Raw genomic sequence first — 56,742 nt, 5'->3', positions numbered from 1 at the left:
TCACGACGGTGGAATGGGCGGTGCCCACCGGACGGGTCATTGTCACCGGCGTGACAGACAGCATCCGAGGCTGCCGGTTTCTCACGATGCGAACGCCGGCCTGAGCCGGGAGGTGGAGTCCGAGGGGCTGGCTGCTGCGACGACGGGTTCGGCTTTGTCCTCCGCTTTCGCGACTGAAGGCTCAGCGACCCGGCCTCGTCTTGCCCGGCTGACACCGGTGCTCGTCGCTGCGGTGGGGTTCGCGGGGTATGCCGGCTGGGCCTTGCTCCGGCACGCCGAGTTCCAGACCGGAGGTTACGACCTCGGTATCTTCGAACAAGCCGTTCGGAGCTACACAGAGGGCAGATCGCCGGTCTCGGACTTGATCGCGCCGGGATATCTGTTGCCGGGCGACCACTTCCACCCCATCCTGGTCGTCTTGGTCCCGTTCTACGCACTATGGCGTGGGCCGGAAACCCTGCTGGTTGTTCAGTCCTTGCTGCTCGCCACGTCGGCAATCCCGGTCACCCGATGTGCGATCCGCCAATTGGGTCAGAGATGTGGGACGGTCACCGGGGTGGGGTACGTCCTCTCCTACGGGCTGCTGACGGCTGCGAGCTTCGACTTCCACGAGATCTGCTTCGCGGTGCCGCTCGTCGCCCTCTGTGGAGAACACCTGCTCTCGGGGCGGTGGAACGCGGCGGTGCTGTGCGCGCTGCCCCTGATTCTCGTCAAGGAAGATCTTCCGGTCACCGTCGCGGCCGTCGGCGTCTATCTCGTCCTGAAGCGTCGCTTGGTGCTCGGGAGTATGACCGTCCTCGTCGGCATCGGGACCAGCGCGTTTGGTGCTCGTCGTGCTGCCGGCGCTCAGCGCGTCCGGTCACTACGCGTTCGGCGACAAGTTCGACGCGGCTGCGCTCGGTGCCGGACTTCTCACGAAGGCAGTGACACTCCTGGTGCTGCTCGCACCGACAGCGTTGCTGGCTGTCTGCTCGCCGCTTGCGATCCTGGCTTTGCCGACACTCGCGTGGAGGTTCGCGTCCTCTGACACCCTCTACTGGCAAACCGGGTTCCACTACGACGCGGTCCTGGTGCCGATCATTTTCCTCGCCGCACTCGACGGTCTCGGCCGGCTACGCGCCCGGGCCCGGCTGCCGGTGATCATGTCCGGCCTCGTGCCGGTGTGTGCAAGCGCCATGGCAGCCTGGTCAGTGCTGCACCTCGTGCCGAAAGTACCTCAGCCGTTGTGGACCAGCGCTCAGATCCGGTTGGTGAACGACGCTCTCGCCCGGGTTCCGGACGGCGTCCTCGTCGCGGCGAGCAACCGTCTGGCGCCCCACTTGACGAACCGCGACACCGTCATGTTGTTTCCCCTGTCCGACCGCACTCGGCTACCGGAGTGGATCGTCGCGGCCAAGCCGTTCGTACCGTGGCCCGCGCCGGCAGCGCAGCAGCAACAACAGCTCACTCACTTGGCCGATGACGGCTACCGCGTTGTTGTCGACGACGGCGTGGTCGAGGTGCTGCGTCGCGCCGGGTGATCGCTGTCGTCCCAACAAGAAAAAGGGGCGAGCCCCGTCCGGGACGCGCCCCCTCTCACCGCTGCAAGTCCGTCAAGACCCGATGCCGGTCAAGGACCGGACCTCCATCTCGGCGTGCTTGGCCTCGTCCGCCTTCGAGCGGCCGACCATCGTGCCGATGAAGCCGCACAGGAACGAGAACGGGATCGAGACCAGGCCCGGGTTCTTGAGCGGGAACCAGTGGAAGTCCACGCTCTTGAAGATCGAGTCGGCGGCGCCGGACACGACCGGGGAGAACAACACCAGGATCAGGCACGCCGCGAGGCCGCCGTAGATGCTCCACAGGGTGCCCGTGGTGTTGAACCGCTTCCAGAACAGCGAGTACAGCAGCGTCGACAGGTTGGCCGACGCGGCGACCGCCAGGGCGAGCGCCACGAGGAACGCGATGTTCTGGCCGTTGGCGAGGATGCCGCCGAGGATTGCCATCACGCCGACGACCAGGGCGGTCAGGCGCGCGACGCGGACCTCGTCGGCAGGTTCGGCCTCGCCGCGCTTGAAGATGTTCGCGTAGACGTCGTGGGCGAACGAGGCGGACGCGGTGATCGTCAGGCCCGCCACCACGGCGAGGATTGTGGCGAACGCGACGGCCGAGACGATGCCCAGCAGTAGCGTGCCGCCGATGTGCAGGGCCAGCAGCGGGGCCGCGGAGTTCTCGCCACCGGGTGCGGCCTTGATTTCGTCGGTGCCCACGAGCGCCGCGGCGCCGAAGCCGATCACCAGCGTGCACAGGTAGAACACGAACATGCAGACGGTGGCCCAGACCACCGAGCGGCGCGCTTCCCGCGAGTTGGGCACGGTGTAGAAGCGCATCAGCACGTGGGGCAGCGACGCGACGCCGAGCACGAGCGCGAGCGACAGCGACACGAAGTCCAGGCGCGTGGTGCCGCTGCCGCCGTACGAGCCGCCCGGCTCGAGCAGGCTGGTGCCCATCGGGCTGTTGTCCGTGGCCGCGGTGAGCAGGTTGGAGAAGTTGAAGCCGTACTTGCCCAGCAGGAACACGGTGATCAGCGTGGCGGCCACGAGCAGGATGCTCGCCTTGATGATCTGCACCCACGTGGTGCCCTTCATGCCGCCGACGAGCACGTAGACGACCATCACGAGGCCGACCACCCCGATGACCAGCGACTGGCCCAGCCGCGAGTGCACGTTGAGCAACAGCGCGACGAGACCGCCGGCGCCCGCCATCTGCGCGAGCATGTAGAAGAACGAGATCACGAGCGTCGAGGTGGCCGACGCCGCGCGTACCGGGCGCTGCTTCATCCGGAAGCTCAGCACGTCGCCCATCGTGAAGCGGCCGGTGTTGCGCAGCAGTTCGGCGATCAGCAGCAGGTCGACCAGCCACGCGACCAAGAAGCCGATGGAGTACAGGAAGCCGTCGTAGCCGTGGATCGCGATGGCGCCCGCGATGCCCAGGAACGACGCGGCGGACAGGAAGTCGCCCGAGAGCGCGATGCCGTTCTGCCGCCCGGTGAAGGCGCTGTCGGCCGCGTAGTAGTCGGCGGTGGTCTTCTTGCCGCGGTGGCCCGCGCGGTACACGACGAACAGGGTGATCGCGACGAACAGCGCGAACACCCCGGTGTTCACGAGCGGGTTGCTCGCCGGCACGCTCTCGGCGAGCTCGGTGGTGGTCACTGGCGGGTTCCTTCCGTCACGGCGGCCCGTTCCCTCAGCTCGGCGACCCGCGGGTCCACCTCCCGGTTCGCGAACCGGACGTAGACGAGCGTGATCAGCGCCGTGGTCACGAACTGCGCGAGGCCGAGCAGCATGCCCACGTTGACGAGCCCGAACACGCGGGTGCTCATGAAGCCGTTCGCGTACGCGGCCAGCACCACGTAGGTCAGGTACCAGGCGAAGAAGCCGGCGCTCATCGGGAACACGAATCTGCGGAACCGCCGGCGCAGCGCGGTGAACTCGGGGCTGCGCTGGATGAGGTCGTAGTCGGGACCGCGCCGGGTCGACGGCGGCGGCTCCACGCCCTCGCGGGCGAACATGGCCGGCAGCTGTCCGGTCTCCTCGAGCGGGGTGCTCGCCGCGGGGGTGTTCGCGACGTTGTGCATGGCTGCCTCCGGCAACTTGCGTCCGTGGCGGTGGCCGGGTCGGGGCCTCTCGTTCGAGCGGCACCCGGTCTGCCCTTGCGGACTGGGAGGCGGCCATAGTAACGACGGCGTCTCGCCCGAGAAAAAGCCGGTTCTCCGGAAGGGTCTCCGGAATTCGTTTTCCGGCTGGAAATGTGCGAAAACGACACCTTCAATGAAGATCACGAACAGATCACTCGTAATAGTGAGAGCTTATGTCACGCCACGTTGTCGCAGCTGAGGAACGCTGCGGCAAATGGTTGAGTTGCGGACAATGATCGGACGAATACCGTGACACGGGGTAGTCAAAATGCGGGGCCGGCGCCCCGGTCCGGCGTCCCTCTGGTGGGGTCGGGGCGAGGATTCGCAGGCCGGTGACGGATCGCGAAAGAAATCACCGGGTCGGGCGGCGAGTTGCTGCCAGACCACAACATCGGGTTCATCTTTGGGGGTGGCCCACCCGATGGGGGCACGGAGCGTAGATCCTCTGAGAGATCCGACTACCCTGCGTGGGCTAATCGGGTGACCGCCGGACGCCGTGACCCGGAGCAACCGGTAACCGGAATTCCCTCTTCGGCCCCGCCCGGGGTCCAATCCCCGGCCCGCGGCCTGGGCCGAATCGACTTTTCCCAGGTCAGCCGTGCGAAGCGGAAGACAATATCCCCGGCCGGGATTGGTGTACGATTCTTTGGCCCAGCTGACCGCAGCGATCGATAGGCACAGACAAGTTGACCTCGACCACCGCCGTGCAGTACGCAACTTGCGCCGTGCACGTGCAAAGTCCCGGGAAGCAGCACGCCGGTGATCACGGTGCGAGGTCTGCACGGTCGTGTCCTCACGGGGTCGATCGCGCGGGTCGGCGGAATGCCGTGGACCATTCCGGGAGCACCGGAAGCCACCCACGAGCAGCCACGACGCGGGACAGGGAGTCACTTTCGTGACCGTTGCAGGAGATGGCCAGGTGCCCGTTGAGAAGCTGCTCGGCCGCCCGCCCCGGCGACCGAGCCGGTCCTCGGGCTGGCGAGCGGCGCTGCGCTGGCGTGACTGGAGCATTCCGGTCAAGCTCTCGGCGGTGACGCTGGTCCCCATCGTCCTCGCGCTGGTGCTGGGCATTACCGCGATCGTGGGACAGGTCAGCCGTTCGGATGACTACGAGCGGATCGACAAGCTGGTCGGCCTGAGCACCCAGCTGCGCAACCTCACCGACGGCCTGCAGAAGGAGCGCACGCTCACCGCGGCGCAGCTCACCGCGGGCACCGCAGGCGTCACGCCCGAGCTGAAAGCCGCCCGCGCGGCCACCGACGCCGCGGTCGAACCATTCATCACGGCGGCGAACCGCGTCGGCGGATCCGAGTCCAGTGTGTCCGGTGCCGTGAACTCGGCGACCGCGCAGGTCAACGAGATCGCTGTGATCCGCCAGCAGGTCGGCGCCGGTTTGCTCGACGCCGCCGAGGCGGTGGGCGACTACAACGCCGTGACCGGTGCCCTCATCGGCGCTGACACCGCGGTGGCCGCCGGTGCCAGCGCCGACGCGCTCGGCGGCACGGCGAACGCCCTGCATGACCTCGAGGCCGCCAAGGAACAGGTCTCGGTCAGCCAGGCGCTGGTGTCCTACGGCATCGACCAGCACACGCTGGAAGCGCAGCAGCTCAGCGACGTCCGCGATGCCGAACTGCGTTACGACGACCGCATCGACGACTTCAACGCGGCCTCCACCGCGCCGCAGCGCCAGGACCTCGAGAGCACGCTCAAGCCCGACACCGCCTACGACCGCAAGCGCATGGTCGGCATCGTCCTCGGGGAGCAGGGCCCCACGAGCGACCAGGGGCTGTCGCAGGTCCAGTCGCAGGAGTGGAACAACGCGTCCAACGCGGTGGTCGGCCAGCTCTCCGAGGTCGGCAACCGCATGAGCGCCGACGCCACGGCCGCGTCCGCCGCGCTGGTCGAGGACGCCAGCAGCAGCGCAGGTCTGCTCGCGGTGCTGCTGTTCGCCGCGATGGTCGCCGCCGCGGCCGTCGTCTTCCTCATCACGCGCCAGATCCTGCGGTCGCTGAGGACGCTGCGCCGCAGCGCGCTCGACGTCGCGGAGAAGGACCTGCCCGCCGCGGTCCGCAACATCCAGGAGGGCCGCGCGCAGAGCGTCGAGGTCGAGCCGGTGCCCGTGCGGGCGGCCGACGAGATCGGCGAGGTGGCGCGCGCGTTCGAGAAGGTGCACAGCCAGGCGCTGCGGCTCGCGACCGAGCAGGCCGCGATGCGCGCGGGCTACAGCAGTGTGTTCGTCAACCTCTCGCGCCGCAGCCAGAGTCTCGTGCAGCGCCAGCTGCAGTTGATCGAGCGGCTGGAGCGCGACGAGGAGGACGCCGACCAGCTCGCCACGCTCTTCCAGCTCGACCACCTCGCCACCCGGATGCGGCGCAACAACGAGAACCTGATGGTCCTCTCCGGCGCCGAGCCGGGCCGCCGCTCGGGTCAGCCCGTGGCCGCGCACGACGTGCTGCGCGCCGCCGTGTCGGAGATCGAGCAGTACCAACGGGTCTCGGTGCAGCAACCGCCGGCGGTGAAGATCGTCGGGTTCGCCGCGAGCGACGTCCAGCGCCTCGTCGCGGAGCTGCTCGACAACGCCACCGCGTTCTCCGCGCCGGAGACGCAGGTGACCGTGGCGACGCGCCTGGCCGACGACGGCTCGCTCAACGTCGACATCCTCGACAAGGGCATCGGCATGAACGAGTACGAGGTGGTCGAGGCCAACGGCCGCCTCACCGAGGCCGGCTCGGTCGACCTCGCGACCTCGCGCCGCATGGGCCTGTTCGTGGTCGGCCGCCTCGCCGGGCGCCACCGCATCGGCGTCTCGCTGCACGGTGGCAAGGACATCGTCGGCGTGCGGGCCACCGTGGTGGTTCCGCCTGAGCTGGTCATGACCGGTGCCGCGCTGGAGAACCCGCCGCAGCAGGCCGGTCCGTTCGGTAGCGTCGCCGCGCCGCCCGCGAGCCCCGGCGGCCTGCCGCGCCGCCAGCGCCCGGTCAACGGCTCGGCGCGCCCGGCCGTGGACCGCCCGCTCGTGCCGCAGCAGCCGAACCAGGGGGCCGACGAGCAGCAGCTGTGGCCCTCGGCGAGCGACCTCGCGGGGTTCGCCAACGGTCACACCGTCGACCCGGGCGTGCGCCCGCCGTCGAACCTCGAGATCTCCGGGACCGCGCTGTTCAGCCCGATTCCGCGCGACGACGCGCCGCCGGCCAAGCCGCCGCTGCCGCAGCTGCCGCAGATCGTCGACGTGCCGCCGCCGCGTCCGGAGCCCGAGCCCGAAGCGCGCCCGGAGCCCGCCGACGAGCGCGCACGCGAGCTCCCCTCCGGCAAGGACCTGTTCTCCGCCAACGGAACCACCCTGAGCGAGTGGTGGAACGAGGCGGCGCAGAAGGTGTCGGAGGTGCCGCCGCCCACGGCCGCCGAGACGACGATCGAGAACACGCCGATCTTCGACGAGATGCTCTCGGTCTGGTTCCGCTCGCCCGCGCCGCCCGCGGACGAGCCGCCGGCCAAGACCGGTACAGACCAGCCCGCGGCCGAGCCGGTCGCGAAGCCCGGCGAGTCCGGCGAGTCCAGTGCGGACACCGACGACAAGGCCGGCGCGAAGACCGAGCCGAAGCCGGGGGAGCAGCCGCCGGCCGACGTGGCGAAGCCGGAGCCCGGCGTCGCCCCGGTGACCACGCCGGAGCAGGACGAGCGCAACTGGGACTTCGCGAGCGACGAGAACTGGCGCACCGTCCAGGCCGCCTCGCAGGTCGAGCCCACCGCGTTCACGAAGGCGGGCCTGCCGCGCCGCCGTCGGGGCGAGCAGCTCATGCCGGGCAGTGCGACGCCGGACCAGCTGCCCGCCGCGGAGTCGGCCACGCCGGGCCTGCCGGTGCGCGACCCGGCCGACGTCCGTGGTCGCCTCACCAGCTTCCAGCGCGGGGTGAACCGTGGCCGGCAGCAGGTCCGCGACGGGGTCGTCGATCCGGTCGCCGAACAGCAGGGTCTGGGCGCCACGGCGCTCAACCGCCTCGAGGGCGAGCCCGGCACCGGGTTCGCGGCCCCCGGTTTCGGCCCGGCCGCCGAGCAGGCCGGCGAGACCCCGGCGGACCGCCCGGGCGTCGCGTACGCGTTCGGCATCGGTGGTCCGGACCAGCAGGGTCCGGTGGGAGACAACGAGATCACGGCCGAGTACCCCGGTTTCGTCGGTGCCCTCGACGCGGCGGTGGCCGCGGCGGACGCCGCCGAGCAGGCCGCGCAGGCCGAGCAGACCGGGCAGACCGGGCAGACTGGGCAATCCACTGAGGCCGTGACCGACCGCCCGGCCGTCGCGAACGTTTTCGGTGCGGCCCAGGCGGAAACGCCCGCGGCCGAGCGCGAGCAGGACGACGAGACCCGGCCGGACCGTCACGGCGTCGCGAGCGCGTTCGGCGCGGCCCGCACCGCTCAGCCCGAGCCCGCGGTGGACCAGCCGGTGCCGCCCGCGTTCGACCCGCAGGGCGGGTGGCCGACCCCGAGCGAGACCAACGGCAACGGCAGCAACGGCAGCAACGGCAATGGCAGCAACGGCAATGGCACGGCCACCCGCCCGTCGCCCACCCCGCGCCCGACGCGTCGCCCCGAAGGCGAGGTGCCCGGCCGCCCCGCGGCGCCCGAGGCCCTGCCCACCCGGCGGCCCGCCGCCAGCAACCTGCCGCCCGGACCGCCGGCCGTCGACCCGGGCCAGGTGCCCGCCGCGGTGGCGAACCTGGAGGCCGCCGCGGCCGGGACACCCGCCACGGAGTGGGCTTTCGGGTCCGACGAGGGCTGGCGGACGGTCCAATCGGTGTCCCAGTCGACGCCCTCTTCGTTCACTTCGGCAGGATTGCCCCGGCGTCGCCGCGGGGAGCAGTTGCTCCCCGGGAGCGCTCCGCCGCCCGCCGGAGCGGCGAACCCTCGTCCGACCCGCGACGCGCACGACGTGCGTGGCCGCCTGAGCAGTTTCCAACAGGGCATCCAGCGCGGCCGGCACCGCACTGGGCAGGCCACTGAGACCAACCACGAAACACTGGAGGGTGAATGACCTCGCCGAGTACGGCTCAGCCGCAGCAGAACCAGTTCGGCTGGCTGGTCAACGACTTCGCCGAACGGGTCCCGGGTGTGGCGCACGCCGTGGTGGTGTCGGCCGACGGGCTCCTCCTCACGGCCTCCAACCGCCTGCCGCTCGACCGCGCTGACCAGCTCGCCGCCGTCGCCTCCGGGCTCGTGAGCCTCACCCAGGGCGCGGCCCGCTGCTTCGAGGCGGGCGCGGTGAACGAGACCGTGGTCGAGATGGAGCTCGGCATCATGGTGCTGATGTCCATCAGCGACGGATCTTGCCTCGCGATCCTCGCGGCGCCAAACTGCGACATCGGCCAGGTGGCCTACGAGATGACGATGCTCGTGGACCGCGTCGGGCAGATCCTGACCCCCGAACTCCGTGCGCAGCTGCAGGGCGCGGGTGGGTCGCTGATCGGTGAACCGGTGGGATGATTACGCGATGAGCACGGGGCCCGGATTATTCGGCGGAGAGCCCGGAGACAGCGAGGAACCCCCGCGCGCGGGGGCTCCCGGTGCTGCCCGCGGTGAGGACGACGGCACCTTCGCCGACCTCCTCAATGGCTTCAGCCTCGATTCGGGCCGCTCGCGCAAGAAGCGGAAGAAGACCGGTAAGGAGTCCCAGTCCCCCGAACCCCCGCCCGCGGGAGCACACGCGGCGGAGGAACCGCCGGCGGTGCCAGTGCCGCCGGCCGAGTTAGGAGATCGAGTGACCTCTCTAGTCTCTCCACCGGGGAGTACCGATGCGGATGGGCCTAGACCAGGCGGGCTCTTCGACCCCGGACCGCCCAGCGGCGAGTTCGTGATGCCCGCCGCGTTCACCCGGCCGGACCGACCCGATCGGGTGGACCCGGCCGAGGAGACGTCGATCGTGCGGCCGTACGCTCTCACCGGCGGCCGGACCCGGGCGAACTACGCGCTCGAGCTGGAGACGCTGATCTCCACCAATGACCACGTCGTCGCGGGGGGCTTCCCCGAGGCGGCGGCCGAACAGATCGAGAGCATCTCGATCATGGAAGAGTGCCGGACCCCGCGCTCGGTCGCCGAGATCGCGGCGATCCTGCGGGTGCCACTGGGTGTCGCCAGGGTGCTGATCAGTGACGCGGCCGACGCGGGCCTCGTCACCGTGCACCGGACGATTTCGGGCAATGACGGCGCCGAAGCACACTTGATGTTGATGGAAAGGGTTTTGAGTGGACTCCGTCGGCTTTAAGGCACCGCGGGAAACCGCGCCCCCGACCATGACATCGGCGAAGATCGTGGTGGCGGGCGGCTTCGGAGCGGGCAAGACGACTTTTGTGGGCTCGGTGTCGGAGATCGTTCCGCTCACCACCGAGGCGATGATGACCGACGCGAGCCGCGGCATCGACAACCTCGACCAGACCCCGAACAAGACGACCACCACGGTCGCCATGGACTTCGGCCGCGTGTCGCTCGACGCCGACCTGATCCTGTACCTGTTCGGCACCCCGGGCCAGCAGCGCTTCTGGTTCATGTGGGACGACCTGGTGCGCGGCGCCATCGGTGCGATCGTGCTGGCCGATACCCGCCGCCTGGCGGACTCGTTCGCGCCGATCGACTTCTTCGAGGACCGCGGCCTGCCGTACATCGTCGGCGTCAACACCTTCGACGGGGTGCTGGAGCACGACATCAACGATGTGCGCGAGGCGCTGTCGATCGACCCCAGCATCCCCATCGTCCGCTGTGACGCACGGGACCGGGAGTCGACGAAGCAGACGCTGATCACGCTCGTCGAGTACGCCATGCGGCAGTGGATCGCCTTGCGGGCGGCCAAAGCCCAGTGACCCTGTCCTTCAGTGCTGCTGCGGCCGGGTCACTTCACTTCGGTGGCCCGGCGGTACCGCAGCAGCACCACGGCGTCGTCGATCACGCGCGACTCGACGAGCCGCAGGCCTAGCCGCTCGGCGTCGACGGCGAACGGCCGCTTGTCGCCGCCCAGCACCACCGGGTGCACGAGCACGTGGTACTCGTCGATCAGCCCGAGCCGGCTCAGCTGCGCGGGCACGTCGGCGCCACCCATGAGCAGGATGTCCTTGGTGTGCCGTGCTTTCAGCGCCGTGACCTCCTCGGTCAAGTCGCCGCCGAGCACCTCGGTGTCCCACCCGGGGTCGGTGAGCGTGCGCGAGAAGACGACCTTCGGGGTCTTCCGCCACACCGGCGCGAACGCGACATCGTGCGGATCGTCCGAGATGGACTCCGCGCGCGGCCAGAAGCCCGCCATCATGTCCCACACCCGCCGCCCGTAGGCGAACACGGCGGCACGGTCGGAGAGCTCCTGCGAGTGGCGCGACAGCTCGGGCCCCATCCGCGGCCAGTCGAACTCGCCGTTCGGGCCCTCGACGCACCCGTCGACCGAAACGTGGACGTAGTACACCAGCTCACCCATGACCAGGCTCCTTCACCGAGTGGCGTCCCTGCCGGACGCCGTTCAGCCTACGGTCGGAGCGGGCTGCCGCGACCGGACATCGGTGGCGAAAGAATCCAGTCGGCTCGTCAGTATTCGTCGTGGCGGCGCCACCAGCCGCCCGGCTCGTCGGAGCCACGCGACTCCTCCTCCCACGCCTCCTGCCGGCCGAACGGCGTGATGTCGAGGTAGCGGTGCGAAGCCAGGAACGTCTCGGCGCCACGGCCGCTGGTGAAGTACGTGCGGTAGACGTCGTCGCCGTCGCGCAGGAACACGCTGATTCCGAAGAACCGGCCGACGCCGCAATCCTCGGTGAAGTCGCTGCCGTTCGCCGAGACCCACGGCAGGTCCCAGCCCATGCGGGCCTTGTAGCGCTCGATCTCGGGCAGCGTCGCGGGCGCGGTGACGACGAACGTGACGTCGCGGGCGTTGAGGTGCGCCAGGTGCGGCACGTTGTCCACGACCATCGAGCAGCCGGGGCAGCCCGCTTCGTCGCCCGGGTGCAACATGAAGTGGTAGACGATCAGCTGACGCCGGCCGTCGAACAGGTCCAGCAGGCTCTTCCTGCCCTCGGCCGAGGTGAACTCGTAGGCCTTGTCGAAGCGCACCATCGGCAGCCGGCGCCGCTCGGCCGTCAGGTGGTCGGCCGCCTTCATCAGTTCCTTTTCCTTGACCAGCAAGGCATCGCGTTCGGCCTGCCAGTCCTGGGCGGACACGACACGGGGGAGTGCGGTGGTCATCGGGCCTCCTTGAGGTGGTGGGCGAGCTTTTCGAAGGTGGAGCTCCAGCCGTCCTGGTGGCCGGCGCGCTCTTCCTCGGTCGGGAACGGCGCCTGGTGGAACGTCATTTCGGTCTTGTCGCCGACCTCGGTGAACGTGATGGTCACGACCGTCTCGCCGACCACGTCATCGGGCTGGTCCCACGAGAACGTGAACACGAGCCGCCCGGGTGGGCTGATCTCGCGGTAGGCGCCCAGCATCCAGCGCTCGACGTCGTACTCGTCGCTGTGGATCCGCGCGCGCCACGCGCCGCCGGGCCTCAGGTCGATCGTCACTCCCGAGGCAGCGAACTTCTCCGGGCCGAGCCAGCTCGCGAGGCGTTCCGGCTCGGTCCACGCGCGGAACACCAGCTCCCGTGGGGCGTCGAACACGCGCGTGATGGTCAGGTCCCGTTGCGTCATGACTCGGTCTCCTTCCGGGGCTCCCGCAGGAGCCGCAGGTGCTCGTCCAAGCGGTCGAACCCCGCCTCCCAGAACTGCCGGTACTCGTTCACCCAGTCGGCCACGACCGCGAGCGGCTTCGTCTCGAGCCGGCACGGGCGCCACTGGCGCATCCGGCCGCGGGTGATGAGCCCGGCCGCTTCCAGCACCTTCAGGTGTTTCGACACCGCCTGCAGACTCACCTCGAACGGCTCGGCCAGCTCGTTCACCGTCGCTTCGCCCAGGGCGAGCCGGGCGAGGATGGCCCGCCGGGTGGGATCCGCCAGCGCGGCGAAGGTGGTGCTGAGCTGATCAGTGGCCATCGGTACTCAATCGCTTGGTTAATTAACTTGTAGGTTGAATATAGCTCCCAGCTGGCTCCTGTCAACCGCGCGACGAACCGGCTTGAGACCTGCGTCACCGCCGCTCGGGTTTCCAATAGTAGGAAGTCCAAGTATTTTGGAGGGATGAGCAGCGACCTCTACCGCCCCGAGAACCCGGTCCGGTTCGTCACCGCGTCGAGCCTGTTCGACGGTCACGACGCCTCGATCAACATCATGCGGCGGATCCTGCAGTCGCAGGGTGCCGAGGTCGTGCACCTCGGGCACAACCGCTCGGTCGACGAGGTGGCCACCGCCGCCATCACCGAAGACGTGCAGGGTATCGCCATCTCCGCCTACCAGGGCGGCCACGTCGAGTACTTCTCCTACCTGGTGGAGCTGCTGCGCGAACGCGGCGCGGGGCACATCAAGGTGTTCGGCGGCGGGGGCGGCGTGATCGTCCGCGAGGAGATCGACCTGCTGCACTCGCGTGGCGTGGCGCGGATCTTCTCGCCCGAGGACGGCTACGAGATGGGCCTGCCGGGCATGATCAACTTGATGATCAAGGCGTGCGACGTGGACCTCTCGGCTCAGCCGCCGGTGTCCGTCGACAAGGTGCTCTCCGGCGACGTGCCGGCGCTCGCGCGGGTGATCACCCAGCTGCAGCGTGAAAAACTGCCCGAAGACTGGCTCACCGCCATCACCGAGGCCGCCGAGAAGCGCCACGTACCCGTACTCGGCATCACCGGCACCGGCGGTTCCGGCAAGTCGTCGCTGACCGACGAGCTCATCCGCCGCTTCCGCCTCGACCAGGAGGACAAGCTGCGGATCGCGGTGCTCGCCGTGGACCCGTCGCGGCGCAAGGGCGGCGGCGCGCTGCTCGGTGACCGCATCCGGATGAACTGCCTCGACGGCTCACCCGTGTACTTCCGCTCCATCGCCACCCGCACCACCAGCGGCGAGATCCCCGCCGGGATGCGCGAATCGATCCTCGCGTGCAAGGCCGCGGGTTACGACCTCGTGATCGTGGAGACGCCGGGCATCGGCCAGGGCGACGCGGGCATCGTCGACTACGTGGACGAGTCGCTGTACGTGATGACGCCGGAGTTCGGCGCCGCGTCGCAGCTGGAGAAGATCGACATGCTCGACTTCGCCGACGTCGTGGCCATCAACAAGTTCGAGCGCCGCGGCGCCGAGGACGCCCGCCGCGACGTCGCACGCCAGCTGGTGCGCAACCGCGAGGCCTTCGACAAGGCTCCCGAGGACATGCCGGTGTTCGGCACGAGCGCCGCGAAGTTCAACGACGACGGCGTGACCGCGCTGTACCAGAATCTGCGCGACCAGCTCGCCGAGCGCGGGCTGTCGGTGTCGGCCGGCGTGCTGCCCGCCGTCGAGGGCAAGGTGTCCACCGACGCGAGCACGGTCATCCCGGGCAACCGGGCGCGCTACCTCTCGGAGATCTCCGAGACCGTGCGCGGCTACCACGAACAGACCGAGAAGCAGGTCGCTGCCGTGCGCAAGCGCGAGCACCTGGCTGCCGCGAAGGTCGCTTTGGACACAGTGGACGCCGCCACAGACGCGCTCGACGGACTACTCGCCGCCGCCGAGTCCGATGTGGACGGCGAGACCACCAAGCTGCTGGAGCGGTTCCAGGCGTTGTCGGAGGAGTACCGCGAGGACGAGCTCGTGGTGAAGGTCCGCGACAAGGAGCTGCGCACGCAGCTGTGGCGCGACACGTTGTCGGGCAACCGGATCCCGCGCGTCGCCCTGCCGCGCTACACCGAATCCGGTGAGCTGCTCTCGTTCCTGCGCCGTGAACACCTGCCCGGATACTTCCCCTACACGGCGGGCGTGTTCCCGTTCAAACGCGACGGTGAGGACCCGGCGCGCATGTTCGCCGGCGAGGGCGACGCCTTCCGCACCAACCGCCGGTTCAAGCTGCTCTCGGCCGACTCCGAGGCCAAGCGCCTGTCCACGGCCTTCGACTCCGTGACCCTCTACGGCCACGACCCCGACACCCGCCCGGACATCTACGGCAAGGTCGGCACCTCGGGCGTCTCGATCGCGACGATCGAGGACATGAAGGTGCTCTACGACGGCTTCGACCTCACCGCGCCGAACACGTCGGTGTCGATGACGATCAACGGCCCGGCGCCGACGATCCTCGCGTTTTTCCTCAACACCGCGATCGACCAGAAACTCGACGCCTTCCGCGCCGAGCACAGTCGCGAGCCGTCCGCGGAGGAGTCCGCCGAGCTGCGCGCGTGGGCGCTGAAGAACGTGCGCGGCACCGTGCAGGCCGACATCCTCAAGGAAGACCAGGGGCAGAACACCTGCATCTTCTCCACGGAGTTCAGCCTGCGCATGATGGCGGACATCCAGGAGTGGTTCATCCAGCACGCGGTGCGCAACTTCTACTCCGTCTCGATTTCCGGCTACCACATCGCCGAAGCCGGGGCGAACCCCATCTCGCAGCTGGCTTTCACGCTGTCCAACGGGTTCACCTACGTCGAGTCCTACCTCGCGCGCGGCATGGACATCAACGACTTCGCGCCCAACCTGTCGTTCTTCTTCTCCAACGGCATGGACGCCGAGTACTCGGTGCTCGGCCGGGTGGCGCGGCGGATCTGGGCCGTGGCCATGCGCGAGCGCTACGGCGCCGACGAGCGGTCGCAGAAGCTCAAGTACCACGTGCAGACCTCGGGCCGCTCGCTGCACGCGCAGGAGATGAGCTTCAACGACATCCGCACGACGCTGCAGGCGCTGTGCGCGCTGTACGACAACGCGAACTCCTTGCACACCAACGCGTTCGACGAGGCCATCACCACGCCGTCGGAGTCGTCGGTGCGCCGCGCGATGGCGATCCAGATGATCATCAACAAGGAGTGGGGCCTGTCGAAGAACGAGAACCCGCTGCAGGGCTCGTTCATCATCGACGAGCTCACCGACCTGGTCGAGGAAGCCGTGCTGGTCGAGTTCGACCGGATCTCCGAGCGCGGCGGCGTGCTCGGCGCGATGGAGACGGGTTACCAGCGCGGCAAGATCCAGGACGAGTCGATCCTCTACGAGCGCAAGAAGCACGACGGCTCGCTGCCGATCATCGGCGTCAACACCTTCCGCAACCCGCACGCGGGTGAGGAGGACGTGGAGGTCGAGCTGGCCCGCGCCACGGAGGACGAGAAGAAGTCCCAGCTCGACCGGCTCGCCGACTTCCAGCACCGCCACGCCGAAGACGCTCAGCAGGCGCTGAAGGCCCTGCGTGAGTCGGCGACCCGCGGCGGCAACCTGTTCGGGGTGCTGATGGATGCCGCGCGGGTCTGCTCGCTCGGGCAGATCACCGACGCGTTCTTCGAGGTCGGCGGTCAGTACCGGCGCAACGTCTGACGCGCCTTCGAACGAAAGGGCCGGGTCACGCGCGTTCGGCGGCCAGCTGCCAGGCCGGCGCGCGGATCCGGCCCTGTTCGTCCTGTTCCAGCTCGTCCAACGCGGTGAGGTCGCCGGCCTCGCCCGGCTGGATCGTGCGCGCTGCGTCGCGCAGCTCTTCCAGCGTGAGGGAAGTGGTGTAGAGCGCCGGGTCCAAACTGGTGATCCGCCAGCCGCGGCCGACGGTCTCCCGCAGGTTCCGTTCGCCGATCCGGAACGGCCCGGGGAAGCTCACGGGCACCGCTTCGGAAAAGCAGAGCAGGTGCAGCCGCGCCCCGGGGCGCGTGACCCGGACGAGCGCGGCGACGTAACTGCGCCGCTGCTCTTCGGTCAGGCAGTGGTAGAGCGCGCTGTCGAGGACGGTGTCGAATCGGCCCTCGAAGCCCTCCAGCCGGGTGGCGTCGGCGACCTCGAAGCTGATCTCCAGCCCTTTCGCCGCGGCCCGTGCCCGTGCTTCGCGAAGGGCCGTGGGGGCGCCGTCGACGCCGGTCACGTGGTGTCCGCGCGAGGCGAGGAACACGGCGTTCTCACCGAGCCCGCAGCCGACGTCGAGCACCTCACCGCGGAACCCGCCGGCCCCCTCGAGAGCGACGAGCGCCGGCTGCGGGGCTTTGATGTCCCACGGCACGGTGCCGCCCAACGGGCTCCGTCCCTGGTACACCTGCTCGAAGTCGGTGTTCTCGGCGCTCATGGCGGACCTCCTTTTCAACAAGTGCTGATTTTGATCGTGCCGACTGATCAGGTGAGGTGTCAACCGCGGTGGGAATAGGGCGTCGCCGCATCGGGTAGAACGAGGCATGGACTTCGGGATCTCCACATTCGTGACCGATGAAGGCATCCGCCCCGATGTGCTGGGCGAGGCGCTGGAGGAGCGGGGCTTCGACTCGCTCTTCCTCGCCGAGCACTCGCACATCCCCGTGAGCCGGGAGAGCCCTTACCCCGGTGGCGCTGACCTGCCCGAGAAGTACAAGCGCACGCTGGACCCGTTCATCGCGCTGACCGCGGCCGCGGTGAACACGTCGAACCTCGTGCTGGGCACGGGCATCGCGCTGCTGATCCAGCGCGATGTGATCCACACGGCCAAGGAGGTCGCCTCACTCGACCTGGTGTCGCGCGGCCGGGTGGCGTTCGGCGTCGGCGTGGGCTGGAACCGCGAGGAGATGGCCAACCACGGCACGGACCCGACCACTCGTGGCGCGCTGATCGACGAGCAGATCGAGGCGCTCAAGGCGATCTGGACTCAGGAAAAGGCCGAATATCACGGCAAGCACGTGGACTTCGACCCGATCTTCGCCTGGCCGAAACCCGTGCAGACGCCGCACCCGCCGATCTACGTCGGCGGCGAGAGCCCCGCTGCGCTGCGTCGCCTGGTCCGCCACGGTGACGCCTGGCTGCCGCGCCAGCAGACGCCGTCCGACGAGATCAAGCGCGTGCGCGAATGGCTCGCCGAGCAGGGCCGCACCGACGTGCCGTTCACCGTTTTCGGGGGCGGGCCCGACGCCGACGCGGTGAAGCGCTTCGCCGAAGCCGGCGTGGAGCGCTACACGTTCATGCTGCCGACGCTGCCCGAAGCCGAGACGCTGGCCGCGCTCGACGACCTTGCCCGGCTCGCGGCGGACCACCGGTGAACCGTGGTTCGATGATCTCATGAAGATCGGGATCTCCACATTCGTGACCGACGAAGGCATCCGCCCCGACGTGCTGGGTGAGGCGCTGGAGGAGCGGGGCTTCGACTCGCTGTTCCTGGCCGAGCACTCGCACATCCCCGTCAGCCGGGAAACCCCTTACCCCGGTGGCGGTGACCTGCCGCGGGAGTACTACCGCACGCTCGATCCGTTCCTCGCACTCACCGCCGCCGCGGTGAACACGTCGGACCTCGTGCTGGGCACCGGAGTCGCGTTGCTGATCCAGCGCGATGTGATCCACACGGCCAAGGAGGTCGCCTCACTCGACCTGGTGTCGCGGGGACGGCTGGCGCTGGGCGTCGGCGTGGGCTGGAACCGCGAGGAGATGGCCAACCACGGCACGGATCCGACCACGCGCGGTGAGCTGATCGACGAGCAGATCGAGGCGCTCAAGGCGATCTGGTCCCAGGACAAGGCCGAGTATCACGGCAAGCACGTGGACTTCGACCCGATCTTCGCCTGGCCCAAGCCGGTGCAGACGCCGCACCCGCCGATCTACGTCGGCGGGTCGAGCCCGGCGGCGCTGCGCCGGCTGGTCCGCCACGGCGACGCCTGGATGCCGATCGCGTTCACGGGCAGCGAGGAGATCCGCCGCGTGCGCGGGTGGCTCGCCGAGCAAGGCCGCCCCGACGTGCCCGTCACCGCTTTCGGCGGTGGCGCCGACGCCGAGCTCGTGAAGCGGTTCGCCGCGGCCGGTGTGGAGCGCTACACAGTGCAGCTGCCCACGCTGCCCGAAGCGGAGACCCTCGTGGCGCTCGACGAATTCGCGCGCGTCGCGGCGGACTACGGAACGGCGTCATGAGGTTCGGGATCTTCAGCTTCGTCACGGACGAAGGCATCCGGCCCGACGCGCTCGCGCGCGAGGTCGAGGAACGCGGGTTCGACTCGCTGTTCGTCGGGGAGCACTCACACATCCCCGCCGACCGGCAGTCGCCGTACCCGGCGGGCGGGGAGCTCCCGCGGATGTACTACCGGATGTACGACCCGTTCGTGGCCCTCACAGCCGCCGCTTCGGTGACCTCGACGCTGCTGCTGGGCACCGGCGTCGCCCTGCTGGCGCAGCGCGACCCGATCCAGACGGCCAAGGAGGTCGCCTCGCTCGATCACCTCTCGGGCGGGCGCGTGGTGTTCGGCGTGGGCGCGGGCTGGAACCTCGAGGAGATGCGCGACCACGGCACCGATCCCGACGCGCGCGGCCGGCTGCTCGACGAGCGGCTGGACGCGATGAAGCAGCTGTGGACGGCGGAGGAAGCGACCTTCCACGGCGAGTTCACGCATTTCGACCGCGCCGTCGCGTACCCGAAGCCGGCGCAGAAGCCGCACCCGCCGATCTACGTCGGTGGAAACAGCCGGCACGCGGCGCGGCGGGCGGCCCGGCACGGCGGGGTGTGGATGCCGAACTCCGTGGTCGTGCCCGAGCGGGTCGGGAAACTCATGGCCCTGCGCGACGAGTTCGCCCCCGGTACGCCGGTGTCGATGTTCGCGGTGGGCAGCAAGAACGAGGCTCTGCTGGAGGCCTACGCCGAAGCCGGGGTGGAGCGCATCACGTTCCTGCTCGGCACGCGGCCCGAAGCGGAGACCCTGAGCAGGCTCGACGCCCTCGTCGAGGTCGTCGAAAAGTACCGGTGAAGGAGCGGAATTCGCGTGAGTGGTGTGCAGATCGGTCTTGCGGCTGCGTTGGAGCAGTTTTCGCCGCGGGAGTCGATTCGGTTGGCGAAGGCGGGCGAGGAGCGGGGCTTTTCGGGGCAGATGGCGGCGGATCACTTCCAGCCGTGGGTTCCGCAGCAGGGTGAGTCGTCGTTCGTGTGGAGCATGCTGGCGTCGCTGGCAGAGAACACCACCGGTGACCTGGGGCCCGGGGTGACGTGTCCGTCGTTCCGGTTGCACCCGGCGATGGTGGCGCAGGCCGCGGCGACGCTGGAGGCCACGTATCCGGGCCGCACGTGGCTGGGGATCGGTTCGGGTGAGGCGCTCAACGAGCACATCATCGGCGGCTACTGGCCCGAGGCACCCGAACGCGTGCGGCGGATGTTCGAGGCGCTGGAGGTGATCCGGAAGCTGTTCACGGGCAAGGACGTCAAGCACAACGGCGAGTTCTTCAAGCTGCACACCACCCGCCTGTGGACGCTGCCGGACACGCCGCCGCCGGTCTACATCGCCTCCGCCGGTCCGTACACCTCGCGCAAGACCGGGGAGCTGGCCGACGGGCTGATCACGCCGGGCGCCTCGATCGAGAAGCTCGCGGGGATCCTGGAGAACTTCAACGCGGGCGCGAAGAAGGCCGGCAAGAACGGCGACGAGATGCCGAAGCTGCTGCAGGTGCACCTGTCCTGGGCCGAGGACGACGAAACCGCGTGGGCCAACGCCATCGACCAGTGGCCCAACGGTGGCATGAAGTTCCCGAAGGCCGACGTGCGTTCGCCGTTCGACTTCGCGCAGATGGCCAAGCTGGTGCGCCGCGAGGACTTCGAGGGCCGCATGGTCGTCTCGTCGGACCCGGACGTGCACCGGGCGGCGCTGCAGAAGTATGTCGACGCCGGCTTCAACCGCATCTACATCCACAACGTCGGCCGCAACCAAGACCAGTTCCTCGACGTGTTCGGCAAGGAAGTCCTGCCGAAGCTGACTGCCTGACTGCCTCAGCCGAGTAGGGCCCGCGGCCTGCGGGCCCTACTTGTCCAGCAGCAGGTGGACCGACAGCTCGAGGCGGTGGGCGACGTCGGCGGCTGACGCCCGGCGCGTCACCCACGCCACAAGGTTGGCCATCCACACGTCGGCGACGACGTGGAAGATGTCGCGATCGGACTCCGTGGGCTCGGCGATGCCCATGGCCTGCGCGAACATGTCCTCCATGAGCCGGCCGACGAGCTCGACCTCGGCCGCGGCGGACGTGTCGGCGAACATGAACGCGCGCACCATCGCCTCGGTCAGGTGCGGGTCGCGCTGCATGAGCCGCGTGTTGCGCCCCAGCACGAACATCAGTCGCTCCGCGGGCGTCTCGCCCGGGATGGCGGCGCGTTCGAGCTTCTCCTGCGCCCGCTCGAACTGCCGCGCGAGGCCGGACACGAGCAGGTGGATCTTCGACGGGAAGTACCGGTAGAGCGTGCCCAGTGCGACGTCGGCCCTCTCGGCGACGGCCCGCATCTGCACGGCGTCGTAGCCGCCCTTGGAGGCCAGCGCGAGCGTGGCGTCGATGATGCGGCGGCGGCGGTCGCGCTGCGCCGCGGAGCCGAGCTCGTCGCCGATCGTGCCCAGTCCGGTGCGCGCCTTCGCCGCCGGAGCCTTCGCCTTGCCCGGCATCGGCCTTCTCCTGTCTTGCGGAACTCGTTCCAGTTCTGCGTTCAGCGTACCTTCCCTGGCGAAACGTTCAACTACCGACCCACTGGCCGAAAAACTGTAACACGTTCTACACTCGCGAGTAGTCCCGTACCGCGAGGAGGCCCCGATGGCGGTCGCGCTCACCGGCGAACAGGCGGCGCTGGCCGCCGCGATCCACGACTGGGCCCGGGTACACGATCCGGTCGCGACCGTGCGCGCGGCCGAGGGGACCGGCGCCCAGCTGCCCGCGCGGTTCGCCGACCTGGGGTTGTTCGGGGTCGCGTTGCCGCCGTCGGTGGGTGGCGCCGGCGGCGCTGTCACGGATTTGGCGGCGGGGCTGGCTGCAGCGGCTTCGGCGCTGGTCCCGGGGCCGTTGCTGAGCACGGCGTTGGCCGGGCTGCTGCTCGGTGACGGGGACGTGGTTGAGGCGATCGCGGACGGTGGCGCTCGGGTGGCAGTGCTGCTCGAAGCGCCTTGTGTCGACGGGTTTCTGCAGGGTTCGTCGGGAGCGGTGCCGGGTGCGGATGCGGGCGCGTGGCTGCTGGTGCCGGTGCCGAGCGGTCACGTGCTGCTGCCGCCCGGCGCCGCGGGGGTGTGCGTGGAACCGTTGGCGCCCTTCGACTTCTCGCGTCCGCTCGCGCGGGTGCACTTCGACCGGGTGCCCGTCGCGGACGTGCTGGAGCTGCCGGACGTCTCGGATTTCGCGGCGACGCTGGCCGTGGGGGAGGCGGCGGGGGTCGCGCGGTGGTGCCTGACGACGGCGGTCGAGTACGCGCGGGTGCGGGAGCAGTTCGGGCAGGTGATCGGGGCGTTCCAAGCGGTGAAGCACCTGTGCGCCGAGATGCTGTGCCGCGCCGAGGCGGCGGAGGCACTGGCGTGGGACGCCGCGACCGCGGCTTTCGGCTCGCAGCACGCGGTCGCGGTGGCGAGCGCGGCGGCGGTGGCGCTCGACGCGGCCGTGGACAACGCCAAGGACTGCGTCCAGGTGCTGGGCGGCATCGGCTTCACGTGGGAGCACCCGGCGCACCTGTACTTGCGCCGCGCTCTTGCCTTGCGGCACTGGCTCGGCGGCTCGGCGCGGTGGCGGCAGCGCGCGGCCGACCTCGCGCTGGCGGGGCAGCGGCACACGCTCGACGTGGTCGTGGACGACTCACCGGAGCTCACCCGGCTCGTGGCGGAGATCGCCGCCCTGCCGGAAGACGGCCGTCGTGTCGCGCTGGCCGCCGCGGGACTGCTGGCGCCGCACTGGCCTGCGCCTTTCGGCCGGGACGCCGGAGCCGCCGAGCAGCTGCGCATCGACGCGGCCTTGGCGGAGGCCGGCGTGCGCCGGCCGGACCTCGTGATCGGCGCGTGGGCCGTCCCGACGATCCTCGAACACGGCACCGACGAGCAGCGCGCGCGGTTCACCGGCCCCACGCTGCGCGGCGAGCTGACGTGGTGCCAGCTGTTCAGCGAACCCGGCGCGGGCTCCGACCTGGCGTCGCTGCGCACCGCCGCCCGCCGCGTCGACGGCGGCTGGTGCCTCAACGGGCAGAAGGTGTGGACCTCGCTCGCGCACGAGGCCGACTGGGCCATCTGCCTGGCCCGCACCGACCCCGACGCGCCCAAGCACAAGGGCATCACGTACTTCCTCGTCGACATGCGCTCACCCGGCATCACCACGCGCCCGCTGCGCGAGATCACCGGCGCGAGCGTCTTCAACGAGGTCTTTCTCGACGACGTCTTCGTCCCGGACACCGACGTCGTCGCATCTCCGGGCGACGGCTGGCGCTTGGCCCGCACCACGCTGGCCGGCGAACGCGTGGCCCTCGGCAAGGGCTCCGCGGCGGGGGAGGGTGTGGAGGCTCTGGTGGGTGGCCTGATCGGCTTGGGCTCCGCGCTCGGCTCGTCCACCCGCGAACGGCTCGGGGCCCTCATCGGCTCCGGCAGCGCCTGCTCCGTCCTGGACCTGCGCGCCACCCTCCGCCGCCTCGACGGCCAAGGCCCCGGCGCGGAGTCCTCGGTCGCGAAGCTCCTGGGCGTCCGCCACCGGCAGTCCGTCGCGGAATTCGCCCTCGACCTCGCCCCGGACCTGCTCCCCGACTCCCCGCAGTCCCACGAGTTCCTCCTCACCCGCTGCCTCTCCATCGCCGGCGGCACCACCCAGGTGTTGCTCTCGGCGGTGGCCGAGCGGGTGCTGGGCCTCCCGCGCTGACCCGTTTGTCGTACCCCTGCCCTACGGTGCTGGGCGTGGAGTTCGGCGCACTGACCCAGGCCACCTACCTTCCCTCGGACCCGCCGCGGGAGGGTGTGCTGGCGTTGTGGGGCGACGAGGTCGCGGGGGACACCGCGATCGAGCTCGTGCTGCCCAACGACAAGAAGTTCGCACGCACCAAGGTGGACGCTCGCCTCGTTCCGCTGGCGCGCGCGATCCCGCGGCTGCTGGTGGTGCCCGACGACGTGAGCCCGGCGATCGCCGCGTGGTCGGCGGTGGTGAACGCCGGGGTCAACCTCGTGGCGCGCGGGCGGTTGCGGCCGGCGCTCACGGCCGGTGGTGTGGGGTCGTGGCGGGTGGGGCCGCTGGACGCGGCCGACGAGGAGCTGGTGCGGGGGCTCGCATCGGCGTTGCCGCCGGAGGCGCACGCGTTGCCGTTGTCCGGGGTGAAGCGGATCCGGCTGCATTCGCCGGAGTCGCTGGTCCGGGCGTTGTGGGACGCGGCGGCCGACGTGCTGGTGCGCAGCCCTGCCGCGTCCGTCGGGGCGGGTGTGCCGGAGTTCGCGGAGGCCGAGCCGACGCTGGTCGGGCCGGACGGGGCTGCGTGGCTCACCGAGCTGGACGCCCGCGGGCCCCACGGCGCGCAGCTGATCCTGCGGGTCGAAGCGCGCGAAGACGAGCAGTTCGCGGGCGTGCTGGCCGTGCGGTCCGCGCTGGAGCCGAGCCTGGTCGTCGAAGCCGCGACGCTCTGGGACGCGCCCGACGCCGTGCTGCACCGCCTCGGCGACCAAGTGGAAACCCAGCTGCTGCTCGGCCTGCGCCGTGGCGCGCGAGCGTGGCCGCCGCTCGGTCGCGTGCTCGCCGAAGCCGCGCCGACGGAACTGGCCCTGTCCGATGACGACGTCGTGGACCTGCTCGGCTCAGGCGGCCGCGAGCTGGGTAGCGCCGGCATCGAAGTGTTGTGGCCCAAGGATCTCTTCGCCGGCGAAGTCCGCGCCAAGGCGAGCGCGACGCAGGCGCCGGCCAGCGAGGCGGGCCCCGCGTTCCCCCTCAACGGCCTGCTGGAGTTCCGCTGGCGCCTGTCCCTCGGCGGCGACGAGCTGACCGACGAGGAGGTCGCCACGCTGGCCGAGGCCAAGCGGCCGCTCGTCCGCCTGCGCGGCCAGTGGGTGAAGCTCGACCCGCGCCTGCTCGCCCGGATGCGCGCCAAGCGCAACCGCAAGCTCACCGGCGCCGAGGCGCTGGCCGCGGCGCTCACGGGCGAGCTGGAGCTGGACGGCGAAACCGTGGAGTTCGCCGCGCAGCCCGCGCTCGCCGGGCTCGTCGACCGGCTCAAGGAACGCGACTCCGCGCCGGTCGGCCCGCCCGACGGACTCGCGGCAACCCTGCGGCCGTACCAGCTCGCGGGCGTCGGCTGGCTCGCCACGATGACGGGCCTCGGCCTCGGCGCGTGCCTCGCCGACGACATGGGCCTGGGCAAGACCATCCAGCTCATCGCGCTGCACCTGCACCGCCGCGCACTGAAAGCCGGGCCCACGCTGGTCGTCTGCCCGACGTCGCTGCTCGGCAACTGGGAACGCGAGTTCGCCAGGTTCGCACCGGACGTGCGGGTACGCCGCTTCCACGGCGGCGGCCGCCACCTCGACGACCTGCTGCCCGACGAGGTCGTGCTCGCCACCTACGGCGTGGTCCGCCGCGACCGCGCGACACTGTCCGAAGCGGACTGGGGGCTCGTCGCCGCCGACGAGGCCCAGCACGTGAAGAACCCGTTGTCCGCCACGGCGAAAGAGCTGCGGAAGGTCCCGGCCGCCGCGCGCGTGGCGCTCACCGGCACGCCCGTGGAGAACCGGCTCACCGAGCTGTGGTCCTTGATGGACTGGACGACACCGGGTCTGCTCGGCCCGCTCGACCGCTTCCGCCGCACCGTCGCGCGGCCCATCGAGCGCGACCGCGACCGGACCGCCACGGAGCGGCTGGCCACGACCGTGCGCCCCTTTCTGTTGCGGCGCAAGAAAACCGACCCGGACATCGCGCCGGAGCTGCCGCGCAAGACCGAGACCGACCGGTTCGTGCCGCTCACCGCCGAGCAGACCACGCTGTACGAGGCCGTCGTGCGCGAGAACCTGGCCGAGATCCGCGCGTCGCAGGGTGTGCAGCGGCGTGGGCAGGTGCTGAAGCTGCTCACCGAGCTCAAGCAGATCTGCAACCACCCCGCGCAGTTCCTCAAGGAGAGCGGGGGAGTCCTCACCGGACGCTCCGGCAAGCTCGCCGCGTTCGAGGAGCTGCTCGACGTGGTCCTCGACGAGGGCGACAGCGTGCTCGTGTTCAGCCAGTACGTGCAGCTGTGCCGCCTGCTCGAACGCCGGCTCGCCGACCGCGGGCTGCCCGTCGCGCTGCTGTCGGGCGAGGTCGGGCCGAAGCGGCGCGACGAGCTGGTGGCATCGTTCCAGTCCGGCGAGGTGCCAGTGTTCCTGTTGTCGCTCAAGGCGGGCGGCGTCGGGCTCAACCTGACGCGCGCGACGCACGTGATCCACTACGACCGCTGGTGGAACCCGGCCGTGGAGGACCAGGCGACCGACCGCGCGTACCGGATCGGGCAGGACCGGCCGGTGCAGGTCCACCGGCTGATCGCCGAGGGCACGCTGGAGGAGCGCATCGCCACGGTGCTCGAGGCGAAGCGCGGGCTGGCCGAGGCCGTGGTCGGCGCGGGGGAGGACTGGATCACGGAGTTGTCCGACGACCAGCTCGCCGACCTCGTGCGGCTCGGAGGTGGGTGATGCCGCCCCGAAGGACGTTCGGCAACACCTGGTGGGGCCGCGCCTGGGTGGAGGCGCTGGAGCAGCGCGCGAGCGTCGACCCGAACCGCCTGCCGCGCGGGCGCACGTACGCGCGCAAGGACACCGTGAGCGAGCTGCACGTCGGCGCCGGCGAGGTCACCGCGCGCGTGCGCGGGAGCCGGCCCGAGCCGTACCGCGTGACGATCCGGATGCGCGAGTTCTCGCCGCAGCAGTGGGACACGCTGCTCGACGTCGTCGGCCGCCGCCTCGGCCACACCGCCGCATTGCTCGACGGCGAGCTGCCCGAGGAGCTGGCCGCGCAAGCCCGTGAGGCGGGCGCCGACCTGCTCCCCGGACCGGGTGACCTTCGGCCGCGCTGCTCGTGCCCCGACTCGGCGAACCCGTGCAAACACGTCGCCGCCGTGTACTACGTCGTGGCCGACGAGGTCGACACCGACCCGTTCGTGCTCTTCAAACTCCGCGGCCGCCCCCGCGACGAGGTCCTCGCCCGGCTGCGCACGCTGCGCGCCCCCGACCGCCCGCAGCACAAGAAGGTCCACGACCCGGGCCTCACCCCGAAGCGCGCGTACGCCCGCCGCGTCACGTCAGTTCCCCGGTTGCCGCCGGTGCCCGACGTCGCCGGCCCGCCCGCCGTCCTCGACCTCGACCCGCCACCGAGCACGGGCTGGACCTCGGCCACTCTCGAAACCCTCGCCACTGACGCCGCCTCCCTCGCCCGCGACCTGCTCGTTTCGGGCGGCACCGCGGCCGAGCTGACGTTCGAGGAAGACCTGGCCCGCCGCGCCGCCGCCCGACCGCTCGACGAACTCCCCGCCCTGGCCCTGGCTGCCGGTGTCGCGCTGCCCGAACTCACCACCCGGGCGGGCGCCTGGCGCGAAGCCGGCCGCGGCGGCCTCGCCGCCCTGCGCGAAACGTGGTCACCGGGCCCGGGCCCGGTCGCGGACGCTCGCGCCTGCCTCTCGGACACCGGCCTCCCCGACCCCATCACGACCTGGCGCAACCGCGTGACCCAAGGCCCCCTGCAACTCCGCTACGGCCGCGACCACCGCTGGTACCGCTTCCTCCGCACCGGCCCGGCCTGGCAGCTTGACGGCCCGCCGTCCACGAGCGCCCTCGACGTCGCCTACCCGCCGGGCTGATCCGTCCGCAGCTCCACACAGCACCCACCGGGCGCGGGATCGATCAGCACCGCGTCGACACCGGGCACCTCCAGCCCCGCGACGATGCCGCCCAGGAACGCCTGGTTGATCCCGCACACCAGGTCCGGCGCCTTGCCCGCCAGCGGGTGGAATGGGCAGTTGCGCAGCCGTACGCAAGTCGGCGTCTCGCGGCGCGGCTCGAATCCCTGCCGGGCGAGGACGGTTTCGGTGAGCGTCAGGCCGCGTTCGGCGCCGAGGCGGCCGGGGCGCAGGGAGGCGCGTTCGGTGGTGCCCAGTTCCTCGCCCCGCTCACCGGCCACGCGCAGGGCGGCGACGCGGGCGGTTTCGCCCTCGGCTTCGGTGACGACGGCGTCGAGGAGGATGTCGGCGAGCACGCCGTGGCGGCGCGGCGGGATGGTGACGGCGAAGTCGGTGTCGGCGGGTTCGTAGACCTTCGGGGTGCGGCCGACCTTGCGGATGCCGCCGACGGCCTCGTAGCGCGAGCGAAGCAGGCCGGCGTCCACGAGCTTGTCGAGGTGGAACGCGGCGAGCTTGCGCGAGATCCCGACCGACGCGGCGGCCTCGTCGCGCGTGACGGGCCGCACCGAGCCGCGGATGAACGTGTACATCCCGCGGCGCAGGTCCTCCTCCAGCGCGGCCACGGCCTTGATCGCGGGAGCGGCGTGCTCAGTCGTCACGGGTCCACGATAACGCCCATGGAGGTGTCCGCAAGTATCAGTTCACCCTGTTGAACTGGTCACCTTGACCGAGACTGGCAATAAGACCAATACTCATGGACGAAAACCCGCCGAACCCCGAGGGGTCCCCATGCGCTCCGGCTCTGCTCTGCACGTCGTCCACGAACCCGACCCCGGCATCGACCTCGCCGCCGCCGCGCGCGCCGCCGGCGACTTCCTGCGGGCGCTCGGCGTCAGCCTGGACACGGAGAGCCTGCAGGGCACGCCCGAGCGCATGGCGCGCGCGTACGCGGAGTTGTTCACGCCACGCTCGTTCGACCTCACCACGTTCCCCAACGACGAGGGCTACGACGAGCTGGTGCTGGCCCGCGACATCCCCGTACGGTCGGTGTGCGAGCACCACCTGCTGCCGTTCACGGGCGTCGCGCACGTCGGCTACCTGCCGGGCGACCGCATCCTCGGCCTGTCGAAGCTTGCGCGCGTGGTCGAGCACTTCGCGTGCCGGCCGCAGGTGCAGGAGCGGCTCACGAAGCAGGTCGCCGGCTGGCTGGGCGAGCAGCTGAGCCCGAAGGGAGTCGGCGTGGTCATCGAAGCCGAGCACACGTGCATGACGTTGCGCGGCGTGCAGGCCACCGGCTCCAGCACAGTCACCTCGACACTGCTGGGCACGTTGCGGGAGGATGCTCGCTCCCGCCAGGAGTTCTTCGCACTCACGGGCGTCAACGCATAAAGGAGTTGTTTCCTTTGCCAGAGCAGGGTTTTGTCATCGTCGGCGCGGGCCTGGCCGGCGCCAAGGCCGCTGAGGCACTGCGGACCCAGGGGTTCGCCGGACGGGTGACGCTCATCGGCGACGAACCCGACCGGCCCTACGAGCGCCCGCCGCTGTCCAAGGACTTCCTCGCCGGCAAGGCCGAGCGCGACAGCGTGTTCGTGCACGAGGAGGGCTGGTACGCCGAGCACGACGTCGACCTGCGCCTGGGCGCCACGGCCACCGCCATCGACCGCGACAACCACGTGGTCCGCCTCGAGGGCGGCGAGACCGTGGGCTACGACAAACTCCTGCTGGCCACCGGCTCGAGTCCACGGCACCTGCCGATCCCGGGCGCCGACGCCGAGGGCGTGCACTACCTGCGCCGCCTCGCCGACTCCGCGAAGCTCAAGGAGACGCTCACCGCCGGCACGCGCCTGGCCGTGATCGGCGCGGGCTGGATCGGCCTTGAGGTCGCGGCCGCCGCGCGCGAGGCCGGGGCCGAGGTGACCGTGCTGGAGGTCGCGGAGCTGCCGCTGCTGGCCGTGCTGGGCCGCGAGGTCGCCACCGTCTTCGCCGACCTGCACCGCGCCCGCGGCGTCGATCTGCGCCTCGGCGTGCAGGTCGAGGCCATCACCACCGACGGCGGCAAGGCCACGGGCGTCCGTCTCGACGACGGCACCGAGGTCGCCGCCGACGCCGTGCTCGTCGCGGTCGGCGCCGCGCCCAACGTCGAGCTCGCGCAGGCCGCGGGCCTGGCCGTGGACAACGGCGTGGTGGTCGACTCGTCCCTGCGCACCACCGACCCAGACGTCTTCGCCGCCGGCGACATCGCCTCCGCGCTGCACCCGCTGCTCGGCAAGCACGTGCGCGTGGAGCACTGGGCCAACGCCCTCAACCAGCCCGCCGTCGCCGCCGCCGCGATGGCCGGCCAGGACGCCACCTACGACGAGCTCCCGTACTTCTACACAGACCAATACGACCTGGGCATGGAGTACCACGGCCACGTCGACCCGGGCGCCTACGACCGCGTCGTCTTCCGCGGCGACGTCGAGGCGCGCGAGTTCATCGCCTTCTGGCTCCGCGACGGCCACGTGCTGGCCGGCATGAACGTCAACGTCTGGGACGTCGGCGACCAGCTCAAGGCCCTCATCCGCGCCGAAGGCCCGATCGACGCCGACCGGCTCGCCGACCCGAACGCGCCGCTCGAACCCTGATCTACCGGTCCGCCGCGGCCCACGCCCGGTAGGTGTGGTCGAGGAACCGCTCCACGCCCCGGACCACGTGGGCGCTGCGGATCGAGGGGAAGATGTCGAACGCGTGCTGCGCGCCCGCGAGTTCGGCGTAGGCGACGGGTTGCTTGGACGTCGCGCGCAACCGCGCGACGAACTCGCGGGCCTCCTCGACGGGCACGAGCGAGTCGTTGCGGCCGTGGATCACGAAGAACGGCGGCGCCGAGTCGGAGACGCGGTCGAGCGGGGAGGCGGCCACGTAGTCGTCGAGGTAGGTCACCGGGTCGCGGTCGGGGGAGAAGATGCGGCGGGCCAGCAGGCTTTCGAGCCGGTGCTGGCTCTCGGCCGCGCCGCTGGTGGCCGCGATGTCGTAGACGCCGTAGTGCGGCACGCACGCCTGCACGCTGGTGTCGGCGCCGGGGAAGTCCGGTTGCAGGGCCGGGTCGTTCTGGCTCAAGGCCAGCAGCGCGGCGAGGTGCCCGCCCGCCGAACCGCCCGTCACGGCCACGAAGCCCGGATCCCCGCCGTACGAAGCGATGTTCGACCGGATCCACACCAGCGCGCGCTTCGCGGCCTCCACGTGCGCGGGCCAGCGGTGGGCGGGCGCGAGCGGGTAGTTGATCGCCACGCACACCCAGCCGCGGCGCGCGAGGTGGCGCATGAGGGGCTGGCCCTGCTCGTCCTTGGTGCCGATCGTCCAGGCGCCGCCGTGGATCTGCAGCAGCACGGGCGCGCCGGTCACCGGCTTCGCCGGCCGGAACACGTCGAGCAGGAACCGCTTGCCGCCCGGGGCGTACGGGATGTCCCGCTCGCGCACCACGTCCGGGTCGTGGCCGCCGCGGAACGGCAGCGCGAGCTGCCCCCACGGCGTCGCCAGGTCGCGGGGGCTCGGCGGGTGCGCCAGCCGCTCGGAGTAGTCCGGGCCGAGGGCCTCGGTGAGCGCCGACTCGACCTCGCCGCGGGCTTTCTGCGCAGTGGCCACGAGCGCGCCCAGCCCGGCCGCCGACAGCGCGGCCAAGGCAACCCCGGCCTTCGACGACCGCCGCCCGTGCCGCGCGATGTGCTGCGCGGTGTCCAACGCGGTGAGCGCCAGCAGCTGCGGAGCCAGCTCGTCGGTGAGCCACGCGCTGAAGAACACCGGGATCGACGTGAGGCGGTGGCGCGGCGGGCGCAGGGCCACGGCGGTGAGGCCGAGCTGCGCGGCCCGGCGAGCGAGGAAGGCCGGTTTCACCTTCCCGATGCTACCGCCGCGACCCGCCCCGTCCGCGGTTCTGAATTACCCTGACGACATGCAGCGACTGAGCGGCCTGGATGCGAGTTTCCTCTACCTGGAGACCCCCGCGCAGGTCCTGCACGTCTGCGGGCTGCTCACGCTCGACGGGTCCACCATCCCCGGCGGCTACTCGTTCGCCGAGCTGCAGCGGCGGCTGGCCGAGCGCGTCGCGCTGATTCCGGAATTCCGCCGCAAACTGCACAATCCACTCTGGAACCTCAGCCACCCGGTTTGGGTCGAGGACGAGGACTTCGACCTCGACAACCACCTGCACCGCATCGGCGTGCCGGGCCCCGGCGACGACCGCGAGCTGGCCGAGCTGTGCGCCCACATCGCCGGCCAGCAGCTCGACCGCGCGCACCCGCTGTGGCAGTTCTACGTGATCGAGGGCTTGTCCAACGGTGGCATCGCGGTACTCATCAAGATGCACCACGCGAGCATCGACGGCGTCGGCGGCGCCAGCCTGATCACCTACCTCGCGGGCCTCGAGCCGGAGGCACCGCTGCCGGAGATCCCGCGGGACAAGCAGCACAACAGCGGCCTGCCCACGCGCGTCGAGATCCTGCGCGAAAGCGTGGAAGGACTCGTGCATCGCCCGTTCGAGATGGCGAAGCTGCTGCCCGAGCTGGTGGAGCTAGTGCCCCGCTGGCTCGGCAAGACGTTGCGCGGCAAGGGGATGCCGGTCCCGTTCACCGCGCCCCGCACGTCGCTCAACGGCACGATCACCGGCCACCGCAGCGTCGCCTACGCCCAGGTCGACCTCGTCGACGTGAAGCGCGTGAAGAACGCCTTCGGCGTCACGGTCAACGACGTGGTGCTGGCACTCGTTTCCGGTGCGCTGCGGCAGTTCCTGCTCGGCCGCGGCGAGCTGCCGGAAGACCCGCTGGTGGCGACCGTGCCGGTGTCCGTGCACGAGCGCACCGAACGCGACCACGGCAGCAACAAGGTGTCCGCGTTCTTCGCCTCGCTGCCCACCCACCTGGGTGACCCGGCCGCGCGCGTGTTCTTCCTCGCCGAGGCCAACCGCCTGTCCAAGGACCACCACTACGACATCGACGCCGACATGCTCGCGGACTGGGCCCAGTTCTCCCCGGCCACGGCTTTCGGCCTCGGCGTGCGCGCCTACTCCTCGCTGCGGCTGGCCGAGCGCCACCCGGTGGTGCACAACCTGATCATCTCAAACGTGCCCGGCCCGCCGACGCCGCTCTACCTGCTCGGCGCCCGCGTCACCGGCCTGTACCCGCTCGGCCCCGTCTTCCACGGCGCCGGGCTCAACATCACCGTCTTCTCCTACGAGGGCAAGGTCGGCGTCGGCCTGCTCGGCGCCAAGGAGCTGGTGAAGGACCTGTGGCCGCTGGCCGAGGCCCTGCCCGAGGCGATGACGGAGCTGCTGAAGGCCTCGCCGGCTTAGTCGGGCATCCGTTCCGCCACCGCAGCAGATCGCGTGCTCGACGTCGATGTCCCCGCGCTCGGAAGCCCGCCAGCGCTCTTCGATCCGGGCACGGATCTCGGGATCAGCAGTCACAGCCGTACCGTCCTTGCCCTCGGGGTTCGGCGGTCAGCCTATCCGCCTCACGGTCTTCCGGCGGCGTTTCGCGGGCTGCGCTGTGGTCTTCTTCTTGGCCACGTAAGGGATGTCAGCGAACTTGAGCGTGGCCTGCAGGCTGCGCACCGCCCGGTCGAGGCGCAGCAGCGCGACCTGTGACAGCGTGAACAGCTCGTCGACGTTCCACGCGCGGCCCGCGGCGGCGAGCACGACGGTGTCCGGCGCCTCGGTCAGCACGCGTCCGTCGTCCGATGTGGACACCTTCTCGGCCAGCTGTGCCAACGCTTCCGGCTCGTCGTGCAGCGCCTCGGCGGACACGAGCGCCTGGGTGTAGACGTGGCTGGCGGCCGTCGCCCGGCCGAGCCACTTCACGTGGATCAGCTCGTTGCCCGGGCCCAGCAGGTCGCACAGCTCGAAGCGCGGGTGCAGCGGCGTGGTCGCGGTGTCGCGGTCGAGGCAGACGTACCCGTCGATCGTGGCGACCTGGCGGCAGTAGCGGTTCTCGTCGTCGGGCTCCCCGGTGGGTTTCCACGTGAGGTCCGGCCACTCGTACTTGCGCGCCAGCAGTTGCGAGACCTGCTCGCGCATCTGCTCCACGTACGTCTCGCCGATGCGGTACCAGCGGCCCTGGTGGAACACGTAGCGCGTGTGCCCGATCGTCGTCTCGAACACGAGCCACTTCGCGACCTGCACGGGTGACCCGGTCTCCTCCTCGCCGGCCTCGTCGGCGCACGTGACCACGCGCCCGGCGCGCAAGGCCTTCACCCGCTTGTCCTCGGGCAGCTGCGCGAGCCGGCCGGTGAGGTGGTCCAGCTCCAGCCGCGACTCGATGTGCAATGGCCCGCCGGAACCCAGGCCGGTGATGCGGAACGAGCCGGCGTTCTCGGCGTCGTTCACCGCGGTCGCGGGCCACGCCAGGCCGAGTGACGCGTCGGTGTCGCCGCCGAGCGCTTCGGCCAGGCGTGTCTCCAGCGTCGGGACGAGCCGGTGGTGGCGGTCGAGCGGCCGCGTCTGCGCCACGAACCGCAGCGCCGAGGACGCGTCGGGCTCGTCCACCACCGCACCGACGGCGTCGAGATCCGCGAGAAAAGCCTGTGGTTCCTTCGCAAGCGGCACGTAGAGCGAGTTGCCGACGCGGATCCGGTAGCGCTTACCCGTCACGCGCCCGTAGGTGAGGTCGGTCAGGTCCGCGGAGCCGGCCAGCCGGTTCACGAGGTCGCCGTAGGGCTCCAGTCGGAACGCGGAAAGCTCGCCACCGCCCGGGATCGAGATCTGCGTGGCGCGTGCCGAGACGTCGAGCGCGGCGCTCGACACCAGCCCGAGGTCGAACGGGTCGAGGCGGCGGATCCCGAACAGCAGCCCGAAACCCTGCTCCACGTACTCGTCGTTGAGCACCAGGTGCCCGGCGCCCCAGGACACCGCGTATGTCCAAGGTGGACGCGGCACGAGCAGCACGGCGAACGGCAGCGTGGAAGAGAGGTCGAGTTCGCTGCCGGTCAACGCGCTCGCGTGCGGAAGCCATTGCGGGATCTCGGTGTGGAAGGCGCCGGCGACCAGCCGCGCGCGCGTGCCGGAGAGGTCCACCGTCGTGTCGGTGGTGACCTGCTCGGGCTTGAGCGACACCAGCAGGTCGGACTCGGCGCCGGTGCCGTCGAGACGGAAGAGGGAGACGGGCCGGCTGGGTGCGGACGGGGCAGGCATGACCACCACCGAAGTGTGCTGACGCGTGCGAAGGTCGAGTCAGAATGCGTGATTTTCTTGTCCACCCGGTTAATCACGGAGAGCGAACGTGATGCGGAATGGTGAAGTTCACCTTACTCGGGGTTTCCCGCACTGGCGGATCGCGCAATGATAACGTGATGTGGCGCGGAGCTGGGGACGTTTACGGCATCGCGAAAGATCGGTTTCGGCCCAGCTCAGACATCCAACGGGTAATCCATTGGTGTCGTATTACCCTACCTGGAATGGCCATTTTGGGAATTCGCTCACATAACTCGAACGGCCCTGTCGAAGGGGGTTCTCCTGGGCTGTTCGAGTCTGTTTCTCCGCATTTTCGTGACCCTGCGTGACGGCGAACGCCGGACGGTGCGTGGACGAATAGGCCGCCCGGGTTTCCCGCCCGCCGGAGGACGGTTCGCGCTGCCGCGTGTGTCCGTCTACGCTGGCCTAGTCGTTTTCCGATCGGCCCGTCCTGGGGGCAGCATGATGACAGTCCCGTCGTTCGCACACGGCGACCGTCTCACCCGTCGGGACCTGGAGGCGATCACGGATGAACGCCATCGATACGAACTGGTGGACGGGACGCTTCTGGTGAGCCCCTCCCCGCGTCCGCTGCACCAAAGGGTCGTCGCGCGCCTGCTCGCGGCGCTCAGCCCGGTGTGCCCCGCGGATTGCGAGGTGCTCCCCGCACCGGTCGACGTCGTGCTCGACGAGTTCACCGTGATGATCCCTGACGTGGTGGTCGGCCGGCGGGAGACCTTCACCGAGCGCGCGCTCGTGGGCGTGCCAGTGCTCGCGGTGGAGGTCGTTTCCCCGTCCAGCCGCTACATCGACCGCCACCTCAAACCCGCCCGCCTCGCCGCGGCCGGCTGCCCGTTCTACTGGGTCATCGAGCCCAATGAGCCCACGCTCAGCTGTTTTCGCCTGGAGGGCACCGAATTCGTGCTCGACGCCGAGGCCACCGGCGACGAGACCGTGCACCTCGAGGTGCCCTACCGGATCTCCCTCAGGCCCGCGGACTTGGTTTCCAGGTACTGATCTTCACGCCGAGTCGGGTTCTTCTTCGCGCACCCGGGCGGTTTCCTCGTCGGCGATCGCCGCGTGCACCGACGTGCACGCCGCCATCAGCGCGGGCACGAACTGGTTTGCCGCGAGCACGCACGCCGTGTGCCCGGCGGGGATCTCGTACGTCGCCGCGCCCGGGATGCGCCGGGCCAGTGACCGCTGGTGCGCCGGCGCGATGAAGCCGTCGCGGCTGGTCACGACCACCGACGTCGGCACGCGCAGCGTGTGCAGCCACGGCGCGGAGTCGAAGCGGCCGATCTCGTCGAGCGCGACGGCGATGGCCCAGGGGCTCGTGGACCGGAACTCGGCGAGCGCCCACCGGTGGTCTTCCAGGCGCGCGAGCCGTTCGCGGCGCGGGTCGCCGGGGACGAGGCCGATCTTGGCCTGGTCGCGCATGAGCTGCAGCGTGCGCCCGAACAGGTCGAGCGCCACGCGCTGGCGCACGCCGCGGCGGAAGTAGCTCGCCGTCGAGCACAGGACGAGCCCGCTCACGCGCTCGCGCTGCTGGTAGGCGACCATCTGCCCGACCATGCCGCCCATCGAGTAGCCGGCGATCATGAACCGGTCGATGCCGAGCGCGTCGGCCACCGCCACGACGTCGTCGGCGCAGTCCTGCAGCGTGAACTGGTGGGAGCGAATGCCCTGCCCGTGCCAGCGCTGGTCGAACACGACCACGCGGTAGTGCGCGGAAAGCCGGTCCAGCACGGGGTACCAGGTCAGCAGGCCGGTGCAGGCCACGGAGTGCAGCAGGATGATCGCGGGCGCCTGGCGCGGGCCGACGTCGACCACCACGGTCTGGCCGCGGCCCGGCAGCGAAAGCGGCTCCGGGTCCGGCACCCCGGCCGTGGGCGGGATCGTGGCCAGCTTCCGGGTCGCCTGCCAGCCGACGTCGCCCAGCGCGCCTAGGAGAACCTGTTCCGCACCCACGTCGACTCGGCACCCCTCTTTGCTCGACGGCCTGTTCCGCTTCTGGCGTACCCGGTTGCCGAGGCCACCGGGGGTTGCCGATCCCGCCCCTTCAGGTTAAGACTAGAACGTGTTCCACTTGTGGCGGCCATCCGGAGGGAGGGACCGGCGTGGACTTCACCCCAGACGATACGCAGGCCGAGATCGCCGCGCTGACCGCAAGGGTGCTCGGCAAATCCGCCGACCCCGCCGAGCAGTGGCGCGCGCTGGCCGGCGCCGGGCTGCTCGCGCTCGCCCTGCCCGCGGACCTCGGGGGCGACGGGCTCGGGGTCGCGGAGGTCGCCGCCGTGCTGACCGAAGTCGGCCGCGCGGCCGCCGCAGTGCCCGCGTATCCCGTGCTGGCGCTGGGCGTGCTGCCCGTCGAGACGCTCGGCACGCCGCGCCAGCGCGCCCGGCTGCTGCCGCCCGTCGCGGCCGGCGACGAGGTGCTCACGGCAGCGTTGCACGAGCCGTCCGCGCCGCTCACGACCGTTCCCGGCACCGTCGCGGAGGCCGCCGACGGAGTGTGGCAGCTCACCGGCGTGAAGACGGGCGTGCCGTACGCCGCGGACGCCACGCGGATCCTCACCCCGGTCGCGCTGCCGGGTGGCACCGCCGTCGCGCTGGTCGACCCGCGCGCCGACGGCGTCGAGCTCGTCCGCACGCCCAGCTCCAGTGGCTCACCCGAGTACACCGTGCGGCTGGCCGGCGTGCGGCTCGCCGACACGGAGTTCCTGCGCGACGGCTCGCCCGGCCACGCCGTCGCCACGCTGCACCGGTTCGCGCTCGCGGGCGCGCTGGCGCTCGGCGACGGGCTGCTGGCCGGCGCGCTCGCCCTGACTTCGCGCCACGTCGCCGAACGCACGCAGTTCGGCCGTCCGCTGGCCGCGTTCCAGGCCGTGGCCCAGCAGATCGCCGACGTCTACGTGGCTGCCCGGACCGTGCACCTGGCCGCGACGTCGGCCGGGTGGCGGCTGGCGGCGGGCCTCGACGCCGACACGGAGCTCGACGTCGCCGCCTACTGGCTCACCGACCAGGCGCCCGCGGCGTTGGCGACGTGCCACCACCTGCACGGCGGCCTCGGCGTCGACCGCGAGTACCCGCTGCACCGCTACTCCTCGGCGGTGAAGGACCTCGGCCGGGCGCTCGGCGGCGCCGCGCACCGGCTGGGCCGGCTGGGGGAACGGGTGGCCGGGTGAGCACGCACATCGAGCTGACCGCCGCGCAGCAGGCGTTGCGCACCGAGCTGCGGGAGTACTTCGCGGGCCTGCTGACGCCCGAGGAACGCCGGGCACTGCTGCGGGAGCGCCACGGGCCGGTGTACCGCGAGGTCGTGCGGCGCCTGGGCCGCGACGGCAAGCTCGGCGTCGGCTGGCCGAAGCGCTACGGCGGCCAGGGGTTCGGCGAGATCGAGCAGCACCTGTTCGTGGACGAGGCCGCACGCGCCGACGTGCAGCTGCCGTCGGTGACGCTGCAGACGGTGGGCCCGACGCTGCAGGAGTTCGGTACCGAGCAACAGAAGGCGCGGTTCCTGCCGCGGATCCTCGCGGGCGAGATCCACTTCGCCATCGGCTACACCGAACCCGAGGCGGGCACGGACCTGGCTTCGCTGCGGACCCGCGCGGTCCGTGAAGGCGACGAGTACGTGGTCAACGGCCAGAAGATCTTCACCACCGGCGGCCACGACGCGGACTACATCTGGCTCGCCGTGCGGACCTCGCCGGACGCACCCAAGCACAAGGGCATCTCGATCCTCGTCGTCGACACGCGCGACCCCGGCTACTCGTGGACGCCGATCATCACCTGCGACGGCGCCCACCACGTGAACGCCACCTATTACGAGAACGTCCGCGTGCCGGCGGACCTGCTGGTGGGCCGCGAGAACGAGGGCTGGCGGCTGATCACCACGCAGCTCAACCACGAGCGCGTGATGCTCGGCCCGGCCGGGCGGATCGGCGGGCTGCACGACCGGGTGTGGGCCTGGGCCGCCGCGCGCCGCACCCCGGACGGCCTGCCGTTGCTCGACCTGCCGGACGTGCGCGCGGTGCTGGCCGAGACGTTCGCGGTGGCGCGCGTGAACGAACTGCTCAACTGGCAGGTTTCGTCGGGGACGGGCCCGGTCGCGGTGGTCGACGCGTCGGCGACGAAGGTGTTCGCCTCCGAGCGCATCCAGCGGATCGGGCGGCTGCTGGAAGAGCTGGTGGGGCGCCACGGCGACTTCGCCGACCCGGAGACGGCCGAGCTCGCCGAGTGGCTCGACGTGCTGGCCAAACGCAACCTGGTGCTGACGTTCGGCGGGGGCGTCAGCGAGATCCAGCGCGAGCTGATCGCCTCCGCCGGGCTGGGACTGCCGAGGGTGCCGCGATGACGAAGATCGAGGAAGCCGCCGCGAAGATCGCCGCCGCGGGGCCGTGCGCGCCGCGGCTCGCGCGGGATCCGGTGAACCAGGCCATGGTGAACAACTGGGTGGAGGCGATCGGGGACGCCAATCCCGTCCACGTCGATCCCGCCGTCGCGTCGGCTTCCGTCCACAAGGGACTGGTGGCGCCGCCGGCGATGGCGCAGGTGTGGACGATGGCGGGGCTGCACGTCGGGCGCGCGTACGACGACCCGATGGGCGCGATCATGGCGGTGCTCGACGAAGCCGGGTACACGTCCGTCGTCGCGACGAACTCCGACCAGACCTACGACCGCTATCTGCGGCCGGGGGAGCGGGTCGCGGCCACGACGGAGCTGCTGGACGTCGCCGGGCCGAAGCGCACGGCGTTGGGTGAGGGCTGGTTCGTGACCACGCGGACGTCGTGGACGGTGGACGGCGAGCCCGTGGCGGACATGGTGTTCCGGGTGCTGAAGTTCCGGCCGGTCCCGGCCGAACCGGCCGCGCCCGTGCTGCGGCCGGTGATCAGCCGGGACACGGAGTTCTTCTGGGCCGGTCTGTCCGACGGCGAGCTGCGCATCCAGCGGTGGGGCGACACGCTGCGGCACCCGCCGGGTCCGATGCCGCCCGACGGTTCGCTGGAGGCGACACCGGACTACGTCGTCGCGAGCGGGCGCGGCACGGTCTACAGCTACGTCGTGCACCACCACCCGCCGGTGCCGGGCAAGCGGCTGCCGTTCGTGGTGGCTCTGGTGGAGCTGGAGGAAGGCGTGCGCGTGATGGCGGAGCTGCTCGACGCGGCGCCGGACGAGGTGCGGGTCGGGCTGCCGGTGGTCGCCGCGTTCGTGCGGGTGGACGACGAGCTGACCTTGCCGGCGTGGCGGGTGGCGCGATGAGTGACGTGGTGCCGTCGTTGCGGATCGAGGCGACGACGACGTTCGTGGTCAGCACCGCGCTCGCGACCCGCGACTTCCAGGACGTGCACCACGACCGCGACGCCGCCGTCGCCCGGGGTTCGAAGGACATTTTCCTCAACATCCTCACCGACACCGGTCTCGTGCAACGGTTCGTGAGCGAGTGGGCCGGGCCCGAGGCGCTGATCCGCTCGATCAAGATCCGCCTCGGCGTGCCGTGTTACGCGGGGGACACGCTCACCTTTACCGGTCACGTTGTTTCCCGCTCCGGCGACGACGTCGAGCTCGCCGTGTCCGCCATCGGCAGCCTGGGCGAACACCTGACCGGCACGGTAACCCTCACTATGCCTGGTGGTGCGTCGTGACGTTGGCGGGCTCGGCGGCGATCGCCGGAATCGGGGCCACGGAGTTCTCGAAGGATTCGGGCCGCAGCGAACTCCGGTTGGCAGCCGAATGCGTGACGCACGCGCTGGCAGACGCCGGCCTGACGGCGTCCGAAGTGGACGGGCTGGTGTCGTTCACGATGGACGGCACCGCGGAGATCGCGCTGGCCCGCGAGCTCGGCATCCCGGAGCTCAAGTTCTTCAGCCGCATCCACTACGGCGGCGGCGCCGCGGCCGCGACCGTGCAGCAGGCCGCGATGGCCGTGGCCACCGGTGTCGCCGACGTGGTGGTGGCGTACCGGGCCTTCAACGAACGCTCCGAACAGCGCTTCGGCCGAGTGTCGGCCGCCGCGGCGACGCAGGTGAACTCGTCCGGTGTGGACAACGCGTTCCACTACCCGATGGGCATCGCGACGCCGGCCGCCACCGTCGCCATGATCGCGCGCCGCTACCTGCACGACTACGGCGCCACGAGCGAGGACTTCGGCCGCGTCGCCGTGGTGGATCGCGCGCACGCCGCGACCAACCCGGCGGCGTGGTTCCACGGCCGGCCGATCACGCTCGCCGAGCACCAGGCGTCGCGCTGGGTCGCGGAACCGCTGCACCTGCTCGACTGCTGCCAGGAGAGCGACGGCGGGGTGGCGCTGGTCGTCACGAGCGTCGAGCGCGCGCTCGACCTACGCCACGCGCCGGCCGTGGTCGCGGCGGCGGCGCAGGGGAGCGGGCCGGACCAGTACGTGATGACCAGCTACTACCGCGACGACCTCGCTGCGCTGCCCGAGATGGGCGTGGTGGGCCGGCAGCTGTGGGCGCGGTCGGGACTCGGACCGTCCGATGTGGACGTCGCGGTGCTCTACGACCACTTCACCCCGTACGTGCTGATGCAACTCGAGGAGCTCGGCTTCTGCGGCCGCGGCGAGGCGAAAGACTTCATCGCCGGCGACACCCTGACGCTGGACGGCGCGCTGCCGCTCAACCCGCACGGCGGGCAGCTCGGCGAGGCCTACATCCACGGCATGAACGGCATCGCCGAGGCCGTGCGCCAGATCCGCGGCACGGCCGTGAACCAGGTGCGCGACGCCGAGACTGTGCTGGTGACCGCGGGCACCGGCGTCCCGACTAGTGGACTGGTCTTGACTCGTCACTGAGCGCGACAAATACCCTGGCCCCGTACGGGTAGCTCTACGAGGGCGGTAACTCTTGTGGGGCAACGGCTTTCACCTCTTTGCTGGCTGGTGCTCACCCGCCGTGGAATGTCACCGTGGAGCGGAGATCAGCGACGCAGCGTGAAAGCAGGCACGACGATGTCCGGATCCACCGTCCTCGCGGGCTCGCCATGAGTGCACCGGTGCTGGTGGCGTGGTTGCTCACCGCGGTCTTCGCGGTGCTCGCGCTGCCGTGCGTGCTGCGGCTCGTGCGGCTCGACTACGCGCGCCTCGGCTCCGGCATGCGCAACGCCGACCTCGCCGAGCTGCTGCTCGTGGTGGCCATGGTGGCGATGATCTCGCCCGTCGGCGGCCCCATTCCCGCCGCTGGCTGGCAGGCGGTGTTCGTGCTCACGGCGGCCTGGTTCGGGTTCGCCTGGTGGCGCGGGCGCGGTCAGGCGCACGCGGCGCACGCTTCGGGCTGCGGCCACCACGCGCTGTCGGCGGCCGCGATGCTGTACATGGTGAGCGCGATGCCCCACGACGGCATGGTCCACGGCCCGTGGCTCACGATGTCCTCAATGGACGCCCGGCTCGCGGTGCCGCTGCTCGCCGTGCTGGGCGCGGTGTACTTCGTGGCCGACGCCGCACGGTCGGGAGTGGTCGCGGTGCGTACGCGCGGCGCGGCCGCACCCGGGCTGACCTCACGCACGGTGTGCCGCGCGGTGATGGGTGCGGGTATGGGGTACCTGCTGCTGGCTGCGGTGTAACGGACTGTTGCCGGCTCAGCCGATCCGGCGGACCTCGCCGTCGGGCGGTGGCGTGCCGAGGTCCGGCAGCTCGCGCGCCGGGTTCTCCTCGATCCACTTGCGCGTGGAGGCGACGTCACGGTCGAGGGCCTCGATCAGCTCTTCGCCGGAGTTGTACTTCTGCTGCTCACGCAGGTGCGCGCCGAGCCAGACGGTGAGCGTCTCGCCGTAGAGGTCGCCTTTGAAGTCGAGCAGGTGCGCTTCGACGAGCCGGTAGCCGTCGGCGCCGTAGTACGTGGGGCGGCGCCCGACCGACACGGCGGCGGCCACGTGCGTGCCGTCCGCGCGCTCGGCCCAGCCGGCCCAGACACCGTCGCCGACCTGCCCGCTCTGGTTGCGCAGCGCGATGTTCGCCGTGGGGAAGCCCAGCTCGCGGCCGCGCTGGTCACCCGGCTCCACCGGTCCGCGGACCACGAAGAAGGTGCCGCTGTGCTGACCGAGAGCGTGCTCGTCCGCCATCCGCCGTCCCGTCCCTGTTCCGGTGTCCTTTCCGACACCGTAATACTGGCGGTCGGCTCAGCGCGGCACGAGCACTGTGTCGGACAGCACAGGAGCGTCGTCACGCTCCGGAGCGGTCGTGGTCACCAGCAGCCGGTCGCTCTCGCGCCACACGCGCGTGCGCAGCGGTTCGCCCGGAAAGACCACGCCGGCGAACTTCGTCCCGAACGAGCGGATCCGCGTGGGATCGCCGTCGAGGAACGCGTCGGTGAGCGCCTTCGCGACCACGCCGTAGGTGCACAGGCCGTGCAGGATCGGGCGGTCGAACCCGGCGGCTTTCGCGAACGCGGGGTCGGCGTGCAGCGGGTTGCGGTCGCCGCACAGGCGGTACAAAAGCGCCTGCTGGGGCAGCGTCGGGGTGTCGAGCACGGCGTCGGGCTCGCGCTCGGGCCACGCGAGCTTGCGCGACGGCCCGCGCTCGCCACCGAACCCGCCTTCGCCGCGGGCGAAGATGCCGGAACGAGCCGTCCACAGTGGATCGCCCTGGGTGTCGGCCACCGTGGTCTCCTGCACGAGAACCGCGGCCTTGCCCTTGTCGAACACGTCGGTGATGCGGGTGCGCGCCACCGCTTCGCCGTCGACGGGGATGGGCCGGTGCAGCTCGATCTCCTGCGTGCCGTGCAGCACCTTCGCGAGGTCGATGTCCACGCCCGGGAACTTGAGCGTGGGCGGGGTGAACGTGCGCAGGTTCACCGCGACCGTGGCGAACGTCGGGATCACGCGCAGGTCCTGCTCGTAGGTGTAGCGCAGCTCGCGCTCGTCGACCGGATCGGCGCCGGCGCCCAGCGCGAGGTGGTAGAGCAGCACGTCGGACGGCGTCCAGGCGAACCGCACCTCGCCCAGGTCGGCACCGATCGCGAGCGCGGGGTCGATGGGCACGGAGTCTCCTTGGTTTTCGGCTTATTCGTAGCTGACCGACACCTCGTCCGTGACGGGCAGCGACTGGCAGGCCAGCACGATCCCGTCGGCGAGGTCTTCAGCGTCGAGCACCTCGTTGTTCAGCATCTTCACCTCACCCGACACCAGTCGGCACGCGCAAGCGCTGCACTGGCCTTCGCGGCACGAGTAGGGCGCGTCGAGGCCTTCGGCGAGCAGGTGGTCGAGCAGCTTCCGCTGTCGGGGCCAGGCGACGGTGCGGGTTTCGCCGTCGAGATCGACGGTGAGCCGGGCCGTCTCGCCGCCGTCTGCTTCGAGCTCGGGTTCGACGGAGTGCTCGAAGGGGTTCCCGGTGAGGGAGTGGAACTTCTCGACGTGGACGCGCTCACGCGGCAGGCCGAGCTCGGTCAGCGCGGTCCTGGCCGCGGCCATGAACGGCGCCGGCCCGCACACGTACGCGTCGTGGCCGCGGTAGGGCGCGGCGAGGGTTTCGAGCGTGCGCGAGGACGGCAGGCCCTGCAGGCATTCGAGCCAGTGCACGACGATGAGTCGGTCCGGGTGCTGTGTCACTAGCTCGGCGAGCTGCCGGGCGAAGATGACGGACGCTTCGTCGCGGTTGGCATACACGAGCACGACCTGACCGGTGCCGTGCCGCAGCGCCGACTTGAGGATCGACATCACCGGCGTGATCCCGCTGCCCGCCGCGAACAGCAGGAAGTCGCCGTCCAGGGAGGACGGCACGAATACCCCGGCCGGCGGCAGCACGTCGATCTCCGCGCCGACCCGCAGCTCTTCGCACACCCAGCCGGAGCCGAAGCCCGTGCGCTTCACCGTGACCTGCACCCGGCCTTCGTGCGGCGCGCTCGACAGCGAGTAGCACCGCGCGACGGACCCCGTGCGGTCGCTGGGGATCCGCAGCGTGAGGAACTGGCCCGGCGCGTAGGCGAAGGTCGCTTGATGCTCTTCCGGGATGGCGAACACGATCGAGCGCGCGTCGGCGGTCTCGACGATCACCTCCGCGACGGTCAGTGTCACGACGTCAGCCACCGCGCACCACCTCGGCCGCGCTGCCGTCGCGGGACCGGTCGGCCACGGCGAGGCTCCCGTCACGCACGGCGTCGGTGATGCTGTCGGCCAGATGCTCGCACGTGTCGAGCAACGCGGGATGCCGGCCGGCGGCCACGTGCGCGGCGAAAACGGGACAGCTGCGGGAAGCGTCGGTGGTCCACTGGATGCTCGTGTGCATGAGGCTGTTCTTCTTCACCAGCACGCACGTTCCGCAGCTGCGGCACTCGTGCGGCCGCAGTCCGGCGGTGAGGAACTCCGTGACCTCGGCCGTCACACGCCTGCCTCTTCCGCCTCCGCGCGCTGCCGCGCCAGGTTCTCCGCCACCTCCGCGGTCCAAGCCTCGTTGGCCTTGCTGGTGTTGACCTCGAACTCGAAGCGGCGCGTCATGTCCTCGGTGACGTCGTCGGCGTTCACGTAGAACTGCTCGTACCAGCGGCGCAGCTGGTAGACGGGCCCGTCTTCCTCGCACAGCAACGGGTTGTCTATGCGGGTCTTGTTCTTCCAGATCTCCACGTCCTGCAGGAACCCCACGCCGATGCCCTTCGCGAGCCGCGCGGCGATCTTGTCCGCGTGCTCGTCGGAGATCCCGGGCAGCTTCTTGACCATGATCCCCCACTGCAGCACGAACGACGTCGGCGTGACGGGGTAGTGGCAGTTGATGAGCACGTTCTCGATCTCGAAGCCCTGGAACGAGTTCACCAGGTGGTTGATCATGTACGACGGCCCGAAGTACGAGGCTTCCGAGCGCAGCAGGTTGTCCTCGCCGCCGTAGTTCGACGCCATGCCCATGTCGGGGCGGCCCTTGGTGTTGAGGAACTGCGTGGCGATGTGGCCTTCGAACACGTTCTTGAAGTACGTGGGGTAGGCGTAGTGGATGTAGAAGAAGTGCGCCATGTCCACGACGTTGTCGATGATCTCGCGGCAGTTGGCGTTCTCGATGAGGATCGAGTCCCAGGTCCAGTTGCTCCACTCGTCGCTGAACGCGCCCTCGACGCGGGGGATCACCGCGTCGTCGGGCGGCGGGTTGCCTTCGGGGTCGTGCCACACGAGCAGCTGCTTGTTCTCCTCCAGCACGCGCCAAGACCGTGTCCGCGCGCGAAGTGGAACCCGTTTGGCGTAGGGGATCGACACGCACTTGCCGGCGCCGTTCCAGCGCCAGTCGTGGAACGGGCACGCGAGCTCATTGCCCTTGACCGAGCCCTGGGTGAGGTCGCCGCCCATGTGGCGGCAGTAGCCGTCGAGCACGTTGAGCCGGCCCGACGATTCGGCGAAGACCACGAGCTTCGTGCCGAACGCTTCGATGGCGTGGGGTTTCCCGTCGCGGAAGGTGTCGGCGAGGCCGAGGCAGTGCCAGCCGCGCGCGAAGCGCGTGGGCGGCGTGCCGACGTCGATCGTGCGGACGGTCTCTCGCGGTGGTGACGTCACTGGCTGCCTCCCGTGCCGGTCCGATCTTCGGTCGCGAGCCGCTCGGCCGCAAGGTAGCCGAACACCATCGCGGGCCCGATCGTCGCGCCGGGCCCGGCGTAGGTGCGGCCCATCACGGCCGCGCTGGTGTTGCCCGCCGCGTAGAGCCCGGGGATGATCGAGCCGTCTTCGCGCAGCACGCGGGCGTGCTCGTCGGTGCGCAGCCCGCCCTTGGTGCCCAGGTCGCCGGGCACGATCTTCACCGCGTAGAACGGCGGTTTGGCCAGCGGGCCGAGGCTGGGGTTGGGGTGGTTGAGCGGGTCGCCGTAGTAGTGGTCGTAGGCGCTTCGCCCGCGGTGGAAGTCTTCGTCGACGCCGGTGCGGGCGAAGCCGTTGAAGCGTTCGACGGTGCTTCGCAGGTCTTCGGCAGGTACGTCGATGCTGGCGGCCAGCTCTTCGATCGTCGGTGCCTTCGCGACGATGCCGGCTTTGTACCAACGGCCGGGCAGGGGCTGGCGCGGGCCGATGCCGGTGAACAGGTAGCGGTCCTTGTAGCGCTGGTCGAACACGAGCCACGTGGGGATGTGCTCGGCGGGGCCGTCGCCTTCGCCGTACATCGCGTGGACGGCTTCGACGTAGGGCGCGGACTCGTTGACGAACCGGGCACCTCGCGCGTTGACCATGAGGGAGCCGGGCCGCGACCGCTCGGCAAGGGCGAACCACGGGCCGCCGGTGAGCGGGATCGACGGGCCCCACCACGCGTCGTTCATGAGGTCGGTGGCCGCGCCGAGCTTCAGGCCGGCCGTGATGCCGTCGCCGGTGTTGGCGGCGGCGCCCACGGTCCACTCGGTGCCGATCGGGGCGCGCTGGTACTTGGTGCGCATCTCCTCGTTGTGCTCGAAGCCGCCGCACGCGAGCAGCACGCCGAGGCGGGCGTGGAAGACGGTGCCGGTGGTTCGGACGCCGGTGACGCGGCCGTTTTCGGTGGTCAGCTCGACGAGCGGGGTGTCGAGAAGGACGTCGACGCCGGCACGCCTGAGCCCCAGGAAAAGCCCGGCCGCAAGCGCTTGCCCCATGGCGATCGGCTCCTGCCCGCGGAGCCTCCCCTCGAGCCAGCGCGCGCCGAGCTTGGCAACGCGGGCGAGGCCGCGGGGGTGGCGGGCGAGCAGGCTCAGCCAGCGGTAGTCCGACTGGGTGATCGGGACGCCGAGCGGCGGCGCGCTGTACGGCGGCTCCAGGTGAGCCAGGTCGTCGCCCAGGAGCTTCGCGTCGAGCGGCTTCGGTTCGACGGAGCGGCCCGCGGCGCGTCCGCCGGGGGCTTCGGGGTGGTAGTCGCTGTAGCCCGGCACCCAGCGGAACTCGAGTGGGGTGTGCCGCGTGATGAGCTCCAGGACCTCGGGCCCGTGCGCCAGGAACGCCTCGCGGTTGGCCTCGGGCACGACGTCGCCGACGATCGCGGCCAGGTACTCGCGGGCTTTGTCCGGGGTGTCGTCGATGCCGGCTGCCTTGAGCGCGTGGTTGCCGGGGAGCCAGACGCCGCCGCCTGACCGGGCCGTCGACCCGCCGAAGCAGGCCGCCTTCTCCAGCACGACCACGCTGAGGCCCCGGCGGGCGGCGGCGAGCGCGGCGGTCATCCCGGCGGCGCCGCTGCCGGCGACCACCACGTCGTACTCGTTCGCCATGCCACCTCACATGTAACGTGTTATCGCGAGTTCCTGGCCTGTTCGGAGCAGCTTCTGTCACCATAGACGAGAACGTGTTCCAGTTCTAGGGTGGCCGACATGGACGAGCTCGTGGCAGACGTCGTCGTGATCGGAGCCGGCGCGGCCGGCGCGTGCGCGGCCATCGAGGCCGCCGACGCGGGGGCCGAGGTGCTGCTCCTCGACCGGTTTTGGGGTGGTGGCGCGAGCCGGGTGAGCGGCGGCGTGGTCTACGCCGGCGGCGGCACTTCGCAGCAGCTCGACGCCGGGATTTCCGACAGCGTCGACGCGATGTTCGAGTACCTCCGGCTGGAGACCGACGGGGTCGTGTCGTCGCGGACGTTGCGGCGGTTCTGCGAGACGAGCCCGGAGATGATCCGGTGGCTCGAGGGGCTGGGGGTGCCGTTCGAGGGGAGTTTGTGCCCGTACAAGACGTCGTATCCCAGCAACGCGCATTATCTGTACTACTCCGGGAGTGAGGCGTCGGGCGGGTTCCGGGACGCGGCCGCGCCGGCACCGCGCGGGCATCGCGTGAAGGGGCCGGGGACGTCGGGGAAGCTACTGATGGTGCGGTTGCTCGCGGCGGCGCGGGAGCGTGGGGTGCGGGTGGTGCCGCAGACCCGGGCGCGGAGTCTCGTCGTGGACGCTTCTGGTGCGGTCACGGGGGTTGTCGCGGACAGCTTGGCTCCTTCTTGGGCGCGGCGGCGGCATGCGGTGCTGGCTTCGTACGCCGCGAAGCCGGGGATTTATGTGCCACCGTTTCGACGCTCGTTGCACCGGCGCGTGGAGCGGCTGGAAGAGCGGTGTTCGCGTGAGGTGCGGATCGTGGCGCGCCGGGGTGTGGTGCTCGCGGCGGGCGGGTTCATCGCGAATCGTGAGCTGGTGCGGCAGCATGCACCGGCGTATCGCGGCGGGCTTGTGCTGGGAACTTCGGCCGACGACGGTTCGGGTATCGAGCTGGGCTTGTCGGTGGGCGGCCGGGTCGCGGAGATGGGCCGGATCTCGGCGTGGCGGTTCCTCGCGCCGCCGGCCGCGTTCCTCGGTGGCCTGCTCGTGGACGTCGACGGGCGGCGGATCATCGACGAATCCCGTTACGGCGCGGCGATCGGCGAGCGGATGATCTCCGCGCACGGCGGACGGGGCTGGCTGCTCGTCGACGAGCCGGTGGTTGCCGAGGCTCGGCGGGACGGGCGCAAGCAGGGGCAGTGGTTCGCGTGGATGCAGCTGCGGTACCTGCTCGGCCGCGGGCGCGTCACGGGTGCTTCCTTGGAGGAAGTCGCGCGGCGGGCCGGTGTCGACCCGGAGGGTTTGCGGGAGACGCATGCCGCGTATCGGCGAGGTCCGGATCCGCTGGGGAAGCCCGCGGAGTTCGCACGGCCGTTGGACACTCCGCCGTTTTCGCTGATCGACGTGTCGGTGAAGCCGAGCCTCGGCTACCCGTGCCCGATGCTGACGCTGGGCGGGCTCGTGGTCGACGAGGACACGGGCGAGGTGGCCGGCGTTCGCGGTCTGTACGCGGCAGGGCGGACGGCCGTGGGAATCTGTTCCAGGTCCTACGTGAGCGGTCTGTCGCTGGCCGACTGCGTGTTTTCCGGTCGCCGGGCGGGGAAGAGTAGCGCCTTGGAATCCGATCGCGTCGACAAAAACGAGAACGTGTTCTAGTCTTGGTCTCGTCGAACGAGAGGACGGCCGATGAGCGAGCTGGCTGCCGTGATCGCCGGAGTGCGTGACCTGCTTCCGGTGCTGCGGGAACGCGCGCAGGAGACCGAGGACGCGCGGCGCGTGCCGGTCGAGTCCGTCAAGGCGTTGCAGGAGACCGGGTTCTTTCGCCTGCTGCAGCCGAAGCCGTACGGTGGGCTGGAAGCCGACCCGGTCACGTTCTACACCGCGGTGAAGCTCGTGGCGAGCGCGTGCGGGTCCACGGGCTGGGTCGCGTCCATCCTCGGCGTCCACCCGTGGCACCTGGCGCTGTTCGACGCGCGGGCGCAGGAAGACGTGTGGGGCGAGGACCACGACGTGCGGATCTCGTCGTCGTACGCGCCGATGGGCAAGGCGACGGTGGTCGACGGCGGCTACCGGCTGTCGGGCCGCTGGAGCTTCTCGTCCGGCTGCGACCATTGCACGTGGGTGCTGCTGGGCGCGCCGGCGTTCGCGGACGGCGCGCCGGTGGACTTCTGCACGTACCTGCTGCCTCTGTCCGACTATTCCCTTGTGGACGTGTGGGACACGGTGGGCCTGCGGGGGACGGGGTCCAATGATGTTGTGGTGGAGGACGTCTTCGTACCAGCGCACCGCGCACTGTCCTTTGTGGCCACGTCGAAGTGCCGCACGCCAGGCCAGGAGGTGAACCCGGGGCCGTTGTACAAGCTGCCCTACGGTTCGGTGCACCCGAGCACGATCACCGCACCGATCATCGGCATGGCGCAGGGCGCGTACGACGCGCACGTGGAGCACCAGGGACGTCGCGTGCGGGCGGCGTACGCGGGGGAGAAGGCGCAGGACGATCCGTTCGCCAAGATCCGCATCGCCGAGGCCGCCAGCGAGATCGACGCCGCGTGGCTGCAGCTCACGCACAACATCGACGAGCTGTACCAGCTGGCGCGTCGCGGCGAGAAGCTGCCGTTCTCCACGCGGCTGCGCGTGCGGCGCGACCAGGTCCGCGGCACCGAACGCGCGATCTCCGCGATCGACCGCCTTTTCGAGAACTCCGGCGGCCGCGCGCTGCAACGTGGCACCCCGATCCAGCGTTTCTGGCGCGACGCACACGCCGGCCGCGTCCACGCCGCCAACGACGCCGAGCGCGCGTACGTCATGTTCGGCACCGGCGCCTTCGGGCTGCCCGTCGAGAATGCGATGGTGTGATGGGCTCTGTTGTAACCGTCCCGAGTGGACTGTCGCTGCACTACCACGAAGCCGGCTCCGAGCACTCCGAAGCCGTGATCCTCCTCCACGGCGGCGGCCCGGGCGCCTCGGCGTGGTCCAACTTCGGACGCACCCTGCCTGAGTTCGGCAAGGTGTATCGCACGCTGGCCGTCGACCAGCCGGGTTTCGGGCAGTCGTCGAAGCCCACCGAGCACCCCCACTACTTCCGCCACAGCGCCGACGCCATCGTCGGCCTCATGGACACGCTCGGTATCTCGCGCGCCCACTTCGTCGGCAATTCCTTGGGCGCGGGCGCCGCCGTACGCCTGGCCCTGGACCACCCTTCGCGCGCCGGCCGCCTGGTTCTGATGGGCGCGGGCGGCCTGAGCGTGAACCTCTTCGCGCCCGACCCCACGGAGGGCGTGCGCCTGCTGGGCCGCTTCGCCGCTTCCCCCACGCGCGACCGCATGGCCGCGTTCCTGCGCATCATGGTCCACGACCAGTCCCTGATCACAGACGAGCTGATCGACGACCGCTTCGCCGCCGCTTCTTCACCGGAATCCCTGGCCGCCATGCGCTCGTTGGGTCAGTCGTTCGCATCGTCTGTCGAGGACGGCCTCCTCTGGCGCGACGCATACCGCTTACGCCAACGCGTCCTGCTCGTCTGGGGCCGCGAAGACCGCGTAAACCCTCTGGACGGCGCCCTCCTCGCCCTGAAAACCATTCCGCGCGCCCAGCTCCACGTCTTCGGCGGCTGCGGGCACTGGGCCCAGCTCGAAAAGTTCGACGAGTTCAACCGCCTCACCCTCGACTTCCTGGGGAGCCCGTGATGGCGACCGATTCCCTGAGCCGCCTCCGCCTCGCCGCCGGTTTCCGTGGGACGCGTGACGGTGATTCGTCCACTGGCACACCTCGGCGTCGCCTTCGGCTTTCTGTGGAGCAAGTGATCGCGATGAGTTCGTTGCGCTACATCCGCTTGGCCGTCGACCTTCCCGGGCGTGCGTAATGGCCATCAGCTCCCTGGGCTACCTCCGCGTCGAAGCAACCGACGTCCCCGCCTGGCGCGTCTATGCGTTGAAGGTCCTGGGCTTGGTCGAAGGCACCGGCCCCAACCCCGACGCGTTGTATCTGCGCATGGACGACTTCCCCGCCCGCCTCGTCATCGTCCCGGGCCCCACCGACCGCCTCGCACAAGTCGGCTGGGAAGCCGCCAACGCCGAGGAACTCGACGACATCCGCACCCGCCTGGCCGCCGCTTCCGTGCCCTACAAGGAAGGCACGCCCGACGAACTGGCCGACCGCCGCGTCGCCGAACTGATCACCTTCGCCGACCCCTCCGGCACCACGCTGGAAGTCTTCCACGGCGTCGCTCTCCAACACCGCCGTGTCGTCAGCCCCTACGGCCACCACTTCGTCACCGGCTCCCAAGGCCTGGGCCACGTCGTCCTGTCCACCCACGACGACGCCGCCGCGCTCGCCTTCTACCGCGACATCCTCGGCTTCCGCCTCCGCGATTCCATGCGCCTGCCACCCCAGCTGGTCGGCCGCCCCGCCGACGGCCCACCCGCGTGGCTGCGCTTCTTCGGCTGCAACCCCCGCCACCACAGCCTCGCGTTCCTCCCGATGCCCACCCCCAGCGGCATCGTCCACCTCATGCTGGAAGTCGAATCCACCGACGACGTCGGCCTCTGCCTCGACCGCGCCCACCGCCGCTCGGTGCCACTGTCGGCCACCCTCGGCCGCCACGTCAACGACCTCATGCTCTCCTTCTACATGAAAACCCCCGGCGGCTTCGACCTCGAATACGGCTGCGAAGGCCGCCACGTCGACGACACCACCTGGCTCGCGCGCGAAAGCACCGCGGTGTCGTTGTGGGGCCACGACTTCAGCGTCGGTTCTCGATGACGACGGCGCTTCGCAGATGTCTCGGCGCGCGCCGGCGTCGCGGTGTCGTTGTGGGGCCGCGGCTTTTGCGTCGGTTCTCGATGACGACGTTGCTTCGCAGTTGTCTCCGCGCGCCGGCGTCGCGGTGTTTTGTGGCGACGGGACCTCGGTGTCGTTGTGGGCCTGCGGCTTCTGTGTCGGTTCCCGATGACCACGCTGCTTCGTAGTCTCTCCGCCCGCGCCCGCGCGCCTTGGCCTCGAAGCCACCGGCGACCTGGCGTCCTACCGCACCGTCGATGAGGCCTGGATGACCGCCGTACTCGATCCGTCTCGATTCCGTGCCGTGCTCGGGCACTTCTGCACCGGCGTCACCATCGTCACCGGGCGCGACGGGGCCACTCCCGTCGGGTTCGCGTGCCAGTCGTTCGCGGCGTTGTCGCTGGATCCGCCGCTGGCGTTGTTCTGCGTGGCCCGCACGTCGCGCACCTGGCCGGTCCTCGCCGCCACGGGTCGCTTCGCAATCAACGTCCTCGCCGAGCACCAGCGCGACCTCAGCGCCACTTTCGGCGCCCGCGGCGACGACAAGTTCGCCACTGTGGCCTGGCACCTCGCTCCGTCCGGCGCCCCGCTGATCCACGGCGCCCTCACGTGGATCGACTGCGCCCTCGAGACCGTGCACCCCGCCGGCGACCACCACGTCGTCATCGGCCGCGTGACCGCTCTCGGCGACACTTCCGACGCCCGGCCGCTGCTCTTCCACCGCGGCCAGTACACCGTCACGGAACCGGTCCCCGACCCGCTCGCGGCTCTCCTGCCCTGGGCCCGCCCGGACGACTGGCTGTAGCGCGCCCCGAGCCTCACTTCCAGCGGAAATGCACGAACACCCGCCCGAAGTTGTCCTTGTCCTTCTCCACCCGGTGGTAGAGCGCCTTGATCTCCTTCTGCTCCAAGAACCGCAGCACGTGCTTCTTCAGCTGCCCGGACCCCTTGCCCGGGATGATCTCCACGAGCGGCGCCTTCTTGGCCACCGCCTCGTCGATCACCGCCCGCAGCGCCCGGTCGATCTCGCCGCTGCGGTTGTAGATGTCGTGCAGGTCGAGTTTGAGCTTCATGCCGTCCAGCGTGCCACGCGCGCCCCGCGAGATGACCGGACCGAGCCTCCGGCGCACCCCTCATGGCGCCGGCGGCTCGGTCCGAAGAGGAGAGATCAGCAGGCGTTGATCTTCCAGGAGTCGGCCTTGTCGTTGGCGCCAGGGATGTCGGCGAGGTTCTTGTAGTCCTTGAACGGGCTGACCTTGAGGATCAGCTTGTCGCCCAGGACGCCGCGGTGGTTGTAGAGGCAGATGGTGCGGTTGCCGTTGTTGATGATCGACGACAGCTGGCTGCGCCGGTCACCCTTGGTCGCTTGCGGCGGGTTGTTGAAGCTCCCCGACGGGGTGGAGCTGTAGTTCAGGTGCCAGCGCTGGTTGTAGACGCCGGCGTTGTAGTCCTTGTCCTGGTAGAAGCAGTAGTAGTTCGCCGGGCAGGGCGCGGTCGCGGCGGAGGCCGGCGCTGCGGCGAGCACGGTGCCGGCGGCGACACCGGCGACGGCGGCCGCGATCGCGGCGGCGGGACGGATCTTCGACATGGCGGTTCTCTCCCCTTGAGCGGTCACTCCCGGAGCGGGCGACCGGATGGCTCAACCGTGGCGAGATCCGTCCTCGCGCCGTCATCACGCCGTCCTCACGCAGGTCAGCGCAGGTATGATCATGGTCCGGGGAGGGACGTGGATGGACTTCTGTGTGCTGGGGCCGTTGGAGATCTGGACGGCCGGGGGACGGTTGTCCCTCCCGGGAACCCGGCATCAGCGCGTGTTGGCGACGTTGCTGCTAACCCCCAACGCCGTCGTCCCCATGGCGAGGCTCATCGGGGCCACGTGGGAGGGCGAGCCGCCCGCCACGGCCACCAAGCAGGTGCAGAACTGTGTGTCGGCGCTACGCGAACGGCTCGGTGACGCCGAGCAGCGCCTCATCGTCACCGACGGTCCCGGCTACCGGATCACCGTCGCCGACGACCAGCTCGACCTGCTCCGCTTCACCAAGGGCATCGCCGACGCGAAGCGGTTCGCGGAGAAGGGCGCCCTGCGCGACGGTGTGCGCGAGATCCGCACCGCGCTCAAGCTCTGGCGCGGTCCCGCACTCGACGGGCTCGACACCCCGGCGCTGGTCAGCCGCGCTGCCCGGCTGGACGAGCAGCGCCTGGACGCGTTCGAGTCGTGCGTCGACTGGCAGTTCGCGCTCGGCCAGCACCGCGAGGTCGTCGACGAACTCGCCGAGGTCGTCGCCGAGCACCCGCTCCGCGAACGGCCGCACGCCCAGCTGATGCTCGCGCTCGATCGCTCCGGCCGGCAGGCAGACGCGCTCAAGGTGTTCCAGCGCCTGCGCACCGACCTCGCCGAAGAGCTGGGCATCGACCCCGGCCACGACGTCCGCGACCTGCACGAACGCATCCTCCGCGGCGAGAACCGCCCGGCCGGCGACGCGCCCGTCACAGCCGCACCCCCGGACGAGCTCGACCGCGCGGCAAAGGAGCTCGCCGCGGCGATCACCCGGCAGTGGACCGCCGAAGCCGAGATGCGCTCGCTCAAGCGGCCGGAGCCGGTGCCGTTGAACTGGTCGAGCACCGAGCGCGAGGTCGCCGCCGCCGCGTCAGCAGTGCTCGGCGCCCGCCCCGGCGAGGGCCCGGACCGCCTCGTGCTGAGCGGCGATCTGACCGACGTCGTCGCGAAATTCCGGCAGGTCCCGGCCCGGCAGCTCGTGGTACTCGGCGAGCCCGGCGCCGGAAAGTCCGTGCTGGCAATCCTCCTCACTCTCGGCTTGCTTACCGACCCGCCACCGGGCGAGCCGGTGCCGGTGCTGTTGCCGCTCGCCTCCTGGAACCCTCGCCGTGAGCACCTGCACACCTGGCTGGCGCGCAAGCTGGTCGAGGAATACCCGGGCCTCGCGAACACCGCCGCCTACGGCGAGGACGCCGGCCTGCGCCTGGTCCTCGAAGGCCGGATCGTCCCCGTCCTCGACGGCCTCGACGAAACCCCGCCCGGCCTCCACACCGCCGCCATCGACGCGCTCGACCAGGCCGTCGGCGCCGGCCGCCCGCTGGTGGTGACCTGCCGCAGCGCCGAGTACGAGCTCGCGGTCCGCCAAGCGGGCTCCTTCCTGACCCGGGCCGCGGTGGTCGAGATCGAGCCGGTCGAGATCGAGGACACGATCGCCTTCCTCACCGCACGCCGACGCTCCGGCGAGACCCGCTGGGACCCGCTCGTCCGCCGCCTGCGCCGCGAGCCGACCGGGCCGCTCGCCCAAGCCCTGCGCACGCCGCTCATGGTCGATCTCGCCAGGACCGCCTACGCGAACCCCGCCACCGACCCCGGCGAACTCTGCGACGCCACGCGATTCCCGGACCGCGCATCCGTCGAACGACACCTCCTCGACGCGTACCTCCCTGCCGTCTACACCCGCAAACCCGCACCTCCCGCTCAGCTCGCCCGCCCACACCGGCCGCGCGACTACGACCCCGAGGAGGCCGAGCGCTGGCTCACCTTCCTCGCGCGGCAGCTCGAGCGCGAACGCACCCGCGACCTCGCCTGGTGGCAGCTCGACCGCGCCGTGCCGAGCCTCGTCGTCGGCCTGTACCTCGGCTTGCCGCCCGCAGTGCTGTTCGCCCTCACCGGCTGGCTGGCCGCCGGCCCGGTGATCGGGGTGATCTACGGAGGCTCCTTCGCGATCGCGGGCTGCGTTACGCACAGCGTCGGGCGCCGGCCAGGACCGTTGCGAGTGGAACCGAGGTTCGCCGGCACCGCCGGCCGCTTCGCCCGCCGGTTCGCGGTGGGCGCCGTGATCGGCGTCTGCCTCGGCCTCGGCTGGTCGCTCCCGGCCTGGGTGATCAGCCTGCTCGCGCTCGTGTTCGGCCTGGCCATCGGCGTGCACGTCTGGCTGGGCACGCCGCTCGACGCGAACCGGGTGTCCAGTCCGGAGACCGTGCTGCGCCACGATCGTGCTGCGGCTCTCTCGTTCACGTTGTCATTCATGGTCTCCCTGGGTCTCTTCTACGGTTTGGCACTGGCTCTCACCCCCGCCGAGTCCACCTTCGAAGTGCTGAACGGGCACTACGACGTGGTGCTCGGGCTGACGGGCGGGGTGGCCGCCGGGCTGCTGGGCCGGTACCTCGTGGCGAACCTGGGTGGTGTCGCCTACGGAATCGCCGGAGCGGTCATCGGTGGACAGGTGTTCCTGCCTGCGACCAGCGCGGTGCAGGCAGTGGCAGGTGGCGGTCTGTTCGGCCTTTCGGTCGGCGTGAGTGTGTGTTTGGCCCGGGCGTGGGGCGCATTCGCGTTCACCC

50 protein-coding genes (1 of these 50 only partly in view) are annotated in these 56,742 nt (G+C 70.7%); 30 read left to right on the top strand and 20 right to left on the bottom strand.

Features of this window, described 5'->3' with window-relative positions:
- Positions 1-217 precede the first annotated feature (217 nt).
- A complete protein-coding gene (locus tag AB0H62_RS45590; RefSeq protein ID WP_360592415.1) occupies positions 218-1,027 on the top strand; it encodes a DUF2079 domain-containing protein in 810 nt (269 codons plus the stop codon).
- A complete protein-coding gene (locus AB0H62_RS45585) occupies positions 924-1,520 on the top strand; it encodes a DUF2079 domain-containing protein (protein ID WP_360592394.1) in 597 nt (198 codons plus the stop codon). Before AB0H62_RS45590 ends, AB0H62_RS45585 begins: the two co-directional genes overlap by 104 nt.
- 72 nt (positions 1,521-1,592) lie before the next feature.
- On the opposite strand, the gene AB0H62_RS45580 is transcribed toward AB0H62_RS45585, so the two are convergent.
- A complete protein-coding gene (locus tag AB0H62_RS45580; RefSeq protein WP_220238202.1) occupies positions 1,593-3,191 on the bottom strand; it encodes a cation acetate symporter in 1,599 nt (532 codons plus the stop codon).
- The gene (locus AB0H62_RS45575) at positions 3,188-3,616 is read right to left on the bottom strand and encodes a DUF485 domain-containing protein (RefSeq protein WP_360592393.1); all 429 of its coding nucleotides are present in this window, start codon (positions 3,614-3,616) and stop codon (positions 3,188-3,190) included. The genes AB0H62_RS45580 and AB0H62_RS45575 overlap by 4 nt, the downstream gene beginning before the upstream one ends.
- A 979-nt stretch (positions 3,617-4,595) precedes the next feature.
- On the opposite strand from AB0H62_RS45575, the gene AB0H62_RS45570 reads away from it, so the two are divergent.
- Genes AB0H62_RS45570 through AB0H62_RS45555 form a run of 4 tightly spaced genes read left to right on the top strand, consistent with a single transcriptional unit; the run spans position 4,596 to position 10,524 of the window.
- Positions 4,596-8,705, top strand: coding sequence for a nitrate- and nitrite sensing domain-containing protein (locus AB0H62_RS45570; RefSeq protein ID WP_360592392.1), 4,110 nt, complete (start codon positions 4,596-4,598; stop codon positions 8,703-8,705).
- On the top strand, positions 8,702-9,154 hold the full coding sequence (locus tag AB0H62_RS45565; RefSeq protein ID WP_220238205.1) for a roadblock/LC7 domain-containing protein: 453 nt from the start codon (positions 8,702-8,704) through the stop codon (positions 9,152-9,154). Before AB0H62_RS45570 ends, AB0H62_RS45565 begins: the two co-directional genes overlap by 4 nt.
- Before the next feature lie 7 nt (positions 9,155-9,161).
- Positions 9,162-9,932: a DUF742 domain-containing protein gene (locus AB0H62_RS45560; RefSeq protein WP_255637682.1), complete on the top strand. Its 771-nt coding sequence runs from the start codon at positions 9,162-9,164 to the stop codon at positions 9,930-9,932.
- Complete coding sequence (locus AB0H62_RS45555) at positions 9,913-10,524, top strand: ATP/GTP-binding protein (protein WP_220238207.1); 612 nt, start codon at positions 9,913-9,915, stop codon at positions 10,522-10,524. The genes AB0H62_RS45560 and AB0H62_RS45555 overlap by 20 nt, the downstream gene beginning before the upstream one ends.
- A 29-nt stretch (positions 10,525-10,553) precedes the next feature.
- On the opposite strand, the gene AB0H62_RS45550 is transcribed toward AB0H62_RS45555, so the two are convergent.
- From AB0H62_RS45550 to AB0H62_RS45535, 4 genes are all read right to left on the bottom strand, one after another.
- Complete coding sequence (locus AB0H62_RS45550; protein WP_360592391.1) at positions 10,554-11,126, bottom strand: dihydrofolate reductase family protein; 573 nt, start codon at positions 11,124-11,126, stop codon at positions 10,554-10,556.
- 107 nt (positions 11,127-11,233) lie between these two features.
- On the bottom strand, positions 11,234-11,884 hold the full coding sequence (locus tag AB0H62_RS45545) for a DUF899 domain-containing protein (RefSeq protein WP_220238209.1): 651 nt from the start codon (positions 11,882-11,884) through the stop codon (positions 11,234-11,236).
- Positions 11,881-12,324, bottom strand: a complete 444-nt coding sequence (locus tag AB0H62_RS45540) for an SRPBCC domain-containing protein (protein WP_360592390.1) — start codon at positions 12,322-12,324, stop codon at positions 11,881-11,883. The genes AB0H62_RS45545 and AB0H62_RS45540 overlap by 4 nt, the downstream gene beginning before the upstream one ends.
- The gene (locus AB0H62_RS45535) at positions 12,321-12,665 is read right to left on the bottom strand and encodes a metalloregulator ArsR/SmtB family transcription factor (protein WP_220238211.1); all 345 of its coding nucleotides are present in this window, start codon (positions 12,663-12,665) and stop codon (positions 12,321-12,323) included. Before AB0H62_RS45535 ends, AB0H62_RS45540 begins: the two co-directional genes overlap by 4 nt.
- Before the next feature lie 144 nt (positions 12,666-12,809).
- On the opposite strand from AB0H62_RS45535, the gene icmF reads away from it, so the two are divergent.
- The gene (icmF, locus tag AB0H62_RS45530; RefSeq protein ID WP_360592389.1) at positions 12,810-16,046 is read left to right on the top strand and encodes a fused isobutyryl-CoA mutase/GTPase IcmF; all 3,237 of its coding nucleotides are present in this window, start codon (positions 12,810-12,812) and stop codon (positions 16,044-16,046) included.
- A gap of 25 nt (positions 16,047-16,071) precedes the next feature.
- Here the strand turns inward: icmF and AB0H62_RS45525 are convergent, their stop codons facing one another.
- Positions 16,072-16,776 carry a class I SAM-dependent methyltransferase gene (locus tag AB0H62_RS45525; protein WP_360592388.1) on the bottom strand — a complete coding sequence of 235 codons (705 nt, stop codon included), beginning with the start codon at positions 16,774-16,776 and terminating at the stop codon, positions 16,072-16,074.
- A gap of 106 nt (positions 16,777-16,882) precedes the next feature.
- Here AB0H62_RS45525 and AB0H62_RS45520 point away from each other — a divergent pair, with 106 nt between their 5' ends.
- From AB0H62_RS45520 to AB0H62_RS45505, 4 genes are read left to right on the top strand one after another with little or no spacing between them, the layout of a single operon-like run.
- A complete protein-coding gene (locus AB0H62_RS45520; protein WP_360592387.1) occupies positions 16,883-17,713 on the top strand; it encodes an LLM class F420-dependent oxidoreductase in 831 nt (276 codons plus the stop codon).
- Positions 17,714-17,732: 19 nt separating this feature from the next.
- Positions 17,733-18,572 carry an LLM class F420-dependent oxidoreductase gene (locus tag AB0H62_RS45515; RefSeq protein ID WP_360592386.1) on the top strand — a complete coding sequence of 280 codons (840 nt, stop codon included), beginning with the start codon at positions 17,733-17,735 and terminating at the stop codon, positions 18,570-18,572.
- Positions 18,569-19,399, top strand: a complete 831-nt coding sequence (locus tag AB0H62_RS45510; RefSeq protein WP_360592385.1) for an LLM class F420-dependent oxidoreductase — start codon at positions 18,569-18,571, stop codon at positions 19,397-19,399. The genes AB0H62_RS45515 and AB0H62_RS45510 overlap by 4 nt, the downstream gene beginning before the upstream one ends.
- Before the next feature lie 15 nt (positions 19,400-19,414).
- Positions 19,415-20,404: a TIGR03557 family F420-dependent LLM class oxidoreductase gene (locus tag AB0H62_RS45505; protein WP_220238217.1), complete on the top strand. Its 990-nt coding sequence runs from the start codon at positions 19,415-19,417 to the stop codon at positions 20,402-20,404.
- 36 nt (positions 20,405-20,440) lie between these two features.
- On the opposite strand, the gene kstR is transcribed toward AB0H62_RS45505, so the two are convergent.
- The gene (kstR, locus tag AB0H62_RS45500) at positions 20,441-21,070 is read right to left on the bottom strand and encodes a cholesterol catabolism transcriptional regulator KstR (protein ID WP_220238218.1); all 630 of its coding nucleotides are present in this window, start codon (positions 21,068-21,070) and stop codon (positions 20,441-20,443) included.
- A gap of 145 nt (positions 21,071-21,215) precedes the next feature.
- Between kstR and AB0H62_RS45495 the strand changes: the two genes are divergently transcribed.
- From AB0H62_RS45495 to AB0H62_RS45485, 3 genes are read left to right on the top strand one after another with little or no spacing between them, the layout of a single operon-like run.
- Positions 21,216-23,282: an acyl-CoA dehydrogenase gene (locus AB0H62_RS45495; protein ID WP_220238219.1), complete on the top strand. Its 2,067-nt coding sequence runs from the start codon at positions 21,216-21,218 to the stop codon at positions 23,280-23,282.
- A gap of 26 nt (positions 23,283-23,308) precedes the next feature.
- A complete protein-coding gene (locus AB0H62_RS45490; RefSeq protein WP_360592384.1) occupies positions 23,309-26,059 on the top strand; it encodes a DEAD/DEAH box helicase in 2,751 nt (916 codons plus the stop codon).
- A complete protein-coding gene (locus tag AB0H62_RS45485; protein ID WP_360592383.1) occupies positions 26,059-27,219 on the top strand; it encodes an SWIM zinc finger family protein in 1,161 nt (386 codons plus the stop codon). The genes AB0H62_RS45490 and AB0H62_RS45485 overlap by 1 nt, the downstream gene beginning before the upstream one ends.
- Here the strand turns inward: AB0H62_RS45485 and AB0H62_RS45480 are convergent.
- Positions 27,204-27,848, bottom strand: a complete 645-nt coding sequence (locus tag AB0H62_RS45480; RefSeq protein WP_255638804.1) for a transcriptional regulator — start codon at positions 27,846-27,848, stop codon at positions 27,204-27,206. The genes AB0H62_RS45485 and AB0H62_RS45480 overlap by 16 nt on opposite strands.
- 199 nt (positions 27,849-28,047) lie before the next feature.
- Here AB0H62_RS45480 and folE point away from each other — a divergent pair, with 199 nt between their 5' ends.
- Together folE and AB0H62_RS45470 are read left to right on the top strand one after the other, a co-directional pair.
- Positions 28,048-28,647, top strand: coding sequence for a GTP cyclohydrolase I FolE (gene folE, locus AB0H62_RS45475; protein WP_220238222.1), 600 nt, complete (start codon positions 28,048-28,050; stop codon positions 28,645-28,647).
- A 14-nt stretch (positions 28,648-28,661) separates the two neighbouring features.
- On the top strand, positions 28,662-29,882 hold the full coding sequence (locus AB0H62_RS45470) for an FAD-dependent oxidoreductase (protein WP_220238223.1): 1,221 nt from the start codon (positions 28,662-28,664) through the stop codon (positions 29,880-29,882).
- 1 nt (position 29,883) lies between these two features.
- On the opposite strand, the gene AB0H62_RS45465 is transcribed toward AB0H62_RS45470, so the two are convergent.
- A complete protein-coding gene (locus tag AB0H62_RS45465) occupies positions 29,884-31,128 on the bottom strand; it encodes an alpha/beta hydrolase (protein WP_220238224.1) in 1,245 nt (414 codons plus the stop codon).
- A 58-nt stretch (positions 31,129-31,186) separates the two neighbouring features.
- Here AB0H62_RS45465 and AB0H62_RS45460 point away from each other — a divergent pair, with 58 nt between their 5' ends.
- On the top strand, positions 31,187-32,581 hold the full coding sequence (locus AB0H62_RS45460) for a wax ester/triacylglycerol synthase family O-acyltransferase (protein ID WP_220238225.1): 1,395 nt from the start codon (positions 31,187-31,189) through the stop codon (positions 32,579-32,581).
- Positions 32,582-32,728: 147 nt separating this feature from the next.
- Here AB0H62_RS45460 and AB0H62_RS45455 read toward each other — a convergent pair whose 3' ends face one another.
- Positions 32,729-34,417: a TIGR04141 family sporadically distributed protein gene (locus AB0H62_RS45455; RefSeq protein ID WP_360592382.1), complete on the bottom strand. Its 1,689-nt coding sequence runs from the start codon at positions 34,415-34,417 to the stop codon at positions 32,729-32,731.
- A gap of 504 nt (positions 34,418-34,921) precedes the next feature.
- Here AB0H62_RS45455 and AB0H62_RS45450 point away from each other — a divergent pair.
- The gene (locus AB0H62_RS45450; protein WP_360592381.1) at positions 34,922-35,473 is read left to right on the top strand and encodes a Uma2 family endonuclease; all 552 of its coding nucleotides are present in this window, start codon (positions 34,922-34,924) and stop codon (positions 35,471-35,473) included.
- Positions 35,474-35,476: 3 nt separating this feature from the next.
- Here the strand turns inward: AB0H62_RS45450 and AB0H62_RS45445 are convergent, their stop codons facing one another.
- Complete coding sequence (locus AB0H62_RS45445; RefSeq protein ID WP_360592380.1) at positions 35,477-36,427, bottom strand: alpha/beta fold hydrolase; 951 nt, start codon at positions 36,425-36,427, stop codon at positions 35,477-35,479.
- 149 nt (positions 36,428-36,576) lie between these two features.
- On the opposite strand from AB0H62_RS45445, the gene AB0H62_RS45440 reads away from it, so the two are divergent.
- The 6 genes from AB0H62_RS45440 (at position 36,577) to AB0H62_RS45415 (ending at position 42,034) form a co-directional block, all read left to right on the top strand.
- The gene (locus AB0H62_RS45440) at positions 36,577-37,644 is read left to right on the top strand and encodes an acyl-CoA dehydrogenase family protein (protein WP_360592379.1); all 1,068 of its coding nucleotides are present in this window, start codon (positions 36,577-36,579) and stop codon (positions 37,642-37,644) included.
- Entirely contained in the window at positions 37,641-38,813 is a 1,173-nt protein-coding gene (locus tag AB0H62_RS45435) for an acyl-CoA dehydrogenase family protein (RefSeq protein WP_360592378.1), read from the top strand. The genes AB0H62_RS45440 and AB0H62_RS45435 overlap by 4 nt, the downstream gene beginning before the upstream one ends.
- A complete protein-coding gene (locus AB0H62_RS45430) occupies positions 38,810-39,718 on the top strand; it encodes an OB-fold domain-containing protein (protein WP_360592377.1) in 909 nt (302 codons plus the stop codon). The genes AB0H62_RS45435 and AB0H62_RS45430 overlap by 4 nt, the downstream gene beginning before the upstream one ends.
- Complete coding sequence (locus AB0H62_RS45425; RefSeq protein ID WP_220238231.1) at positions 39,715-40,101, top strand: MaoC family dehydratase; 387 nt, start codon at positions 39,715-39,717, stop codon at positions 40,099-40,101. The genes AB0H62_RS45430 and AB0H62_RS45425 overlap by 4 nt, the downstream gene beginning before the upstream one ends.
- Positions 40,098-41,267 carry a lipid-transfer protein gene (locus AB0H62_RS45420; protein ID WP_360592376.1) on the top strand — a complete coding sequence of 390 codons (1,170 nt, stop codon included), beginning with the start codon at positions 40,098-40,100 and terminating at the stop codon, positions 41,265-41,267. The genes AB0H62_RS45425 and AB0H62_RS45420 overlap by 4 nt, the downstream gene beginning before the upstream one ends.
- 188 nt (positions 41,268-41,455) lie before the next feature.
- Positions 41,456-42,034 (top strand): DUF5134 domain-containing protein, encoded by a 579-nt coding sequence (locus AB0H62_RS45415; RefSeq protein ID WP_220238233.1) that lies wholly within the window; start codon positions 41,456-41,458, stop codon positions 42,032-42,034.
- A gap of 15 nt (positions 42,035-42,049) precedes the next feature.
- Here AB0H62_RS45415 and AB0H62_RS45410 read toward each other — a convergent pair whose 3' ends face one another.
- From AB0H62_RS45410 to kstD, 6 genes are read right to left on the bottom strand one after another with little or no spacing between them, the layout of a single operon-like run.
- Complete coding sequence (locus AB0H62_RS45410; RefSeq protein WP_220238234.1) at positions 42,050-42,532, bottom strand: riboflavin kinase; 483 nt, start codon at positions 42,530-42,532, stop codon at positions 42,050-42,052.
- Positions 42,533-42,589: 57 nt separating this feature from the next.
- A complete protein-coding gene (locus AB0H62_RS45405; protein ID WP_360592375.1) occupies positions 42,590-43,450 on the bottom strand; it encodes a MaoC/PaaZ C-terminal domain-containing protein in 861 nt (286 codons plus the stop codon).
- Positions 43,451-43,471: 21 nt separating this feature from the next.
- On the bottom strand, positions 43,472-44,494 hold the full coding sequence (locus tag AB0H62_RS45400) for a ferredoxin--NADP reductase (RefSeq protein WP_360592374.1): 1,023 nt from the start codon (positions 44,492-44,494) through the stop codon (positions 43,472-43,474).
- Complete coding sequence (locus AB0H62_RS45395; RefSeq protein ID WP_360592373.1) at positions 44,487-44,789, bottom strand: hypothetical protein; 303 nt, start codon at positions 44,787-44,789, stop codon at positions 44,487-44,489. The genes AB0H62_RS45400 and AB0H62_RS45395 overlap by 8 nt, the downstream gene beginning before the upstream one ends.
- Positions 44,786-45,940 (bottom strand): Rieske 2Fe-2S domain-containing protein, encoded by a 1,155-nt coding sequence (locus tag AB0H62_RS45390; protein WP_360592372.1) that lies wholly within the window; start codon positions 45,938-45,940, stop codon positions 44,786-44,788. The genes AB0H62_RS45395 and AB0H62_RS45390 overlap by 4 nt, the downstream gene beginning before the upstream one ends.
- Positions 45,937-47,601 carry a 3-oxosteroid 1-dehydrogenase gene (kstD, locus tag AB0H62_RS45385; RefSeq protein WP_360592371.1) on the bottom strand — a complete coding sequence of 555 codons (1,665 nt, stop codon included), beginning with the start codon at positions 47,599-47,601 and terminating at the stop codon, positions 45,937-45,939. The genes AB0H62_RS45390 and kstD overlap by 4 nt, the downstream gene beginning before the upstream one ends.
- Positions 47,602-47,700: 99 nt before the next feature.
- Between kstD and AB0H62_RS45380 the strand changes: the two genes are divergently transcribed.
- From AB0H62_RS45380 to hsaB, 5 genes are all read left to right on the top strand, one after another.
- A complete protein-coding gene (locus AB0H62_RS45380) occupies positions 47,701-49,281 on the top strand; it encodes an FAD-binding protein (RefSeq protein ID WP_360592370.1) in 1,581 nt (526 codons plus the stop codon).
- A gap of 30 nt (positions 49,282-49,311) precedes the next feature.
- The gene (gene hsaA / locus AB0H62_RS45375) at positions 49,312-50,481 is read left to right on the top strand and encodes a 3-hydroxy-9,10-secoandrosta-1,3,5(10)-triene-9,17-dione monooxygenase oxygenase subunit (protein WP_360592369.1); all 1,170 of its coding nucleotides are present in this window, start codon (positions 49,312-49,314) and stop codon (positions 50,479-50,481) included.
- Positions 50,481-51,311 carry a 4,5:9,10-diseco-3-hydroxy-5,9,17-trioxoandrosta-1(10),2-diene-4-oate hydrolase gene (hsaD, locus tag AB0H62_RS45370; RefSeq protein ID WP_360592368.1) on the top strand — a complete coding sequence of 277 codons (831 nt, stop codon included), beginning with the start codon at positions 50,481-50,483 and terminating at the stop codon, positions 51,309-51,311. The genes hsaA and hsaD overlap by 1 nt, the downstream gene beginning before the upstream one ends.
- 175 nt (positions 51,312-51,486) lie before the next feature.
- A complete protein-coding gene (gene hsaC / locus AB0H62_RS45365) occupies positions 51,487-52,386 on the top strand; it encodes an iron-dependent extradiol dioxygenase HsaC (RefSeq protein ID WP_220238243.1) in 900 nt (299 codons plus the stop codon).
- 286 nt (positions 52,387-52,672) lie between these two features.
- Positions 52,673-53,209, top strand: a complete 537-nt coding sequence (hsaB, locus tag AB0H62_RS45360; protein ID WP_220238244.1) for a 3-hydroxy-9,10-secoandrosta-1,3,5(10)-triene-9,17-dione monooxygenase reductase subunit — start codon at positions 52,673-52,675, stop codon at positions 53,207-53,209.
- Between the two features lie 13 nt (positions 53,210-53,222).
- Here the strand turns inward: hsaB and AB0H62_RS45355 are convergent, their stop codons facing one another.
- Together AB0H62_RS45355 and AB0H62_RS45350 are read right to left on the bottom strand one after the other, a co-directional pair.
- Positions 53,223-53,477, bottom strand: a complete 255-nt coding sequence (locus AB0H62_RS45355) for a Smr/MutS family protein (RefSeq protein ID WP_220238245.1) — start codon at positions 53,475-53,477, stop codon at positions 53,223-53,225.
- A gap of 95 nt (positions 53,478-53,572) precedes the next feature.
- Entirely contained in the window at positions 53,573-53,992 is a 420-nt protein-coding gene (locus tag AB0H62_RS45350; RefSeq protein ID WP_220238246.1) for a peptidase inhibitor family I36 protein, read from the bottom strand.
- Between the two features lie 115 nt (positions 53,993-54,107).
- Here AB0H62_RS45350 and AB0H62_RS45345 point away from each other — a divergent pair, with 115 nt between their 5' ends.
- Positions 54,108-56,742, top strand: partial view of a BTAD domain-containing putative transcriptional regulator gene (locus AB0H62_RS45345; RefSeq protein ID WP_360592367.1) — the 5' portion only. The gene runs 185 nt beyond the window's last position; only the first 2,635 of its 2,820 coding nucleotides appear in the window; it begins with the start codon at positions 54,108-54,110; the stop codon falls past the right edge of the window.

Source organism: Amycolatopsis sp. NPDC050768 (genome assembly GCF_040654155.1).
Lineage (GTDB): Bacteria > Actinomycetota > Actinomycetes > Mycobacteriales > Pseudonocardiaceae > Amycolatopsis.
Note: the sequence above shows the minus strand (reverse complement) of the source record. Positions and strands in the feature narration are given on the sequence as shown.

Coding starts and splice junctions, on each gene's coding strand:
- AB0H62_RS45575 (WP_360592393.1), bottom strand. CDS start 3,616: ATGCACAACGTCGCGAACACCCCCGCGGCGAGCACCCCGCTCGAGGAG.
- AB0H62_RS45495 (WP_220238219.1), top strand. CDS start 21,216: ATGGCGGTCGCGCTCACCGGCGAACAGGCGGCGCTGGCCGCCGCGATC.
- icmF (WP_360592389.1), top strand. CDS start 12,810: ATGAGCAGCGACCTCTACCGCCCCGAGAACCCGGTCCGGTTCGTCACC.
- hsaA (WP_360592369.1), top strand. CDS start 49,312: ATGAGCGAGCTGGCTGCCGTGATCGCCGGAGTGCGTGACCTGCTTCCG.
- AB0H62_RS45415 (WP_220238233.1), top strand. CDS start 41,456: ATGAGTGCACCGGTGCTGGTGGCGTGGTTGCTCACCGCGGTCTTCGCG.
- AB0H62_RS45510 (WP_360592385.1), top strand. CDS start 18,569: ATGAGGTTCGGGATCTTCAGCTTCGTCACGGACGAAGGCATCCGGCCC.
- AB0H62_RS45560 (WP_255637682.1), top strand. CDS start 9,162: ATGAGCACGGGGCCCGGATTATTCGGCGGAGAGCCCGGAGACAGCGAG.
- AB0H62_RS45525 (WP_360592388.1), bottom strand. CDS start 16,776: ATGAGCGCCGAGAACACCGACTTCGAGCAGGTGTACCAGGGACGGAGC.
- AB0H62_RS45535 (WP_220238211.1), bottom strand. CDS start 12,665: ATGGCCACTGATCAGCTCAGCACCACCTTCGCCGCGCTGGCGGATCCC.
- AB0H62_RS45550 (WP_360592391.1), bottom strand. CDS start 11,126: ATGGGTGAGCTGGTGTACTACGTCCACGTTTCGGTCGACGGGTGCGTC.
- AB0H62_RS45380 (WP_360592370.1), top strand. CDS start 47,701: ATGGACGAGCTCGTGGCAGACGTCGTCGTGATCGGAGCCGGCGCGGCC.
- kstD (WP_360592371.1), bottom strand. CDS start 47,601: ATGGCGAACGAGTACGACGTGGTGGTCGCCGGCAGCGGCGCCGCCGGG.
- folE (WP_220238222.1), top strand. CDS start 28,048: ATGCGCTCCGGCTCTGCTCTGCACGTCGTCCACGAACCCGACCCCGGC.
- hsaC (WP_220238243.1), top strand. CDS start 51,487: ATGGCCATCAGCTCCCTGGGCTACCTCCGCGTCGAAGCAACCGACGTC.
- AB0H62_RS45430 (WP_360592377.1), top strand. CDS start 38,810: ATGACGAAGATCGAGGAAGCCGCCGCGAAGATCGCCGCCGCGGGGCCG.
- AB0H62_RS45355 (WP_220238245.1), bottom strand. CDS start 53,477: ATGAAGCTCAAACTCGACCTGCACGACATCTACAACCGCAGCGGCGAG.
- kstR (WP_220238218.1), bottom strand. CDS start 21,070: ATGCCGGGCAAGGCGAAGGCTCCGGCGGCGAAGGCGCGCACCGGACTG.
- AB0H62_RS45545 (WP_220238209.1), bottom strand. CDS start 11,884: ATGACCACCGCACTCCCCCGTGTCGTGTCCGCCCAGGACTGGCAGGCC.
- AB0H62_RS45410 (WP_220238234.1), bottom strand. CDS start 42,532: ATGGCGGACGAGCACGCTCTCGGTCAGCACAGCGGCACCTTCTTCGTG.
- hsaB (WP_220238244.1), top strand. CDS start 52,673: ATGACCGCCGTACTCGATCCGTCTCGATTCCGTGCCGTGCTCGGGCAC.
- AB0H62_RS45480 (WP_255638804.1), bottom strand. CDS start 27,848: ATGTACACGTTCATCCGCGGCTCGGTGCGGCCCGTCACGCGCGACGAG.
- AB0H62_RS45520 (WP_360592387.1), top strand. CDS start 16,883: ATGGACTTCGGGATCTCCACATTCGTGACCGATGAAGGCATCCGCCCC.
- AB0H62_RS45455 (WP_360592382.1), bottom strand. CDS start 34,417: ATGCCTGCCCCGTCCGCACCCAGCCGGCCCGTCTCCCTCTTCCGTCTC.
- AB0H62_RS45515 (WP_360592386.1), top strand. CDS start 17,733: ATGAAGATCGGGATCTCCACATTCGTGACCGACGAAGGCATCCGCCCC.
- hsaD (WP_360592368.1), top strand. CDS start 50,481: ATGGGCTCTGTTGTAACCGTCCCGAGTGGACTGTCGCTGCACTACCAC.
- AB0H62_RS45350 (WP_220238246.1), bottom strand. CDS start 53,992: ATGTCGAAGATCCGTCCCGCCGCCGCGATCGCGGCCGCCGTCGCCGGT.
- AB0H62_RS45460 (WP_220238225.1), top strand. CDS start 31,187: ATGCAGCGACTGAGCGGCCTGGATGCGAGTTTCCTCTACCTGGAGACC.
- AB0H62_RS45425 (WP_220238231.1), top strand. CDS start 39,715: ATGAGTGACGTGGTGCCGTCGTTGCGGATCGAGGCGACGACGACGTTC.
- AB0H62_RS45485 (WP_360592383.1), top strand. CDS start 26,059: ATGCCGCCCCGAAGGACGTTCGGCAACACCTGGTGGGGCCGCGCCTGG.
- AB0H62_RS45450 (WP_360592381.1), top strand. CDS start 34,922: ATGACAGTCCCGTCGTTCGCACACGGCGACCGTCTCACCCGTCGGGAC.
- AB0H62_RS45565 (WP_220238205.1), top strand. CDS start 8,702: ATGACCTCGCCGAGTACGGCTCAGCCGCAGCAGAACCAGTTCGGCTGG.
- AB0H62_RS45540 (WP_360592390.1), bottom strand. CDS start 12,324: ATGACGCAACGGGACCTGACCATCACGCGCGTGTTCGACGCCCCACGG.